This is a genomic window from Enterobacter sp. SCRI0065, assembly GCF_059766475.1.
Genome location: NZ_JCBAJB010000004.1, coordinates 403700 through 453941, shown reverse-complemented (window position 1 = coordinate 453941; position 50242 = coordinate 403700). Strand labels below are relative to the sequence as shown.

The following is a 50242-nucleotide window of genomic DNA, read 5'->3' as shown; positions in this document are numbered from 1 at the left end:
AGAGACTTTGGTATTCATTTAGCGTCTTGCGACGTTTAGAATCCATGTCACTTTGAGTGCCCACACAGATTGTCTGATAAATTGTTAAAGAGCAGTGCAACGCGGCTTTCGCTCACCGTTGCGAGGTGGCGTATATTACGCTTTCCTCTTTCAGAGTCAACCCTCAATTTCAGAATTTTTTCTCTTCAACCGAACCGGTTGTTGTGTGAAGTGATTCACATCTGCCGTGTCGATGGAGGCGCATTATAGGGAGCTTCCAAGGAATGACAAGCGGAAAAATACAATTTTATTTCAACCGCTCACATTTTCGCCGTAAAGGCTGTTTTTAGCGCTTTTTGAGGGCTTTTGGCAGTTCCGCAAGGCTATTAATCACCCAATCAGCGGCATTCTCTGCTTCAGGCGTTACCGGTTTACCGGTACGTACTAATACTTTGGTGCCTACACCAGCCGCTGTGGCTGCCTGCATATCTTCAAGTTTGTCACCCACCATATAAGAAGCGGCCATATCAATGTCCATAAACTCCTGGGCGGAAACAAACATCCCCGGATGAGGTTTACGGCAATCGCAGGTCTGACGATACTCCTCAACGGTCCCCTGCGGATGATGAGGACAATAATAGATGCCATCCAGCTCAACACCACGATCGGCCAGCGACCAATCCATCCATTCTGTCAGCGTCTCGAATTGGGCTTCGGTGAATTTACCCCGCGCAATACCTGATTGGTTTGTCACCACCACCAGCGCATAACCCATTTCTTTTAGTTCACGCATGGCATCGATAACGCCTTCGATAAATTCAAACGCGTCAATCTCATGCACGTAACCATGATCAACATTAATAGTGCCATCACGATCGAGAAAAATTGCAGGTACTGATTTTGCCACCGGTTTGCTCCTGAAAAAGGCATGTTCCATTAGTATCTCACGTTTCACAGCACAAGAAAGTGCTCATCACGCACTGTTGCATTGATTTAGCCGTCTGGATGCCTTAACATCCATTTATCTACGGGAGACTCCCGTATCGCGCAGAAGAAAATGCCACGGCTAACTCACATACGATAAAAATAATCTAATGATTAAACTTTCCAATATCACCAAAGTGTTCCAGCAAGGAACCAGAACGATACAGGCGCTGAACAACGTCAGCCTGCACGTTCCGGCTGGACAGATTTATGGCGTCATTGGCGCCTCGGGCGCAGGTAAAAGTACGCTCATTCGTTGCGTTAATTTACTGGAGCGCCCAACCGAAGGTAGCGTCCAGGTTGGAGACCAGGAATTAACAAAACTTTCTGAAAAAGAATTGACCAAAGCCCGCCGCCAGATAGGCATGATCTTTCAGCACTTTAATTTGCTGGCATCCCGTACGGTATTTGGCAATGTCGCGCTCCCACTGGAACTCGACAATACGCCAAAAGAAGAGATCAAACGACGCGTGACAGAACTGCTTGATCTGGTTGGTCTGAGTGACAAGCATGACAGCTATGCGGTCAACCTGTCCGGTGGGCAGAAACAGCGCGTTGCGATTGCTCGCGCACTGGCAAGCAACCCTAAGGTGTTGCTATGTGATGAAGCCACCAGCGCTCTCGACCCGGCAACAACGCGTTCGATTCTGGAACTGCTGAAAGACATTAACCGCCGCCTGGGTTTGACCATCCTCCTTATTACCCATGAAATGGATGTCGTGAAACGCATTTGTGATTGTGTGGCGGTGATCAGTAACGGTGAGTTGATTGAACAAGACACGGTAAGTGAAGTGTTCTCACACCCGAAAACCCCGTTGGCGCAGCAATTCATTCAATCCACTCTGCATCTGGATATCCCAGAAGATTATCAGGCTCGCCTAAAAGCAGAACCTGCAACTGATAGCGTTCCAATGCTACGCATGGAATTTACCGGTCAGTCCGTGGATGCCCCCCTGCTCTCTGAAACAGCCCGCCGCTTTAATGTGAATAACAACATCATCAGTGCGCAGATGGATTATGCCGGCGGCGTGAAGTTCGGCATCATGCTGACAGAAATGCACGGCACCCAAGCAGAAACACAAGCCGCCATCGCCTGGCTGCAGGAACACCATGTAAAAGTAGAGGTATTGGGTTATGTCTGAGCCGATGATGTGGCTACTGGTTCGCGGCGTTTGGGAAACGCTGGCAATGACCTTCGTATCTGGCTTTTTTGGCTTTGTCATTGGCCTGCCAGTCGGCGTACTACTTTATGTTACGCGCCCGGGCCAAATTGCTGAGAATGCAAAACTCTATCGCACCGTTTCTGCGTTAGTGAATATCTTCCGTTCTATTCCTTTTATTATCCTGCTGGTATGGATGATTCCATTTACCCGCATCATTGTGGGTACATCGATTGGCCTGCAGGCGGCAATTGTTCCTTTAACTGTCGGAGCCGCACCGTTTATCGCTCGTATGGTTGAGAATGCGCTGTTGGAAATCCCAACCGGGCTGATTGAAGCGTCTCGCGCTATGGGTGCAACACCTATGCAGATCGTGCGTAAGGTTCTATTACCTGAAGCGCTTCCTGGCCTGGTGAATGCCGCGACCATTACACTGATCACTCTGGTGGGCTATTCTGCAATGGGCGGAGCCGTTGGTGCTGGCGGTCTGGGTCAGATCGGATATCAGTACGGTTATATCGGTTATAACGCTACCGTAATGAACACCGTTCTGGTATTGCTGGTTGTGCTGGTTTATCTCATTCAATTCTCTGGCGATCGTATCGTCCGTGCAGTGACTCATAAATAACGTTACACAACACAAACTCGACGAATTAAGGATATAACATGACGTTTAAATTCAAGACCTTTGCAGCGGTAGGCGCGCTGATCGGATCTCTGGCACTGCTGGGTTGCGGTCAAGACGAAAAAGATCCGAATCACATCAAAGTCGGTGTTATCGTTGGCGCTGAACAGCAGGTTGCTGAAGCCGCACAAAAAGTCGCAAAAGAGAAATACGGTCTGGACGTTGAGTTGGTCACGTTTAACGATTATGTATTGCCTAACGAAGCCCTGAGCAAAGGCGATATCGATGTTAACGCCTTCCAGCACAAACCTTATCTGGATCAGCAGATCAAAGATCGTGGCTACAAACTTGTTTCCGTAGGCAACACCTTTGTTTACCCGATTGCTGGCTACTCCAAGAAAATCAAATCACTGGAAGAACTGCAGCCTGGCTCTCAGGTCGCCGTACCAAACGACCCAACTAACCTGGGCCGCTCCCTGCTGCTCCTGCAGAAAGTCGGCTTGATCAAGCTGAAAGATGGCGTTGGCCTGCTGCCGACCGTGCTTGATGTTGCCGAGAACCCAAAAAATCTGAAGATTGTTGAGCTTGAAGCCCCGCAGCTGCCGCGCTCTCTTGATGATGCTCAGATTGCATTGGCGGTTATCAACACCACTTATGCCAGCCAAATTGGCCTGACGCCAGCTAAAGACGGTATCTTCGTTGAAGATAAAGACTCTCCATACGTCAATATGATCGTGAGCCGTGAAGATAACAAAGATGCGGAAAACGTGAAAAAATTCGTTCAGGCATATCAGTCTGACGAAGTTTACCAGGAAGCCAACAAAGTCTTTAACGGCGGCGCTGTTAAAGGCTGGTAATCTTATCCTTATGTAATATCATCAGGGCGGGCGAAAGCCCGCCTTGTCATTTATGCAGGCAACTGATTCAATAACTGACGATTTGATTATTCATTGAGGAAATATTATGCGTGCTTTACCGATCTGCCTTTTAGCGCTCATGCTGAGTGGCTGTTCAATGCTAAGCAGATCTCCTGTTGAGCCTGTAAAAAGCACGGCGACCCCGCCCAAAGTGGAGCCTGCAAAACCGAAGGCACCGCGCCCAGCGCCGGTAAGAATCTATACCAAAGCTGAAGATTTAGTCGGCAAACCTTTCCGCGATTTGGGCGAAGTCTCCGGCGAATCATGCCAGGCATCCAATCAGGATTCTCCGCCGAACATTCCAACTGCGCGTAAACGCTTGCAGATCAATGCAGCCAAAATGAAAGCCAATGCCGTATTGCTGCATAGCTGCGAAGTGACCAGCGGCACACCAGGCTGTTATCGCCAGGCAGTTTGCATCGGTAATGCGCTTAACGTTACGGCTAAATGAGTGTATTTCAGTTTGAGCAAATAGGTGTTATTCGCTCCCCCTATAAAGAGAAGTTTGCCGTTCCGCGCCAGCCTGGCCTGGTGAAAAGCTGCGGCGGCGAGCTTCACCTTATTGCCCCCTATAATCAGGCCGAAGCGGTTCGTGGTCTGGAAGCTTTCAGCCACCTGTGGGTTCTCTTTATCTTCCATCAAACGATGGAGGGTGGCTGGCGCCCTACCGTTCGCCCTCCACGGCTTGGCGGCAATGCCAGAATGGGTGTTTTTGCGACACGTTCGACGTTCCGTCCAAATCCTGTTGGTATGTCTCTCGTTGAACTTAAAGACATTCGCTGCCAAAAGGATCGGGTGATACTTGAACTTGGCAGTTTGGATCTGGTAGACGGGACCCCGGTCGTCGACATCAAACCTTATTTACCTTTTGCGGAAGCGTTACCGGATGCCCGCGCAAGCTACGCTCAACAGGCTCCGCAGGCAGAGATGCCCGTATACTTCACGGCAGAAATCTCACTGCAACTACCGCAGCTGGAAAAACGTTACCCTCGGCTGGCTGATTTTATCGTCGAAGTTCTGGCGCAAGATCCTCGTCCGGCTTATCGTAAAGACGAAGAAGCAGGGAAAACGTACGCTGTATGGTTGTTAGACTTTAACGTTCGCTGGCGCGTCACCGAATCAGGTTTTGAAGTCTTTGCTCTTGAGCCGAAGTAATTTTCACCTCCTCTCTTTTGGCATCTTTGCCACACTGGTAAACTAAACCACTTTTTTTGTGTCAGGTTGACGTCTCAGCCTGGTCAAATCGTCGAAATGGAACCGTAACTACATGCGTACTAGCCAATACCTGCTCTCCACACTGAAGGAGACACCTGCCGACGCCGAAGTCATTAGCCATCAGCTAATGCTGCGCGCCGGGATGATTCGCAAGCTGGCCTCCGGTTTATATACCTGGCTGCCAACCGGCCTGCGCGTCCTGAAAAAAGTCGAAAACATCGTGCGTGAAGAAATGAACAACGCCGGTGCCATTGAGGTGTCCATGCCTGTAGTTCAGCCTGCTGACCTGTGGATGGAGAGTGGCCGCTGGGAGCAGTACGGCCCAGAACTGTTGCGTGTTGTTGACCGTAGCGAACGTGCTTTTGTTCTCGGCCCAACGCATGAAGAAGTGATCACTGACCTGATCCGTAACGAGCTGAACTCCTATAAGCAGTTGCCGCTGAACTTCTTCCAGATTCAGACCAAGTTCCGTGACGAAGTTCGCCCACGCTTTGGTGTGATGCGTTCTCGCGAATTCCTGATGAAAGATTCGTATTCCTTCCATACGTCTCAGGAGTCTCTGCAAGAGACTTACGACAAGATGTATGAGGCTTACAGCAAAATCTTCTCACGCATGGGTCTGGATTTCCGTGCTGTTCAGGCTGATACCGGTTCTATCGGTGGTAGCGCTTCTCATGAATTTCAGGTACTGGCGCAGAGCGGCGAAGATGACGTGATCTTCTCTGATACGTCTGATTACGCGGCCAATATTGAATTCGCAGAAGCCCTGGCCCCATCCGCACCGCGTGCAGCAGCGACTGAAGAGATGAAGCTGGTTGATACGCCAAACGCAAAAACCATCGCCGAGCTGGTCGAGCAGTTCAATCTGCCTGTCGAAAAAACGGTGAAAACCCTGCTGGTTAAAGCCGTAGAAGACAGTGCTTACCCGCTGGTTGCCCTGCTGGTGCGTGGCGATCACGAACTGAACGAAGTCAAAGCAGAAAAGCTTCCTCAGGTGGCGAGCCCGCTGACTTTTGCTACCGAAGCAGAAATCCGTGCAGTAGTAAATGCAGGTCCTGGATCTCTTGGCCCGGTTAACATGCCAATTCCAGTCGTCATCGATCGTACCGTTGCGGCAATGAGCGATTTCTCCGCTGGCGCAAACATCGATGGTAAGCACTACTTTGGCATTAACTGGGATCGCGACACCGCAATGCCAGAAGTGGCTGATATTCGTAACGTAGTAGCAGGCGACCCAAGCCCGGATGGTCAGGGTACGCTGATGATCAAACGTGGGATCGAAGTGGGCCACATCTTCCAGTTGGGTACTAAATATTCCCAGGCAATGAATGCGTGTGTTCAAGGCGAAGATGGCCGTAACCAGGTACTGACAATGGGTTGCTACGGTATCGGTGTGACTCGCGTCGTTGCGGCGGCGATTGAACAGAACCACGATGAGCGCGGTATCGTATGGCCAGACAACCTTGCACCATTCCAGGTAGCGATTCTGCCGATGAACATGCATAAGTCTTATCGTGTACAAGAGTTGGCAGAGAAGCTGTATAGCGAACTCCGTGCGCAGGGCATTGAAGTGCTGATGGACGATCGTAAAGAGCGTCCTGGCGTCATGTTCGCCGATATGGAACTGATCGGTATTCCGCATACCGTTGTGATCGGCGACCGTAACCTCGACAGCGATGATATCGAATATAAATACCGTCGCAGTGGTGAGAAGCAAATGATCAAGACGGGAGACATTCTTGATTATCTGGTGAAAGCCATCAAAGGCTAAAAATACAAACCCCGCGAAACGCGGGGTTTTTTATATGAGCTTTCACGCGAATATTATTTATCGCTACAGTCTTTACCCGCGTGGAACTTCGCGTCTTTATCCGCCATCAGCGTTTTCACCATCTCACCGCTGTCAGGATTAGGCTCTAGCGTAAAGTGACCATCAACGGTTAGCAGAACAGGCTTGCTGTCGTTTCCACGTGCAACCGCGTAATCACGTTCCAACTGCGCATTGTTCGCAACATTCACTTTTTTGCCGGTGGCACAGTCGGTAAATATCGCCGCATCGGCCATGTAGAAGTACATACCGCGCATCGCCATTGGGGTTGACGGTAGTGCTGCATTCACGGGCGCCAGCGTGTAGTTGAACTGAGATTCAATCGGATTACCTTCACGATCGAGCATCTCCATTCCCTCGCCTTTGGCGCGGAAAAACGTTTTCTCGCCTTGTGCATCAATCAGCACCAGCTTCTCAGCGGTACGTGCCCATTTACCGTAAGTGGCAAATGAAGACGGTTCTTTCGCCCCCTGATAACGCTGGTTCATAACCCAGGTTCCGTCTTTTTCCAGGAACAGAGTGGTTTCAATACCTTCGCAGTCTGCGCAAGGTAAAACCCCGCGCCAACTTTGCTGCATAGGCTTTAATTCCGCCGATTGCGTCGGTTGGATTACCTGCATTTCAGCACGATTATTACAGCCAATTAGCGCAAAGAGCGTTGAAGCTGCCAGTGCTGACAAGATTACTGTTTTCACGATAAATTCCTTATAAAATGTGTCCTGGCCCGTCAATCCTGAGGCCGACGAACTTTACCGCGTAGTGACTTCACTGAGGATTTCTGCGCCTTCGATGATAATCGGCGTTCTTTCGACGCGCGCGTAGGACGGGTAGCCCGACGACTTTTTTGCACTGCGGTTAATTCTTTTATGACCGCCACCAGCCGGGAAAGTGCCGCCGCCCGGTTTAACTCCTGGCTGCGATATTCTTGCGCCTTAATAATCATGATGCCATCACTCGTAATGAGATGATGGCTGGCAGCAAGCAGTATCTCTTTGTAATACTCTGGCAGGCTAGAGGCCCGAATGTCAAAGCGCAAATGGATAGCCGTTGAGGCTTTATTTACATGCTGCCCTCCCGCTCCCTGAGCGCGAATCGCGGTGATCTCAATCTCACTATCAGGAATGGTTACGGTTCGGGACAACTCTATCATTTGGACGACTGCCACGCTGCCAGATGAATTTCCAGATTATTCTGGGAATCAGACAACCAGATAGCACCATCCTGAATCGTTGCCTGTAACGCCATCGTCCGTCCGGCAAACGCGCTCAGTTGAGCCAGTTGTTCATCATCCAGATACCACACAGAAAGATGCGGAAACTGCGCGCATTTCTTCTGATTTTGCTGCCACCAGATCTCTGCAGCACGTTGATTATAGGTAAATAGCGCCACCTCAGCAGATTGGGTACAGGCTTTCTTGATACGGCGTTCATCCGGTAGACCAAGTTCGATCCACAAATCAATGCCCATATGATCGTTAAGCTGCCAGGCTTCCGGCTCGTCTTCCGCGCTCAATCCACGGCTAAACTGTAGCCGCTCGTTTGCGTACTTAATCCATGCCAGCAGGCGCAGCATCATGCGCTCCTGCGTTTCAGATGGGTGACGTGCCAGCGTTAATGACGCATCCAGGAACTGGTTGCGGTCAAGATCGGCCACGTTGACCACAGCTTTATAAATAGTCGCTTTCAGCGCCATGAGAGAACTCCATTCGAATCAGACAGCCATTGTAGCGAAATTACGGCCAAAAGGCTGTTACGGCGCGGTGAATGTCAGCAATATCAAGCTGCTGATATTGCTTGAATGAGTATGGTATAGTCACCTTGCTAAACCGAGTTTATCTTCGTAGGCTTAAGGGGATCTCACAGTAACGTCAGTGCGCTGACAGGAGGGGATGTGGAAAATTATTGTGAGTTAATTCGCAAACGGTATGCGGAAATTGCTAGCGGAGATCTGGGTTACATCCCGGATGCGTTGGGCTGTGTATTGAAGGTGCTGAATGAAGTGGCGTCGGATGACAGCATTTCAGAATCGGTCAGGGAAAAAGCGGCGTATGCTGCTGCGAATTTACTGGTGAGCGATTATGTCAATGAATGAAACCTATCAACCCATCAACTGTGATGACTATGACAACCTCGAGCTCGCCTGCCAGCATCATCTGATATTGGCGCTGGAGTTAAAAGACGGCGAGGTGTTGAAGGCAAAAGCCAGCGATCTGGTCTCACGCAAAAACGTTGAATATCTGGTCGTCGAAGACGCAGGCTCAACCCGTGAGCTTCGTCTCGATAAAATTGCCAGCTTCAGCCATCCAGAAATCGGCACCGTCGTTGTTAGCGAGTCCTGATTTTCTTTAACGGGCAGTCAACTGCCCGTTACGCTTTCCATTCAAACGTCACGCCTTCTTCTGCCCAACCTTCCTGGGTGACAAATACCCCCGCTGCTGCAATGAGCGTTTCGCCATAAAAAAGTAGCGGCGTGGTGTCTCGTTGCCAGGGCGGAATATCGTACTCTTGCCAGATTTTTTTCAACTTTCGTCCGCCGTTACGCCCAACGATGTGTAGCAGGCCGCTGGCTTTATAACGCACCGTGACGATTTCTCCCTTTTCGGGCGGACGGACAGGTCCGTTTGCCGTTAAAGACACGACGCCCTGAGGAAGACGTAAAGGCACTGAGGGATCCGTCCATTCAACCATTTCCCCTGCCAGTGAAGGCTGGAATTGAATCCACCAAAGCTGCCCCCTGAAGCGCCTCACTTCAAACCCGTTGAGATACAAACGCGGCGCGGCATCTTCACGCGCCAACGCAACTTCGTCCCAAATTCGACAAAGCATGTCGCGCGAAGGCATCTGCGCACCGTGAGCCGCAAGCCAGCGCCGAAGCAACGCGGCACGACGTACTGGGCTCATCAGTGTCAGAGGTACAATGTCTAATGCGCCTTCCTCCGATGTAAGACTAGACAACTGCTCGCTCAGCAACTCATCCAGCAAACTCTCTTGCTCGGCGCAAAGCGCCGCGCTTCTCGCCGCAGCTTGCGCAAAATGAGGCCAACGTGCGGCAAGCTGGGGCACAACGCGAAGCCTCAGGAAATTGCGGTCATAACTGTCATCCTGATTACTTTCGTCTTCAATCCAGTGCAAGTGATGGTCGAGCGCCCATCTTTCCAACGATGCCCGAGTTTCACTCAACAGTGGACGCAACAAAAAGGTACCAGAAAATGCCGTGCGATCGGGCATAGCGGATAACCCGGCGGGACCACTCCCGCGTTTTAGCGCCAGCAAAAAGGTTTCGCATTGATCGTCCAGATGCTGCGCCGTGACTAACGCCTCACCGACCTCAAGTGCTTTTTCAAAAGCACAATAGCGAGCCTTACGCGCCTGCGCTTCGATCCCCAGCCCCTCATCGTTCAGCGTAACCCGTTCGACAATAAGAGGAATACGCCACGCTTTACAAAGTGCCTCACAATGCGCAACCCAGGTTTCTGCGTTTGAACTCAATCCATGATGAATGTGAATTGCCCGTATCTGCACGTCAGGTTCTTGCTCGCGCCAGAGCATCAGCCGATGAAGCAGTACGGTAGAATCCAGCCCACCGCTAAACCCAACCAGTAGATGGCGATATGGATTAACAGACTGAGCGATAACAGGTTGTGTCATAGGGATTCTTACAGAGGACTCATGCCCGGAAAACTACCGAGCATTAGCGGGGATAGCAAGTATTACTGCTGGTAAAGCTCCAGCGGTAATCCATCCGGGTCATTGAAAAAGGTAAATCGCTTATCGGTAAACGGGTCGATTCGGATGGCTTCGCACTTGACGCCGTGCGCTTCAAGATGCTCGACGGCCAGGTCGAGATTGTCCACGCTAAACGCAAGATGGCGAAGTCCACAGGCTTCTGGCCGTGAGGGACGAGAAGGCGGAAAAGGGAAAGAAAACAGCTCAATCACATATTGCCCATTCAGCGCCAGATCGCCTTTCCATGAATCACGCTCGGCGCGATACGCTTCTGCCATGAGTGTGAACCCCAGCGTGTCACAATAGAACGCCTTACTTTTGGCGTAGTCCGTAGCAATAATGGCAATATGATGAACCTGTTTTAAACCCAGCATAGCTTCTCCTTTTTATGATGCCAGAACGTTACAACTGAAAACCCCGACCACGCAAGAGGTCAACCTGATTTTAGGACTCGGACCCAGTAAACGCCGTCGTCATCGCGCTTCGTGCCATGGATGTCGGTTTCAAAACCGGGGAAGTGTCGACCAACGGAACAAAGCATCAGCAGAAAATCGAGCACCGCCCTGCTACTTTCGGTGATCATCTCTCCCGGCATTAATAGCGGAACCCCCGGCGGATAAGGCAGGATCATATTAGCCGATACGCGCCCAACCAGATTTTCCAGCTCGACGGTTTCCACCTCACCTTTTACCTGACGTTGCCAGGCCCTATACGGCGTCAGCTTCATTTCTGGCAGAACGTCGAATGCCTGAAGCATCAGACGTGGGAGATCGTGCTGACGGATAAGCCGGTGGATCCCCTGCGCCAGATCCTGAATGCGCATGTTGCGATAAAAATCAGGATCTTCGGCATACAGATCCGGCAGCATATTTTTGACGCGTAAATTGAGATCGTAAGCGCGCTTGAACTCCATCAGTCCACGCAGTAACCCCATCGCCCGGGTTTTGTCGATCCCAATGCTGAACAGAAACAGCAAGTTGTACGGCCCCGTTTTCTCGACCACTACACCACGCTCATCAAGGAATTTTGCCACCAGCGCAGCCGGGATGCCTTCATCACTCATCGTTCCCTGTTCATCCATGCCTGGCGTTAATATCGTCACTTTGACCGGGTCGAGGAACATATGGTCAGCATCGGCTTCTTTAAACCCGTGCCAGCTTTGGTCGGGAGCAACCGGCCAGCATTCCGCTTCGTCGATTTCTTCTGGCTGCCAGATATCAAAGAACCAACCCTCGGCCTCGTCTTTAAGGCGCTGTACTTCCTTGCGAAAATGTAGCGCCCGATCAACTGAACGCGTGATAAGTCTTTTACCGGGGTTGCCGCGCAGCATCGCCGCCGCGGTTTCAATCGAGGCCACCAGCGGATAACTGGGCGATGTGGTCGTGTGCATCATAAAGGCTTCATTGAAAGTCTCTTCGTCATACTCGCCTTTGACATGAATTAAAGAAGCCTGGGAAAAAGCCGCCAGCATTTTATGCGTCGATTGTGTCTCAAAGAACACTTTGCCGGGCATGCGCTCGCCGCTCATCCCACTTTTGCCGGCATAAATGGGATGGAAATTGGTGTACGGCACCCACGCTGAATCAAAATGAATGGAAGGGATATCAAGCGTCTGCTTAATCCAGTTGGTGTTGTACAGCAGGCCATCATAGGTGGAGTTGGTAATGACCGCATGAATCGGCCAGCTCGCATCGGGTATCGATGCCACTTTGCGCTCAATAGCTGCATGAGAGAATTCCCGACGCGGAATACCGCCAAGGATCCCTAGCGCATTACGCGTAGGCGAAAGCCAGAGCGGCACGACATCACTCATCATCAGTAAATGTGCCAATGACTTATGGCAGTTACGATCAATCAGCAGCGTACTTCCGGCAGGTGCGGCATACATCCCCACAATCTTATTCGATGTCGATGTCCCGTTAGTCACCATGTAACTCTGCTCAGCACCGAAGGTCCGCGCAATATACTCTTCCGCCTCAAGATGCGGGCCGGTATGGTCCAGTAAAGAACCGAGCTCCGTGACCGAGATCGACACATCTGCCTTCAGGGTATTTCCGCCAAAGAAATCATAAAACAGGCACCCGACCGGGCTTTTCTGATATGCCGTGCCTCCCATATGACCTGGTGTGCAAAACGTATATTTCCCTTCCTTCACGTAGGTGAAGAGCGCGCGGGTAAACGGAGGGGTAATATTATCGAGATATTCACGCGTATATTGTTGAACGCGGGTCGCAATGTCCTCGGCGGCCCCCAGAGCATATTCGAAGAACCATAGCGCCATACGCATGTCGTGCGCACTAACGTCCATCGTCGACTGGGTATTAATAAAAGCGTAGAGCGGCAGATATTCATTCAGCTGATTGATATCACTACACAGCTCAAGATCGTATTCATCCCAGTCAAAGATCACGCCACAGATACGCGGGTTGTGTTCGATAAACTTCAGCAGGTCAGCACTGTTGTTTGGCCAGATGAGCTGAAATCCACGCGACTGTAACGACTGCTCTAGCTCCTTGATGGGCTCGTCTTTATAAAAGACGCCGTGCGGCCCCATAATAGCAATGATGTTCACGGTCTACCTCCTTGAAAAACATTAGCTAAGCATAGTTGAGGTAAACGGCAGGTATAAAAAAAGCCGCAACACTGTGCGGCTTTTAAGACGAATGTGAAGCTTAGGCGTAACCGTAGTTCATCAGACGCTGATAACGACGATTAAGCAAATCTTCTGTGCTCAATACATCCAGATCTGCCAGATCGGCAAGCAACTGCGCTTTAAGCGAAGCCGCCATCACTTCTGGCTTACGGTGCGCACCACCCAATGGTTCAGGGATCACGGAGTCGATCAGTTTAAGCTCTTTGAGGCGAGGGGCAGTAATTCCCATCGCTTCAGCGGCCAACGGCGCTTTATCTGCACTCTTCCACAGAATGGAAGCACAGCCTTCTGGAGAGATAACGGAATAGGTGCTGTACTGCAACATATTCACTTTATCGCCCACACCGATTGCCAGCGCACCACCGGAACCGCCTTCACCAATAACGGTACAAATAACCGGTACCTTCAGGCGAGACATTTCACGCAGGTTACGCGCAATCGCTTCTGACTGGCCGCGCTCTTCAGCACCCACACCAGGATAGGCACCCGGGGTGTCGATGAAGGTCACGATTGGCATGTTGAAACGCTCAGCCATTTCCATCAGGCGCAGCGCCTTACGGTAGCCTTCCGGCGCTGGCATCCCAAAGTTACGGCGGATCTTCTCTTTGGTTTCACGACCTTTCTGATGACCAATGATCATCACCGGACGACCGTCCAGGCGCGCAATACCGCCGACAATGGCTTTGTCGTCGGCATAAGCACGATCGCCTGCCAGTTCGTCAAATTCATCAAACGCCAGGCGGACATAATCCAGGGTGTACGGACGCTGAGGATGGCGTGCCAACTGGGCAATTTGCCATGCGCCGAGATCGGCAAAGATTTTGCGCGTCAGTTCTACGCTTTTTTCACGTAGACGATGCACTTCTTCGTCGATGTTAATATCCAGTTTTTCATCTTGACGGCCAACGGCGGTCAGAGAATCGATTTTCGCTTCCAGCTCTGCGATCGGCTGTTCGAAATCAAGGAAATTCAGACTCATAGTATTCCTGTATTAGTCAAACTCCAGTTCCACCTGCTCCGAACCAATAAGGCCACGGAGATCGTTAAGTAAACGATCGCTCGGAGAGACACGCCACGTTGCACCAAAGCGCAATCGCGCACGTGCATCCGCCCTCTGATAGTAGAGATGTACTGGAATGGTCCCCGAACGATGGGGTTCCAGAGACTGACGGAGTCGGTTTAAAAGCTGGTCATCAATTTGCCTGTCCGTCAGCGAGATAGCAAGCCCGCGAGCATATTTTTCCCGGGCTTCGTCAATATCCATCACTTCACGGGCCATCATTTTAAGCCCACCGCTGAAGTCATCAAAGCTGACCTGTCCGCTGACGATAAGTATGCGGTCGTTTTCCAGCAAATGCTGGTATTTTTCCAGCGCTTCCGTGAATAACATCACTTCCAGCCGCCCGGAGCGGTCATCTAACGTACAGATGCCGATGCGATTGCCGCGCTTGGTGACCATTACCCTTGCAGCAATCACGAGCCCAGCCGCCGTGGTCACTTTACCACGATCGGTTGGATGCATGTCTTTAAGCCGATAGCCGCCGACATAGCGCTCAATTTCTTTTAAATACTGGTTGATTGGGTGTCCGGTCAGGTACAAGCCTAACGTTTCACGCTCCCCTTCAAGTATCGTATGTTCTGGCCACGGTTGGCAGTTGGCATAGGATTGTTCAATTTGCTCTGGCTCTTCAGCCAGCACACCGAACATATCCGCCTGTCCAGTCGCTTCCGCTTTGGCATGTTGATCCGCGGCTTTCAGCGCATCCCCGAGTGAGTTCATCAGCGCGGCGCGATGGGGTCCAAGACGGTCAAATGCCCCGGACATGATCAACTTTTCAAGCACTCGACGATTCAGTTTTTTAGTGTCGGTACGGGCGCAGAGATCGAAAAGTTCGCGGAAATAACCACCTTCGTTTCGGGCCTCAATGATCGCTTCGATCGGGCCTTCACCCACGCCTTTGATCGCCCCGATCCCGTATACAATCTCACCGTCGTCATTTACATGGAAATGATACTGCCCCGAGTTAATATCAGGCGGCAGAATTTTCAACCCCATCCGCCAGCACTCATCGACCAGGCCAACTACCTTATCGGTATTATCCATATCGGCGGTCATAACTGCCGCCATAAATTCTGCTGGATAGTGTGCTTTTAGCCACAGCGTTTGATACGACACCAATGCATAAGCAGCTGAATGCGATTTGTTAAATCCGTAACCGGCGAATTTCTCAACCAGGTCAAAGATTTTAATTGCCAGTTCGCCGTCGACGCCATTTTTCTTCGCGCCGTCCTCAAACGTCCCGCGCTGCTTAGCCATTTCCTCCGGCTTTTTCTTACCCATCGCACGACGCAACATATCCGCGCCGCCAAGGGTATAGCCAGAGAGTTCCTGCGCGATCTGCATAACCTGTTCCTGATACAGGATAATGCCATAGGTTGGCTCCAGTACCGGCTTCAGGCATTCATGCTGCCACTGCACGTCAGGGTAGGAAATCTCTTCACGCCCATGCTTACGGTCGATAAAGTTATCTACCATCCCCGATTGCAATGGACCTGGGCGGAACAAGGCCACCAGTGCGATCATATCTTCGAAGCAGTCGGGCTGAAGACGCTTAATCAGATCCTTCATGCCGCGCGATTCAAGCTGGAATACCGCGGTGGTTTCCGAGCGCTGCAGCATGTCGAAGCTTTTCTTATCTTCCAGCGGGATCGCCGCGATATCAATCGGTTCGAGGCCTTGCTTGGCTCGACGCGGATTGATCATCTTTAACGCCCAATCAATGATGGTGAGCGTTCGCAAACCCAGGAAGTCAAACTTCACCAGACCCGCATATTCAACATCATTCTTGTCGAACTGCGTGACCGGATGCTGGCCCGATTCATCGCAATAAAGTGGCGCAAAATCGGTAATTTTGGTAGGGGCAATAACCACCCCACCAGCGTGCTTACCTGCATTTCGCGTAACGCCCTCAAGCTTACGCGCCATGTCGATAAGCGCTTTAACTTCTTCGTCCGCTTCGTAGATTTCTGGCAGTTGAGGCTCTGCCTCAAACGCTTTTGCCAGCGTCATACCAGGATCGGGCGGCACCAGTTTCGAAATACGATCCACGAAACCATAAGGATGGCCCAGCACGCGGCCTACGTCTCGGATAACGGCCTTCGCGGCCATGGTTCCGAAAGTAATAATCTGCGATACCGCATCGCGGCCATACATATCTGCAACGTGTTCAATAACCTGGTCGCGTTTCTCCATACAGAAGTCGACGTCGAAGTCAGGCATTGAGACACGTTCCGGGTTAAGGAAGCGCTCGAACAGCAGGTCAAATTCCAAAGGATCGAGATCGGTAATTTTTAGCGCATACGCCACAAGCGAACCTGCACCTGAACCACGACCCGGACCTACCGGTACACCGTTATCCTTCGACCACTGGATAAACTCCATCACGATCAGGAAGTAGCCCGGGAACCCCATCTGGTTAATAACCTTGAGTTCAATATCCAGACGTTCATCGTAAGGGGGACGCTTCTCGTTACGTTCTGCTTCATCCGGGAACAAGAATTCCAGTCGGTCTTCCAGCCCTTCTTTCGATTTAAGGACCAGGAAGTCTTCTGTGGTCATCTCCCCGGTTGGGAATTGTGGCAGGAAATACTCACCCAAACGAACGGTAACGTTACAACGCTTGGCAATCTCAACGGTGTTTTCCAGCGCTTCCGGGATATCCGCAAACAGTTCGCACATTTCATCTTCGGTGCGCATGTACTGCTGCGTGGAATAATTGCGCGGACGCTTAGGATCGTCGAGTGTAAAACCGTCGTGAATAGCTACGCGGATTTCATGTGCATCAAAATCACCGGCGTCTATGAAGCGCACGTCGTTGGTGGCAACGACTGGTAACCCGCGCGCTTCCGCAAGGGCAACCGCGGCATGCAGATAATTTTCTTCGTCAGGACGACCGGTACGGATCAACTCCAGATAGAAACGGTCCGGGAAGTGCTCTTCATAGAACGAAACACACTGATCAACCAGAGCATTATTGCCGCGTAGCAAGCTTCTACCCACGTCTCCCATGCGACCGCCGGAAATCAGGAGCAATCCTTCGTTCAGCTCGGCCAACCAGTCTCTGTCAATCCAGGGGCCATCAACGCCATAGCCACGCTGGTAGGCGCGAGAGATCAGTAATGTCAGGTTCTGATAGCCCGTGTTATCCATTGCCAGCACGGAGATCTGGGTCATCTCATCGCCGAGCAACTCATTTTGCACATGAAAATCTGCGCCAATGACAGGCTTCAGGCCAGCACCATGCGCCGCTCCGTAGAACTTAACCAGACCACAAAGATTGGTGAAATCGGTGATCGCCAGCGCAGGCATGCCAAGCGCGGCCGCCTTTTTCACCAGCGGCCCGGTCTTCGCCAGCCCATCAATCATGGAGTAGTCGCTATGCACCCGTAGGTGTACGAAACGTGGTTCAGCCATCTTCAGATTCCGCGTTACTTAATTGCTTGCGTATTGATTCAGGACACCAGTCCCAGTGCGCGTTTCACCGGACCAAAACTGCGTCGATGATGTTCAGTTGCGCCATGTTTAGCCAGCCTTTCCAGATGGAAAGGGGTTGGATATCCCTTATGCTGGGCAAAACCATACAGGGGAAATGTGAGATCCAGCGCGGCCATTTCGGCATCACGTGTCACTTTGGCAATAATTGAGGCCGCACTAATTTCTGGCACACGGCTATCGCCCTTAACCACAGCCAATGAAGGCATGGGTAATGCCGGGCAACGGTTACCGTCGATAAGAACATATTCCGGTACAATCGCAAGCCCTGCGACCGCACGCTGCATGGCCAACATCGTGGCATGCAGAATATTTAATTCATCAATCTCGTGCGGTTCCGCGCGTCCCAGACTCCAGCACAGTGCTTTTTCTTTTATTTCATCGAATAGCGCCAGGCGGCGTTTTTCAGAGAGTTTTTTCGAATCGTTCAATCCCACAATCGGGCGAGCCGGATCGAGGATAACAGCGGCGGTGACGACCGCACCGACCAGCGGTCCACGGCCCACTTCGTCCACACCCGCAACAAGATGCGTGTGCGGATAAATAAATTCCATCATTTTGCTAACTCCATCACCGCTTCAGCTGCTTGCTCATCGGCATTACAGCGTATCTGCTGATGCAGTTCCCGGAAAGTATCGTGCATGTGGTGACTGGTTTTACCGTCTGCCAGCAATGGCAACAGCGCATCAGCCAGCGCCTGGGGCTGGCACTCATCCTGCAGCAGCTCTTTCACCAGTTCACGTCCAGCAAGCAAATTGGGCAAGGAAACATAGTCTGTTTTAACCAGACGCTTCGCCAGCCAGAAGGTGAAAGGCTTCATACGATAGCCAACCACCATAGGACATTTCGCCAGCATACATTCCAGTGCTGCCGTACCGGATGCTAACAGAGCTGCATCGCTCGCCACCATGGCTTCTCGGCCTTTGCCATCCAGCAGATGGACGTGCAGGTCGGGAGCCACTTCTGCTTTGATGCGTTCAAACTGCTCGCGACGTTTGGCATTGACCAAGGGGACAACCACTTCGAGACTGGGATAGGTCTGACGAAGAATTTGCGCAGTCTTGAGGAAATCCGCGCTGAGCATTTCCACTTCAGCACCGCGACTGCCCGGCAACAAGGCCAGGCAATGGGCATCATGTGGAATCCCCAGAATATCGCGCGCCGCCTTTTTATCAGGATCAAGCGGCATAGCATCTGCCATGGTATGCCCGATAAAACGACAGGGAACGTTGAATTTATCGTAAAACGCTTTTTCGAAAGGCAGAAAAGCAAGCACCAGATCTGTCGATCTGCCGATTTTGAAAACGCGTTTCTGTCGCCACGCCCAAACGGACGGACTGACATAATGAATCGTTTTAATGCCCTGTTTTTTCAAATTACCTTCGAGCGTAATGTTGAAATCAGGTGCATCGATACCGACAAACACATCGGGTTTGAGATCGGTAAAGCGACGCGTGAGATCGGCACGAATATGCAGTAAACGGCGTAAACGCCCCAGCACTTCGACGATTCCCATTACCGCGAGTTCTTCCATCTCGTACCAGGCTTCACAGCCCTCCGCCTGCATCAGCGGGCCTGCAACGCCAACAAAACGTGCATTGGGTACGCGAGTCTTGAGTGCGCGGATAAGACCGGCACCAAGAATATCGCCGGAAGTTTCTCCGGCGACCAGGGCTATCGTTAGCGGACGGTTGTCGACCATTAACGAATCAGACCTCGAGTTGAACGTTCAAAGAACTCGGTGAACGCTTTCACTTCGGGATACTTTTCCGCCAGCTCGGCAACTTCCGGCTTCGCCTCTTCCAGCGTTTTCCCGCTACGGTACAGAAGTTTGTACGCGTTACGGATCGCGGTGATAGCTTCACGGCTAAAGCCGCGACGCTTGAGACCTTCGATATTCACACCAAACGGTGTTGCGTGGTTACCCTGCGCAATCACATACGGTGGAACGTCCTGCGCCACACCGGAGCAGCCGCCGACCATCACGTGCGCACCAATGATGCAGAACTGATGGACTGCCGTCATGCCGCCAATGATGGCGAAATCATCAACCGATACGTGTCCCGCCAACGTTGCGTTGTTAGCGAGAATACAACGGCTACCTACCGTACAATCATGTGCAATATGTGCATTGACCATAAACAGGTTGTCGCTGCCCACCTTCGTCAATCCACCACCCTGTACTGTGCCACGATGAATGGTGACGCTTTCGCGAATGCGGTTACGATCGCCAATTTCCAGACGGGTCGGTTCGCCAGCATACTTAAGATCCTGGTTTACTTCGCCAACGGAGGCGAACTGATAAATCTCGTTATCGCGGCCAATGGTCGTATGACCATTCACAACAACATGAGATTTCAGCACGGTACCCTCACCAATTACGACATGGGGTCCAACAATACAAAAAGGTCCAATGTGGGCATTGGCACCAATAACGGCACCCTCTTCCACAATGGCCGTGGGATGAATAAAGGCGGATTTATCAATCACGTATCAGGCCTCCCGGCTACGCGCACACATCATGGTAGCTTCACAAACAACTTTGCCATCAACCAGAGCAACGCCTTTGAAGCGCGTCAGGCCACGGCGCGTTTTTTCAAAAGTCACTTCCATGATCATCTGATCACCAGGCACAACGGGACGCTTAAAGCGTGCTTCATCGATACCCGCGAAGTAATACAACTCACCTGGCTCCAGTTTGCCTACGCTTTTAAACGCAAGAATACCGGTAGCCTGCGCCATCGCTTCCAGGATCAAAACGCCCGGGAAGATAGGCTTACCAGGGAAATGCCCCTGGAAGAATGGCTCATTTACAGAGACATTTTTCACTGCGCGCAGAAAACGACCTTCTTCAAAATCCAGCACACGGTCTACCAGCAAAAACGGGTAGCGGTGCGGCAGAAGTTCTAAAATCTCTTCAATATGCAGAGTATGAGTGTCGGTAGTCAAAATACTCTTCCTGTCAAAATGTACTGAATAGCAATAATAACACGGCCTGCCGGATTATAAGAAAGCCGACAGGCCGGGAAATTTAGCGTTAAAAGGATGAACGCTTAGTCTTGTTGATTGATTTTGCGCTCAATAGACTTGAGGCGCTTGCTCATATCATCAATATTCATCACCAGAGCTGCGGTTTTACGCCACATCTTATTCGGTTGCAGCGGAATGCCGGAGGAATAGACGCCAGGCTCAGTGATAGGACGCATCACCATGCCCATGCCTGTCACCGTGACTTTGTCGCATATTTCCATATGTCCATTAATCACGCTGGCCCCACCGATCATGCAGTAACGACCAATTTTCAGGCTGCCTGCCATGATCACGCCGCCCGCAACTGCGGTATTGTCGCCAATCACGACGTTATGCGCAATCTGACATTGATTATCGATGATAACACCATTACCAATAATGGTATCGTCGAGCGCACCGCGATCGATAGTCGTGCATGCTCCGATCTCAACACGATCGCCAATAATGACGCGACCAAGCTGTGGGATTTTGATCCAGTTACCACGATCGTTGGCATAACCGAATCCATCAGAACCAATAACGGTGCTGGACTGGATCAGGCAATTTTCGCCAATCTCTATCTCATGATAAACGGTCACATTGGCCCACAAACGGGAACCTGCACCAATTTTCGTCTTTTTGCCGACGAAACAACCCGCACCAATAACCACGTTATCGCCCAGAACAACATCGGATTCGATAACGGCGTTTGCGCCAATTGCTACGTTGTTACCCAGCTGTGCCGTCGGGTCAATCGCTGCGCTTGCAGCAATGTTCTGCGCCGGCTGAGGCGTGGTATCAAAAATTTGAGCCATACGCGCGTAAGTCAGGTAGGGATTCTTCACTACCAGCGCAGCGCTTGCGGCAAACGGGAGATCGTCCTGCGTCAGTACGACAGCAGACGCCTGACATTGAGCCAGGTGTTCACGGTACTTCGGGCTAACCATGAACGTAATGTTGCCTGCTTTAGCAGATTGCATGGACGCAACAGCGGTGATGACGATATCGCCATCACCGTGTAATTCTGCATCCAACTGCTGAGCTAAATCAGCCAGTCGAATTGAAGGCATTACTTATTTAACCTGTTTCAGTACATCAGCAGTGATGTCTTTAACATCTTTGCTGTTGAAAGCAACGGCATTAGCATCAACAACCAGATCAATACTCTGATCGGCTGCAACTGCTTTCACAGCAGACTGGATACGAGTCACCAGCTTGCCACGTTCTTCGTTAGAACGACGCTGACGGTCCTGCTCGAAAGCCTGTGCTTTCTGAGAGAAAGTCTGGCGCTGAGCCATCACGTCTTTTTCCAGCTTGCTGCGATCGCTTGCCTTCATGGTAGAACCATCACGCTGCAAACGCTGCATTTTGGACTGGAGGTCGTTTTCCATACCTTGCAGTTCGCCAGCACGGCCTTTGAATTCGTTTTCCAGAGTTGCAGAAACACCTGTTTTCTGCGCAACTTGCTGGAACAGATTACCCATGTTGACGATTGCAATTTTGTCCGCTGCCTGAGCAGAAGTTACCATCGCCAAACCAAGACCTGCAGCTAATAACCACTTTTTCACAATAAACTCCTTACCATCCCATTGGTACCCGAAGGTACCGTTCTTTGCGTGGCAAGGCGATCGTCTCTGCGATCGCCGGTTGTCAGCGCTACACTGCCAACGCATTCCATTGCAACGGACAATTACCAGGTTTTACCAATGTTAAACTGGAATTGCTCCGCTTTGTCTCCATCGTATTTCTTAAACGGCTGGGCGTAAGAGAAGACCAACGGCCCCAACGGTGACATCCATTGTAATGCGATACCTGCAGACATGCGAATATTGCTCGGATCGCTATAATCCGGTACGCCTGCTGCTTTCATCTGAGACGTGTTTTCCCAGTTGGTATCCCACACGGTACCCGCATCCCAGAAGAACGAAGTACGGACTGAGTTCGCATACTTGTCACTGATAAACGGCGTAGGCGTGATGAACTCAAGGCTAGCAACACCCATGGCGTTACCGCCCACCGCATCATTAGAACTACAAACTTCTGATGACGAAGCCTTATTACAGTTATCAGTGTCGTTACCGCCGTAGTAGACCGCTTTCGGACCAATGTTATTGGACTGGAAGCCACGTACGGTGCTTGAACCACCCGCATAGAAGTTCTCGTAGAACGGCAGCTCCTTGCTTCCGATCCCATCGCCATAACCCCAACGCGTACGACCCAGAACAACCCATTTGTGGTCATCATCAATAGGGAAGTACGACGCGGTATCCAGCGTCAGCTTGTAGAACTCGTTATCAGAGCCTGGCACGGTCACTTTACCATTCAGGTTGACACGGGAACCTTCTGTCGGGAAGAAACCACGGTCGAGGCGGTTATACGTCCAGCCATAGTTGAAGGTGAAGTCATCTGCTGCAAAACCATTGTTATCGCTGGAGGTGCTAGCTGACTGGCCGATAGAATCCAGATAACGCCACATCGCCACCTGCGGTTGCATATTGGACAGGTCGTTATGTACGTAACCTAAACCAGCACGCAGGGTGTTGTATTCGTTAATCGGGAAGCCAAGCGTGCCATCCAGACCATAACTTTTGTTGGTATAAGAGGACAGATCTGCATCATCGGCTTTAAAGTCGTTATAGAAGATACGACCGCCCAAACTTACACCATCAACGGTGAAGTACGGGTTAGTTACCGAGAACTCAGAATAGGTCTGGTAGTCGTTTTTAGTCCCGTTGATACCAACGGAGTAACCCGTACCCAACCAGTTATCCTGTTGAACGCCAACCTGGAAGCTCACGCCACTTTCAGTACCGTAACCGACACCAAAGTTGAAGCTACCAGTATTACGTTCTTTAACCTTATAGACGACGTCAACCTGATCCGGGCTACCCGGTACACGCTGGGTGTCCGTATCAACCGTTTCAAAGTAGCCCAGACGGTTCAAACGTTCTTTACCCTGGTCTACCATGTCGCTACCCAGCCACGCGCCTTCCATCTGGCGCATTTCGCGACGCAGTACGGAATCTTTGGAGGTATCGTTGCCTTCAAAGCGAATCTTACGCACGTAGAAACGGTTACCAGCATCAACGTTAACGTGAAGCTTAACGGTTTTATCCGTATCGTTAATTTCTGGCTGAGTCTGAACGCGCGGGTACGCATAACCATAACGGCCGAGCAGCTTTTTAATGCCGTCTTCCATTTTGGTCACTTTTGCGCCGCTATACAGTTCGCCCGGCTGGAGCTTAGTCAAACTCTCGATCTCTGCGGAGTGACCCGCCAGGTTACCACTCACCTCAACACCGGAAAGCTTGTACTGATCGCCTTCTGTGATGTTAACGGTAATGTAGATACCTTTCTTGTCCGGAGTCAGACTGACCTGGGTAGAGTCAATATTGAAACGTGCATAACCGCGGTCCAGATAGTAGCTACGCAGGGTTTCGAGATCGCCCGCCAGCTTCTGCTTCTGGTACTTGCGATCGCCCACCACGTTCCACCACGGCACTTCGTCGCGGAGTTGGAACGTTGAGATCAGCTCGTCCGTACTGAACGCGTGGTTGCCCACAATGTTGATCTGCTGGATTTTCGCAGACACGCCTTCCTGGAAGACAAGCTTCAGGTCAACGCGATTACGCGGCAGCGGTGTCACAACGGCTTTTACGCTCGCGCTGTATTTACCGACGCTGTAGTAGAAATCTTCCAGTCCTTTTTCGATATCGGACAGGGTTGTGCGGTCCAGAGACTCGCCAACACGAACACCAGATGCTTCAAGGTTTTGCTTGAGCATATCGTCTTTCACCGACTTGTTGCCGGAGAAAGTGATACTGGCAATCGTCGGGCGTTCTTTCACCTGAACCAGCAGCGTATCACCATCGCGCAGGACGCGGACATCCTCAAAGTTGCCAGTGGCAAACAGAGCACGAATGGTATTACTGATATCTTCATCATTAACCGTGTCGCCTTGGCGCACTGGCATACTGAGGAGGGCCGCACCAACGGCGACACGCTGTAGGCCTTCGAAATGAATATCCTTCACTACGAACCCTTCAGCACCGTATACGGTCGCGCTGCTAAACAGCAGCGACGCTATGAGCAACTTTTTCATCGCCATCGTTATTATGCGTTCTTCCTAACTATCTCTCTTACAACCGAGAGAAATCATTGAAAAGTGCAAGCCCCATTAACAGCACTAGCAAAATCGAGCCAATGCGATAACTAAAGTCTTGAACTCGCTCGGATACCGGTCCGCCTTTTAGCTTTTCAATCGCTAAAAACAGCAGATGCCCCCCATCTAAAACAGGAAGCGGGAACAGGTTGATTATCCCGAGGTTCACGCTTATCAGCGCGAGGAACATGAGATAGTAAATCACCCCGAATTCCGCTGACATCCCAGCCCCCTGGGCGATAGAAATCGGCCCACTGAGGTTGTTCAGTTTTACGTCACCGGTTATCAATTTCCCCAACATAGTGACCGTAAGCTTCATCAATTGCCATGTTTTATCCGTGGCTTCAACGATGGCGCTAAACGGCCCATACTGGCGTATTGTCTTGTACTCATCTGGCAGCGGGATCACTTTTGGCACTACGCCAGCAAACCCCTCAGCCTTTCCGCCACCCGGTTTAGTATCCGGGATGAGCGTCAAGGAGAGCGGACTCCCCTGCCTTTCGACTTCCAGTGCCAACGGCGTGCCTGGATTATCGCGCACCAGATTAACAAAGGTCATCCATTGTGTTAACGGCTGACCGTCGACTTTAACGATCCTGTCGCCCGCTTGCAAACCTGCTTTACGCGCAGCTGAATCAGCCTGCACTTGTGCTAATACAGGTTCGATCTGCGCACCGCGTGGGCGAATGCCCAATGCCGCTACAGGATCTTCTTTATCAGGCTCAAAATTCCAGTGGCGTAAATCCAGAACTTTTTCCTGCCGCTGGTTAGCACCAAAAGGTGAAACGCTGACTTTTGTCTGCTCATCGCCGATTTTGGCAACCAACTGCAACCTGACGGCATCCCAATCAGGGGTTTCGATGCCGTCGATTGCTTTAAGTTCCATGCCTGGTGCAATTTGCGCTGTCGCCGCGATAGAGTCGGGTGAAATTTCACCCACCACCGGACGAACGCCAGGGACACCGATGATAAACACCAGCCAGTAAGCGAAGACAGCAAAGATGAAGTTGGCTACCGGTCCGGCAGCAATGATGGCGGCGCGTTGGCCTACCGTTTTGTTGTTGAACGCGTAGTGTCGCATTTCAGGCGCAACAGCTTCTACGCGTTCATCCAGCATTTTGACGTAGCCGCCAAGTGGAATCAGGGCGATGACAAACTCGGTGCCGTGACGGTCATTGCGACGCCAAAGCGATTTGCCAAAGCCAATCGAGAAACGCTCGACCCGCACTCCGCAGCGCCGGGCAACCCAGAAATGGCCAAATTCATGCACGGTGATAAGCACACCAAGTGCAACTATGAACGCCGCCAGATTCCAGAGAATGCTCAGCATAAAACCTTCCGTTAAATCGTCCCGAATACCAGAAACAACAGGCATGCAAATACAGGAACCGCAGCCGTCAGGCTATCAATGCGATCCAATATTCCACCATGACCTGGAATAAGGTGACCACTGTCTTTAATCCCTGCTTCACGCTTGAACATACTTTCGGTCAAGTCACCCAATACAGACGCCAGCGCAGCAACGATGGAGCAAATCAGCAACGTTGTTGGCGCAACTTCAAGGTTCGCCCAGACACCGTAGCCCCAGGAAATAATCGCGGCGGTAAACAGACCACCGAAAAACCCTTGCCAGGTTTTCCCCGGAGAAACCTTCGGCGCCAGTTTATGCTTGCCGAACAGTTTACCAAACATATAGGCACCAGAGTCAGCCCCCCAGACGAGAATCATCACATATAACAGCCATAAAGCACCGCTGTAGTGGTTTTCGTCGTAGTGCCAGGTGCGCAAAACAAGCATACCCCAGAAAAAAGGAATAATTGTGAGCATGCCAAATATCAGGCGCAGCGTCTTAGAGTGACGCCAGACCGATGCAGAGCCGGGATAAAACAGCACCAGCATCAATGCCACTATCCACCAACCTAACGATGCCCAGAGCGAACCGGCGACCAGTGGCTGATGAATGTCGTGGTGATACTCAGGCAGCACAAACAGCATCAGGGCCAGCAACAGGCCACAGAGCACCGCCAGCCATACCCGCTGAGTGCGCGAGGTAAAGCCGCTAAGCTGTCCCCATTCCCACGCCGCGAGCATGCACACCACCAGCGTGACAATAGCAAATCCCACCGGAGGCAGTAAAAACAGCGCTGCGATGACGATGGGTATTAATACAAAAGCGGAAATCAGGCGATACTTCAGCAAAAGCTACCCCCATCAGACTTTGTCAGCGCCAGGCTCAGTGCCGCCAAAGCGACGCTCTCGATTGGCAAAGGCATGCAGCGCACCTTCAAAGTCTTGTTCATCAAAATCGGGCCAAAGAACGTCAGTAAAGTAAAGTTCGGCGTAGGCAATTTGCCAAAGCAGAAAGTTACTAATGCGATGTTCTCCCCCTGTCCTAATTACCAAATCCACGGGTGCCAGTTCATTCATGCAGATTTGCTGACCCAGCGCCTCTTCATCAATTTGGTCGGGTCTCAACAGCCCTTCCTGAACTTGTTCGGCCAAGTGCCGAACGCCCTGGATAATATCCCAACGTCCGCCGTAATTCGCCGCGATATTGAGCGTAAGACCCGTATTATTTTCGGTCACCGCCTCCGCTTTGCGAATACGTTCCTGCAAACGTGAGTTAAAACGACTGGTATCGCCAATTATACGCAGGCGTACGTTGTGGCGATGCAGGCTTTTTACTTCGCTGTCGAGCGCCCACACAAACAACTCCATCAACGCAGTGACTTCCTGCGGAGGTCGATTCCAGTTTTCACTGCTGAAAGCATAGAGCGTTAACGCATCAATGCCGTTATTGGCGGCAAAAGAAACGGCGCGGCGAACAGATTTCGCCCCAGCTTTATGCCCAAAGGCTCGTATCTTCCCTTGTCTTTTCGCCCAGCGGCCATTGCCATCCATAATGATTGCTACATGGCGACAGCCATGAGCTGGCAAGTTTTCGCTTATTGGTTGATTCGCAGACAACATAACGCGTTTTTAGTCCCTGAAAGGATTTAGCGGTACTCAGGAATACTGAAGCCTTTACATAAAAAAGCCGTGTCATACCACGGCTTACCTGACCACTCGTAGTCAAATACCTGCGATCAGGTGGCGCAGACTATATCACTGAAGCCCAACGCTAACAAATAGCACGACCACTAGCGCTTGGATTATCACCAGCTTGCGAGACGCGTCACCTGTTCAAGCGCCACCACGCGCGCCTGTGCATCGACTGCCAACACTTCCTCGACGCTCTGCGGCTCTCGCAGATCCATCGAATCGAGGACTGACAAATTCAGTGCCGCAATGTCAGTAAAGCGGATGCGCTGGTTCAGAAATGCCTCAACGGTAATTTCATTGGCTGCATTAAGCGCCGTCGTCGCAGCCTGCCCATGGTCAAAAGCATTCATCGCCAGCTTCAGACAAGGGTACCTGTCATAATCAGGCTCACTAAAGGTCAGAGAGCTGAGCTTGCAAAAGTCGAGCGGTTTGGCTCCTGAGATGACGCGATGTGGCCACGCCATCGAGTGTGCGATTGGCGTGCGCATGTCCGGTTCACCTAACTGTGCAAGGACGCTGCCATCCTGATAGCGAACCATGGAATGAATCACCGACTGCGGGTGGATCAGCACTTCCATCTGTTTTGCAGACGCATTAAAAAGCCAGCGAGCTTCAATGTATTCCAGACCTTTATTCATCATAGTGGCAGAGTCGACAGAGATTTTTCTTCCCATCGACCAGTTCGGATGACGACATGCCTGATCGGGCGTCATAGAGGCCAGTTCAGACAATGGCGTTTCACGGAATGGACCACCAGACCCGGTAAGCAGAATCGACACAACGCCATTCTGCTCGAGATCAGCGTACCCTAGGTTTTCCTGAAAAGGTTGCGGTAAACTCTGAAAAATCGCGTTATGTTCGCTATCGACCGGTAAAAGTCGTGCGCCGCGCTGTTTTACCGCGTCCATAAAGAGCCGGCCACAGGTGACTAATGCCTCTTTGTTCGCCAGCAGCACCGTTTTGCCTGCATCAATAGCCGCAAGCGTTGGCAGCAGCCCTGCCGCGCCGACTATCGCCGCCATGACCTGATCGACCTCACTCAGCGCAGCCATATCACAAGCGGCTTGCTGCCCACTCATGACTTCTGTACGACTCCCCTTCTCTGCCAGCAGTGCTTTAACCTGAATAGCACTTTCCTCGTCGTCCATCACCGCATAGCGGGGAGTAAATTCCAGACACTGTTCGACCATCCGCTGCACATTCTTCCCGGCCACAAGCGCGGTGACGGTGTAGTTTTCAGGATTGTGACGAACAACGTCAAGAGTGCTGCAACCAATAGAACCGGTCGAGCCGAGGAGAGTTAAATGCTTCATGAGATGCCCGGAAGAAAGTTAGATCATATAAAAGCAAAACGCCGCCAGCAAAGTCACCAGGACTTCCTGAACGGCGTTTTTCAGATGACATTAGAAATCAGAACTGCATCAGTTCCGCTTCTTTATCTGCCAGCGCCGCATCAAGCTTCTTGATAGCAGCGTCAGTCAATTTCTGAACGTCGTCCTGAGAACGGCGGTCATCATCTTCGCTGATTTCTTTGTCTTTCAGCAGTGCTTTCACTTTGTCATTCGCATCACGACGCACGTTACGCACAGCAACACGCGCGCCTTCGGCTTCACCGCGAACCACTTTGATCAGCTCTTTACGACGTTCTTCCGTCAGTGCTGGCAGTGGAACGCGAATGTCGGTACCCGCTGAACTTGGGTTCAGACCCAAATCAGAGGCCATGATCGCTTTTTCTACCGCTGGACCTAAAGAACGGTCGAAGACGTTGATTTTCAGGGTACGGGTATCTTCAACTGTCACGCTTGCCAGCTGGCGCAGCGGAGTTGGGGTACCGTAATACGGTACGATGATACCATCAAGCAGGCTTGGGGAAGCACGGCCGGTGCGCACTTTGCTGATTTGGTTTTTGAAGGCTTCTACGCATTTTTCCATGCGTACTTCAGCATCTTTTCTGATATCGCTAATCACGTTAAGAATCCTTGAAAACTTGTTTCAGGCAGACTATCCGCCAGCACAGCCGCTACAGGTGTGCTAAGTATAGTCGCGTTTAATTCATGACAACGCCTGAGGCGCGTCCAGGTAAGCGTTCACTACGCAGTAAAGCGGAATCTTACCTGTATTTATCGCCAACGGAAATTATTCCGTGATCAAAGTGCCTTCTTTTTCGCCCATTACGACGCGACGCAGCGCGCCTGGCTTATTCATATTGAAGACACGAATAGGTAACTTATGGTCACGAGCCAGCGTGAAGGCCGCAAGATCCATCACTTTTAGCTCTTGATCCAGCACTTCATTGTAGGTCAACTGATCGTACATAGTTGCCGCAGGATCTTTAGCGGGATCGGCGGTAAACACGCCGTCAACTTTCGTTGCTTTCAGCACGACGTCGGCTTCGATTTCGATACCGCGCAGGCAGGCAGCGGAGTCGGTAGTAAAGAACGGGTTACCCGTACCGGCGGAGAGGATCACCACGCGGTTGTTGCGCAGTAGGCTGATTGCCTCTGCCCAGCTGTAGTTATCGCATACGCCATTCAGAGGAATAGCAGACATCAGGCGGGCGTTCACATAGGCGCGATGGAGTGCATCACGCATTGCCAGGCCATTCATCACTGTTGCCAGCATACCCATGTGGTCGCCCACAACGCGATTCATACCCGCTTTCGCCAGACCAGCGCCACGGAAAAGATTGCCACCGCCAATTACCACGCCAACCTGGATACCCAGTTCGACCAGTTCTTTGATTTCCTGTGCCATGCGGTCAAGAATGCTTGCGTCAATACCGAAGCCTTCAGTTCCCTGCAGTGCTTCGCCACTCAGCTTAAGCAGAATGCGTTTGTACACGGGTTTTGCATTGGTAGCCATGTTTCTTTCCTGAGACTGTCAACGATTAAGATAGGGGTTAGTTCTGGCGACATTATATGTCACTTATCAGCACAGAAACGCCAGGCGTCTGTCTGATTTCTGCATGATAGGGCACAAAAAGAAGCCGCCCTCAGGCGGCTCCTTCGCAATCATTAAGACTGCTTGGACATTGCAGCAACTTCTGCTGCGAAGTCAGTTTCAACTTTCTCGATGCCTTCGCCCACTTCAAAGCGGATGAAGCCAGTCACGTCAGCATTGCGCTCTTTCAGCAGCTGAGCAACAGATTTAGTTGGGTCCATCACGAATGGCTGACCAGTCAGAGAAACTTCGCCGGTGAATTTCTTCATGCGGCCTTCAACCATTTTCTCTGCGATTTCTTTTGGCTTGCCAGACTGCATGGCGATGTCCAGCTGAACCTGGTACTCTTTTTCTACCACTTCAGCAGACACATCTTCAGGCTTAACGAATTCTGGTTTGCTTGCAGCAATGTGCATTGCCAGCTGTTTAACCAGTTCTTCATCAGCGCCTTTAGCCGCAACCAGAACACCGATACGAGCACCGTGCTGGTATGAACCCAGAACGTCGCCTTCGATGGAAGCAACACGACGGATGTTGATGTTCTCACCGATTTTAGCAACCAGCGCAACACGCTCTTCTTCGAACTGAGCTTTCAGAACGTCAACGTCGGTGATTTTGCCAGCCATAGCTGCATCCAGAACTTTATTAGCAAATGCCTGGAAACCACCATCTTTTGCTACGAAGTCAGTCTGGCAGTTAACTTCCAGAATGATGCCGTAGGTGCCGTCGATTTTAGTCAGGATTACACCGTCAGCTGCAACGTTGCCTGCTTTTTTCGCCGCTTTAATCGCGCCGGATTTACGCATATTTTCGATTGCCAGCTCGATGTCGCCGTTGGCTTCAACCAGTGCTTTTTTGCAATCCATCATGCCTGCGCCAGTACGTTCGCGCAGCTCTTTTACCAGGGATGCGGTAATTTCAGCCATTCTTAAATCCTCGGGAGAGATGACCTGCTCGGCTCAAGGAACCAAACAGGTTTAAAAGTGAAAAAGGGGCCATTAAGAGGCCCCTATCCATACACGGTACTAATAAGGGGTAGAACCTTATTATTCAGCTTCTACGAAGCTTTCTTCCGCCTGGGAAGCCAGATCCTGAGAACGGCCTTCACGTACGGTGGTCGCTACAGCACCCAGGTACAGAGTAACAGCACGGATTGCATCGTCGTTACCCGGGATAACGAAGTCAACACCGTCCGGATCGGAGTTGGTATCAACGATAGCAAATACCGGGATACCCAGGTTGTTAGCTTCTTTGATCGCGATGTGCTCGTGGTCAGCATCAACAACGAACAGAGCGTCTGGCAGACCACCCATGTCTTTGATCCCGCCAAGGCTGTTTTCCAGCTTGCCGAGTTCACGAGTGCGCATCAGAGCTTCTTTCTTGGTCAGCTTATCGAAAGTACCGTCCTGAGACTGGATTTCCAGATCTTTCAGGCGCTTGATGGACTGACGAACAGTTTTCCAGTTGGTCAGCATGCCGCCCAACCAGCGATGGTTCACGAAGAACTGATCGCAGCTGTTGGCAGCTTCTTTCACAGCTTCGCTTGCAGCGCGTTTAGTACCAACAAACAGAATCTTACCTTTACGGGAAGAGATCTTGTTCAGCTCAGCCAGGGCTTCGTTGAACATTGGTACCGTTTTCTCAAGGTTGATGATGTGAACTTTGTTACGCGCGCCGAAGATGAAAGGCTTCATTTTCGGGTTCCAGTAACGGGTCTGGTGACCGAAGTGAACACCAGCCTTGAGCATGTCGCGCATGGAAACAGTTGCCATGTTTAAAACCTCTATTTAAAAGTTGGGGTTAAGCCTCCACGTATCCCATATTACCGACCCCAAAGGGCACCCCGGAATATGTGTCGATACGTGTGTGTTATTTACACAAAGTGAGATTTGTCGCTTCTGGTCCATCTTGTGTAGACGAAATGGATCGGAAGTCCGGCGCGCTTTATACCACAAAACGCGAGAAGACACCAACTGTTGTTGGCTGCGTGTGCTGTTAATGATTCTCAATTTGGCACAGGCATCGCCAGACTGTTACCATTGACAGCACTTAGACTAGTATTGTCGAAAAAATCGACACCGATGGACAGATTACATGGCTATCTCAATTAAGACACCTGAAGAAATTGAAAAAATGCGCGTCGCCGGTCGTCTGGCCGCTGAAGTGCTGGAAATGATTGAACCGTACATCAAACCGGGCGTGAGCACCGGCGAACTGGATCGCATCTGTAACGACTATATCGTGAATGAGCAGCATGCCATCTCCGCCTGTCTTGGCTATCACGGCTTCCCGAAATCCGTCTGCATCTCCATTAATGAAGTGGTATGTCACGGTATTCCTGACGACGAAAAACAGCTGAAAGATGGCGATATCGTTAACATCGACGTGACCGTTATCAAAGATGAATATCATGGCGACACGTCCAAAATGTTTATCGTGGGTAAACCCACTATTCTGGGCGAGCGCCTGTGCCGCATTACTCAGGAAAGCCTGTATCTGGCGCTGAAAATGGTCAAGCCGGGTATTCGCCTGCGCACCCTTGGCGCTGCGATTCAGAAATTCGTTGAAGCAGAAGGTTTCTCTGTGGTTCGCGAATATTGCGGTCACGGGATTGGCCGCGTGTTCCACGAAGAACCGCAGGTACTCCATTATGATGCCGATGACGGTGGCGTGGTGCTGCAAAAAGGCATGACCTTCACTATCGAACCGATGGTCAACGCAGGCGATTACCGTATCCGTACCATGAAAGACGGTTGGACGGTGAAAACCAAAGACAGAAGCTTGTCAGCACAGTACGAGCATACTATTGTGGTGACGGACAACGGCTGTGAAATAATGACGTTGCGAAAGGATGACACCATCCCGGCGATACTCTCGCACAACGAATAAAAAGAAGCCGGCAAATGCCGGCTTTTTTAATGGCTATAGCTTTTACTTATGGGTGGCGCACGATGAGTAATCTTTTACCCGAACAGTATGCCAACACGGCACTTCCCACCCTACCCGATCAGCCAGATAATCCGGGGGTCTGGTCACAGGAGATGCTCAGCTGCGCGGATATTAAGGCACATATTGACGTCTTTCAGCGCTGGCTGGGCAAGGCGTTTGACGCGGGTATTTCAGCGGAGGCCCTCATCGAAGCGCGCACCGAATTTATCGATCAGCTGTTACAACGTCTGTGGATCGATTACGGATTTGGGCAGATTAGCGACGTGGCGCTGGTCGCCGTAGGGGGTTACGGACGCGGTGAGTTACATCCCCTCTCTGATATTGACCTGCTCGTTCTGAGCCGCAAAAAACTGCCAGAAGAACAGGCGCAGAAAATTGGCGAGTTGCTGACGCTGCTGTGGGATGTAAAGCTGGAAGTCGGTCATAGCGTTCGCACGCTCGAAGAGTGTTTGCTGGAAGGACTAGCGGACCTCACCGTCGCCACCAACCTGATCGAGACCCGCCTGCTGATTGGCGACGTGGCGCTATTCCTTGAACTGCAAAAGCATATTTTCAGCGAAGGGTTCTGGCCTTCAGAAAAATTCTTTGCCGCAAAGGTCGAAGAACAAAATGTGCGTCATCAGCGCTATCACGGCACCAGCTATAATCTCGAACCCGATATTAAAAGTAGCCCAGGTGGCTTACGCGACATTCATACATTGCAGTGGGTTGCTCGCCGTCATTTTGGCGCGACGTCGCTCGACGAAATGGTCGGTTTCGGCTTTTTAACCGAAGCCGAGCGCAATGAACTCAACGAATGTCTGCATATTCTTTGGCGCATTCGCTTTGCCCTGCATCTTGAAGTGACTCGCTACGATAATCGGCTGCTGTTTGACCGCCAACTGAGCGTTGCCCAACGTCTGAACTACAGTGGCGACGGTAACGAACCGGTTGAACATATGATGAAGGATTTCTTCCGCGTCACCCGCCGCGTGGCTGAACTCAATCAAATGCTCTTACAGCTGTTTGATGAAGCTATTCTGGCCCTGACGCCCGACGAAAAGCCGCGACCGATTGATGACGAATTCCAGCTGCGCGGCACGTTAATCGACCTGCGCGACGAAACGTTGTTCATCCGCGAGCCAGAAGCCATACTGCGCATGTTCTACACCATGGTCCGCAATAGCACGATCACCGGCATTTACTCCACGACTCTGCGTCATTTGCGCCATGCGCGCCGTCATCTAAAGCAGCCTCTGTGCTACATCCCGGAAGCTCGTTCGCTTTTTCTGAGCATGCTTCGCCACCCAGGCGCAGTCCGGCGAGGTATGCTGCCCATGCATCGACACAGCGTGCTGTGGGCCTACATGCCGCAATGGTCGCATATCGTAGGCCAGATGCAATTTGATCTGTTCCACGCCTATACGGTTGATGAACACACTATTCGCGTCATGCTGAAGCTTGAAAGCTTTGCTAACGAAGAAACACGCTCGAAGCACCCGTTGTGCGTCGACCTGTGGCCGCGACTCAGCCACCCTGAACTGATCCTGATTGCGGCCCTGTTCCACGATATCGCGAAAGGACGCGGCGGCGATCACTCCGTGCTCGGCGCGCAGGATGTGTTGAAGTTTGCCGAACTTCACGGTCTTAATTCACGTGAAACACAGCTGGTTGCGTGGCTGGTACGCCACCATTTGTTGATGTCGGTTACCGCACAGCGTCGTGATATTCAGGATCCGGAAGTCATCAAACAGTTTGCCGAAATTGTGCAGACTGAAAACCGTCTGCGCTTCCTGGTCTGCCTGACGGTCGCCGATATTTGTGCCACGAACGAAACGCTGTGGAACAGCTGGAAGCAAAGCCTGTTGCGCGAACTCTATTTCGCCACGGAAAAACAACTGCGTCGCGGAATGCAAAATACGCCGGATATGCGTGAGCGCGTACGCCACCATCAGCTCCAGGCGCTGGCGCTGCTGCGAATGGACAATATTGACGAAGAAGCGCTACATCAGATCTGGTCACGCTGTCGGGCCAATTACTTTGTTCGCCACAGTCCACATCAGCTGGCATGGCATGCAGGGCATCTGCTTAAGCATGATCTGGCACAACCGATGATCTTGCTAAGCCCACAGGCTACGCGCGGTGGAACAGAAATTTTCATCTGGAGCCCAGACAGACCCTACCTGTTTGCCGCCGTTTGCGCCGAGCTCGACAGGCGCAACCTGAGCGTACATGACGCGCAAATCTTTACGACGCGTGATGGAATGGCAATGGATACCTTTATTGTGCTGGAGCCAGACGGCAGCCCACTCTCCTCCGATCGCCACGAGGGAATTCGCTTCGGACTGGAGCAGGCGATTACTCAGCGCAGCTGGCAGCCGCCGCAGCCGCGCCGACAACCGTCGAAATTGCGCCACTTTACCGTCGATACCGAGGTCAATTTCCTGCCGACCCATACCGACCGTAAATCGTTCCTTGAGCTGATCGCACTCGACCAGCCCGGCCTGCTGGCCCGCGTCGGTCAGGTTTTTTCGGATCTGGGAATTTCGCTGCATGGGGCCCGAATTACAACCATTGGCGAGCGAGTAGAAGATTTATTCATAATCGCCACAGCCGACAGGCGTGCGCTTAATAATGAGCTGCAACTTGAGGTACAACAACGGTTGACAGAGGCCCTCAATCCAAACGATAAAGGGTGACGTGTTTTTTAGTAAAATGGAAAGAGTAAACAATGCAGCAGTTACAGAACGTTATTGAGTCCGCCTTTGAGCGTCGCGCCGAGATCACCCCGGCAAATGCAGATACCGTAACCCGCGAAGCGGTTAACCAGGTGATTTCTTTACTGGATTCCGGCGCGCTGCGGGTAGCGGAAAAAATTGACGGCCAGTGGGTAACTCATCAGTGGCTGAAGAAAGCCGTGCTGCTCTCTTTCCGTATTAACGATAACCAGGTTATCGACGGTGCGGAAAGTCGCTACTTCGATAAAGTCCCAATGAAATTCGCTAATTATGACGAAGCGCGTTTCCAGAAAGAAGGGTTCCGCGTTGTGCCACCAGCGGCCGTTCGTCAGGGTGCTTATATCGCGCGTAATACCGTGCTGATGCCGTCCTACGTGAACATCGGCGCATACGTTGATGAAGGTTCCATGGTAGATACCTGGGCGACCGTGGGTTCTTGCGCGCAGATCGGTAAAAACGTTCACCTGTCCGGCGGCGTCGGTATCGGTGGCGTACTTGAGCCACTGCAAGCCAACCCAACCATCATCGAAGACAACTGCTTCATCGGAGCCCGCTCCGAAGTGGTTGAAGGCGTGATTGTAGAAGAAGGCTCCGTGATCTCGATGGGTGTTTACATCGGTCAAAGCACGCGTATTTACGATCGTGAAACGGGTGAAGTGCATTATGGTCGCGTACCAGCAGGCTCCGTTGTCGTTTCCGGCAACCTTCCGTCAAAAGATGGCAAATACAGCCTGTACTGCGCGGTTATCGTGAAAAAAGTCGATGCGAAAACTCGCGGTAAAGTCGGTATCAACGAACTGCTGCGCACCATCGATTAATCGGTGATAAAAAAAAGCGGGGCCACCCCGCTTTTTTTACATCTTAAGGTGGCGAAAATAGATTTTTTCGTTAATTATTCATAGGTTATGTTGAGATAAAGGGTACCGCTATGTACGATAATCTGAAAAGTCTGGGCATTACCAATCCTGATGAAATTGATCGTTATAGCCTCCGCCAGGAAGCGAACAACGATATTTTGAAAATCTATTTTCACAAGGACAAAGGAGAGTTTTTCGCTAAGAGCGTGAAGTTCAAATATCCTCGTCAACGTAAAACCGTTGTCGCTGATGGCGTAGGGCAAGGGTATAAAGAAGTTCAGGAAATCAGTCCGAATCTGCGCTACGTGATCGACGAGCTCGATCAGATCTGCCAGCGCGATCGTACTGAAGTCGATCTTAAGCGTAAGATCCTCGATGACCTTCGTCATCTTGAAAACGTTGTCACGCATAAGATCAGTGAAATCGAAGCCGATCTTGAGAAGTTGACGCGTAATAAATAAAAAGTTTCATGCTGGGTTGAGTGCGTTCTGATGTCCTCACCCCTTCCCTCTCCCACGTGAAGAGGGTGCAAACCCTAAAAACGGTAGCCTTGAGGTTACCGTTTTGCTTTTACCTACCTCTGCTCATCCAACTGCAACGCCACATACAGCAGCAATCTGTCGTCAAAATTACCTAAATCCAGCCCGGTGAGTTCTGAAATACGGTTCAACCGATATTCCAGCGTATTGCGGTGAATAAACAGCGCTTTCGACGTCGCCAGAGGCTGGACGTTATGGCGAAACCAGGCCTGCAAAGTACGTCGCAACAGACCGTTATTATCCATTGCCTTCAAACGAACAAGTGGACGCGCCAGCTCATTGGCTTGCCAGCCCCCCCTCAGGCTGTCGAGCAACACCGGCAGCATCAAATCTTGATAGAAATAGCCACGGCTTTCCGGCATACGCTGTTTACCCACCATCATGGTGGTGCGTGCCGTACGCCACGAACGGGCAATGCTGCCAGGGCCGGTGAAGTAATTACCAAGCGCCACGCGAAAACGCAGCTGGCCGTTCTCTTTCATTCGTGCAATCAGCAGCTCAACACGACGGCGATGATCTTCAGCATCCCAGCGGCCAAACGGGTTAAGTGCCGGTTTTAACACCACCATCTCGGTCAGGGAGACAATCGCCACCAGGTTGTTACGCTCCGGTGTGGCAAGCGCATTTTGCAGCTGCTGCAACTCCGCCATCGCACTATCCACCCCCAGCTGACCGCTATCCACTTCAATCACCGCCACCACGCGTGGCTGGTTAAGGTCGATACCTAAACGCTGCGCCCATTCCGTCAGTGCTGGCGTATGCTCCTCGGCCTGGATTAAGTTCATCACCAACTCTTCACGAAGACGGCTATCCTGCGCCAGAAGATGCATCAGCCGCGATTGTTCCAGCATCATCTCGGCGGTCATGCATACCAGTTCACCGTATTTGCGCAGTAGCTCCGGCTCGCCGGTCAGACCGATAACGCCGACAATCTCACCTTCTAGTCGCAAAGGCAGGTTAATTCCCTGACGCACGCCGTGGAGATGTCGCGCCACCGCATCATCAATATCCACAACGCGTCCCTGAGAAAGCACCAGTAGCGCGCCTTCGTGCAATTCCCCAATACGTTCACGATCGCCGCTGCCGATGATTCGCCCACGAGCATCCATTACGTTGATATTGGTATCGATGATGCGCATGGTTCGCGCCACGATTTCCTGCGCCATTTTGGTATCAAGATGCCAGCCAGCCATGTAACCCTCCTGTGAGCAGAGCTCAAGCATAGGGGAGTTCAAATGCTGCTGCATTGTGCGGATGCACAAAGTCAGGGGAAGAAGTATGGACTTGTGGAAAGGGTCACAGAAAAGGGTAAAGTCCCTGCTTCGTGGAAGCAGGGACTGGGAGGATTACTGCATCAACAGATAGAGAGTGGTATCGCCACGTTGAATATTCAGCGCCAGCACGGTCGGTTTGCTGTCGAGAATTTTGCGCAGTTCAGCGATGTTTTTCACCGGCTGCTGGTTGGCACCAATAATCACATCACCTTTTTTCAGGCCGATACGGGCAGCAGGCGTGTTGGCTTTCACGTTGCTCACAACGACGCCTTTATCCGCGCCTTTGTTGCTCATCTCTGCACCTTCAATACCGCTAAAGATGGAGCTGGAATCAACCTGAGTCTGGCTGCTTTGCTGCAACTCAAGGCTTACATTCACAGGCTTACCATCACGCAGCAGTCCAAGCGCCACTTTACTGCCAACCGGCATGGAGCCAACTTCCGCACGCAATGCGGCGAAGCTGCTGATTGGCTTACCGTTCAGGGTGGTAATCACATCGCCCGCTTTGATACCTGCTTTCGCGGCGGATGAATTCGCCATGACCTGGCTTACAAATGCGCCACGCTGCGCATCTACCTTCATCGCTTTCGCCAGTTCAGAGTTCAGCTCAGTACCCAGGATACCCAGCTCGCCACGTTTGACCTGGCCAAATTCGACCATCTGGCTGGTCAGGTTTTTCACCATATTGCTCGGAATCGCAAAACCAATACCGATGTTGCCACCGTCCGGTGCCAGGATAGCGGTGTTGATACCGATAAGTTCACCGTTCAGGTTCACCAGCGCACCGCCGGAGTTACCACGATTAATCGCGGCATCGGTCTGGATAAAGTTCTCGTAGTTTTCAGCATTCAGGCCGCTACGACCCAGCGCAGAGACGATACCGGAGGTGACCGTTTCACCCAGGCCAAACGGGTTACCAATCGCCACAGTGTAATCACCGACGCGCAGCGCGTCAGAGTCTGCAAGCTTAATCGCCGTCAGGTTTTTGGGATCCTGAATCTGAATCAGCGCGATATCAGAACGCGGATCTTTGCCTACGACTTTAGCGTCAAACTTACGACCATCGCTCAGCTGGACTTTAATGCTGCTGGCGTTGTCCACCACGTGGTTGTTGGTGACAACATAGCCTTTAGCGGCATCAATGATGACGCCAGAACCCAGCGCCATGAATTTTTGCTGCTGGCCGCCGCCGTTACCACCCGCGCTGTCATCACCTGCCCCACCGCCCTGACAGAACGGAGAGCTCTGGAATGGAGAACCTTCCTGGCAGAACGGAGAATTATCGCCAAAGAACTGCTGGAAGTTACGCGGCATGCGCGGCGTATTCACGGTCGTGCTGCCTTCAACGTTAATACTCACCACCGATGGCATCACTTTTTCGAGCATCGGGGCCAGGCTTGGCATCGGCTGCGCGGTTGCAGCCGAAGACGCGGTCTCAGCTGCGGAGGCAGACAGAGGAGATAACGCTAAACCTAAACTCAGAGCCAGTGCACTCATTGCTAATGTGGTTTTTTTCATGTTCTCAATCTCATTATACGGATAACGCAAAATTGCTGTGTACATCAGATTCGTTTTGTCGCGCGAAGTTCCGGGATTAAGTTTCTGGAAAAAGTAAAAATTTATTGGCCGTCTTTACAAAAGTCATAAATTATTCCACGGCCATCAGTCGACGGTATTCATCCCAGGCATACAAATCGGTCATTCCGCTGATATAGTCCTGAATCAATCGACAGCGATAATAATATTCCAGAATCGGCCATTGCGCAGAATATCGGTCAATTTTACTAACAGCTTCGACATAGGCAAGACGATGACGCGTAGACAGTTTATGAAAAAGTCGCGATTCAATCGGTAAGCGTTTCACCCGATCGTTTTCAACCAGTTCGGTGAATTCCTCTACCGATAATTGCAGTAGCGGACGGTAAATTTCAAGTAGCCCGCTGATGACGCGATAGCCTTGTAATTCCAGTTGCTCGACATCAGGGTGGCTAAAGACATGCCGAATGGCGACGTTTTTATACAATTCAAGCAGTTGGCTAAAGCTACTATCGTCTTCCAGCAACGCATGATTGAAGTCACCGCTGAAAATGGTCGGCAAATTGTCTATAAAACGAGCGGCGGCGTAAGGCACCAATTTATTTAGCGTATTGACTCGCAAATACATAAAGAACTGATCTTCGGTGCTGTGGCTTAGCGAATTTGAGCGGGATTTTTCCCACGCATTTTCGACGACCTGCGCAAACAGCGAACCTTTTTCATGCTGACCCCAGGCCTGATGAAGATGCTGATAAAGTTCTTCAACGCTAAATATTCTTTTCTCAACGGCATCTTCCAGATCGGCTACGCAATAGGAGATATCGTCTGCGGCCTCCATAATCCAGGTTAATGGGAAGCGGCCATGCGGAGTCAACGAAAGTTCCTTACGCAACCTTTCAATATAGGCTTCTTCAGAAAGGTAATAACCCGGCTTTTTCATCAAATAACTGTGGGATACGGGTGGCTCACCCATCCACCACGCCGGGCGAGTATATTTGAGGATACAGCCCACCTGCGCCCAGGTCAGGTTCATCCGCATCAGAGAATGCACCAACCGGATCCCCTGCGCGTTCCCTTCGAACTGGCAAAGATCCTGACGCACCTTGCGGCGCAGATCGTTGATAGCTTCTTCACCCTCTCGCAGACGCAAATCTCGGTTCAGACAGCGGTCATCGGTCAGCGGCTGACTGGCAGCATCCGAGGGAAACAGGCGCTGCTTGAACCAGTCGTTAATCGCCGCCTCACCAAAATGCCCAAACGGCGGGTTGCCAATGTCGTGCATCAGGCACGCCATCTCAACGATGCTCTCGAACGGCCCGGTCAGTTCATCCAGACCGTAGGTTTCCAGCAAGCGTTGCTCTTTAAGTCGGCTGAGGATCTCTTTGGCGATGTAACGCCCCACCTGCTGGACTTCCATTGAGTGGGTTAACCGCGTGCGAACTGCCGCATTGCGCTCCAGTGGGAACACCTGCGTTTTTTGCTGCAAGCGGCGGATGGCAGGGGAATTAATAATGCGTCCGCGATCGCTTTCAAAGATACGCAGGATCTCATGTTCACTCTTTTCTCCCTGCGGAGAACGGAAACGACGATGCCAGTTAATTTTATTGCGAAAATCGATCGGTGCCATGTGCTCCCCCGCGTGAGAATGCGTTTCCCCTTAAGCGCATGATAGACTATGCATCTTAACAAGGCACATCGCGAGTAAATCTATGAAAATCGGCATTATTGGTGCAATGGAAGAAGAAGTTACGCTGCTGCGTGACAAAATTGAGAACCGTCAGACCCTCTCATTGGGCGGCTGTGAAATTTACACCGGCCAGTTGAACGGGACCGACGTGGCTCTGCTGAAATCAGGCATCGGTAAAGTAGCGGCAGCCCTTGGCGCAACGCTTTTACTGGAACGCTGCAAGCCGGACGTTATCGTTAACACCGGTTCTGCGGGTGGCCTGGCCGAGACGCTTAAAGTGGGCGACATTGTGGTATCCGACGAAGCGCGCTATCACGATGCCGACGTGACCGCATTTGGTTACGAATACGGTCAGCTTCCAGGCTGCCCGGCAGGCTTCAAAGCGGATGACAAGCTGATTGCCGCAGCCGAAAGCTGCATTGCCGAACTGAACCTGAACGCCGTACGCGGTCTGATTGTCAGCGGTGATGCCTTCATCAACGGTTCCGTAGGTCTGGCCAAAATCCGCCACAACTTCCCGCAGGCCGTTGCCGTTGAAATGGAAGCGACAGCCATTGCGCACGTTTGCCATAACTTCAGCGTACCGTTTGTGGTGGTGCGCGCGATTTCCGACGTCGCCGACCAACAATCCCACCTGAGCTTCGATGAGTTCCTGGCGGTTGCGGCTAAGCAGTCCACGATCATAGTGGAAACGCTGGTACAGAAACTGGCGCGTGGCTAAGGCATTATGGGCGCTGGTCGCCCTGTGCTTGCTCGCACCGGCGTGGCTTCTCGCCGCGCCGCGTGTGATTACCCTTTCGCCTGCCAATACCGAACTGGCTTTTGCCGCCGGGATCACCCCTGTTGGCGTCAGCAGTTTCTCTGACTATCCACCCGAAGCTAAACAGATCGAGGAAGTCTCGACCTGGCAAGGCATGAACCTTGAGCGCATCGTGGCGTTGAAGCCCGATCTGGTGCTGGCCTGGCGCGGCGGTAACGCCGAGCGACAGGTTAATCAGCTCTCTTCGCTGGGTATCAAAGTGCTTTGGGTTGACGCCATTAGCATTGAGCAGATTGCCCAGACGTTACGCGAGTTATCCGCCTGGAGCCCAACGCCTCAAAAAGCCCAGCAGGCCGCTCAACAACTGCTTAACGACTATGCCTCACTGAAAGCAAAATATGACGTCTCGCCGAAAAAGCGCGTGTTTTTGCAGTTTGGCAGCCAGCCGCTTTTTACCACCGGTAAAGGTTCTATCCAGAATCAGGTATTAGAGGTCTGCGGAGGAGAAAATATCTTTGCCTCAAGCCGTGTTCCCTGGCCTCAGGTCAGCCGTGAACAGGTACTGGCGCGTCAGCCGCAGGCAATTGTCGTAATAGGAAATGCGAGCGAAATTCCTAAAATTGAACAATTCTGGCATAGCCAGCTCAAAATTCCGGTTATTGCCCTGCACGGTGACTGGTTTGAACGAGCAAGCCCGCGTATTATCCTCGCCGCAAAACAACTCTGCTCTGCGCTTTCTCAGAGTCACTAACTCTATTCGGGGATTATTAAAATGCTCGTTTACTGGCTGGATATCCTTGGCACAGCCGTGTTTGCTATCTCCGGCGTATTGCTCGCAGGCAAACTTCGTATGGATCCTTTTGGCGTGCTGGTACTCGGCGTAGTGACGGCCGTCGGAGGCGGAACGATCCGCGATATGGCGCTCGATCATGGTCCGGTATTTTGGGTCAGAGATCCCACCGATCTGGTGGTCGCCATGGTCACCTGCCTGTTGACGATCGTGCTGGTTCGCCAACCCCGTCGACTGCCTAAATGGATCCTTCCTGTGCTGGATGCCGTCGGTCTGGCGGTGTTCGTTGGTATCGGCGTCAACAAAGCGTTTATGGCGGGCACCGGACCAATGGTGGCAATTTGCATGGGCGTGCTAACCGGCGTGGGCGGCGGGATTATCCGCGATATCTTAGCGCGTGAAGTGCCCATGATTCTGCGAACTGAAATCTATGCCACGGCGTGTATTATCGGCGGGATAGTCCATGCGACGGCGTTCTATACCTTTGGCGTGGAGCTTGAAACAGCAGCGATGATCGGAATGGTTGTCACGCTGGGAATTCGTCTGGCGGCGATACGCTGGCATTTAAAACTGCCGACGTTTGCGCTGGATGAAAACGGAAGGTAAAAGCAAAACGGTAACCGCCAGGTTACCGTTTTTAGTATTTTCTCCCTCTCCCTGTAGGGGTGAGGGCATCAGACCACATCGTCCGAACCGTTAGATGCTAAACGACGAACCACATCCACAGGTGCTTGTCGCGTTCGGGTTGGTCACCACAAAGCGGGAACCTTCCAGGCCTTCGGTGTAGTCCACCGCGCCACCGACCAGGTATTGCAGGCTCATCGGGTCAACGACCAGCGCGACGCCCTGCTTCTCGATGGTCATGTCACCGTCGTTGATCTTATCGTCGAAGGTAAAACCGTACTGGAACCCGCTGCAACCGCCGCCAGTAATATATACGCGCAGTTTCAGCTCCGGATTGTCTTCGTCGGCAATCAGGTGTTTTACTTTGTTGGCTGCGGCTTCGGTAAACTGCAGCGGCAACGCTACGTCATCACTCATTTTTTACTCCCATGAATACTGCCATTGGGTAAAAATCACCCAATTCTTTTTTTCATTATCTAATACCCTGGTAATTCATTCAAGTATTCTGCTTTTCAGCCAGTGCGGCTTCTTGCTTCGCCAGGGTTCGCGCAAGAATGGTGGAGTATAGCGGTTTTCCGCCCAGGAACTGGGCTAATAGTGTCGCGCCGAGGCAGGTAATGATCATTGGCAAAATGAGCTGGTAATTGTCAGTCATTTCCAAAACCAGCAAGATTCCGGTCAGCGGCGCGCGTAACGATGCCGCCAGCAGCGCCCCCATTCCGGCTATCGCAAAGGTTCCAGCTTCAAGATGATAGGCCGGAAACCCTGCCGCTGCCGCCATGCCAAATGCCGTTCCGAGCAGCGTACCCAGCGCCAACATAGGGGCAAAGATCCCTCCCGGCGCACCGGAAGAAAAACAGAGTAGCGTGGTGACAACACGGGTAATGAACAGAAATAGCAGTAACCCTACGCTGTAATTTCCCGCTGCCGCAATCGGGATCAGGCTAAAGCCGCCGCCCGCCGCTTCTGGCTCGATCAAACCCAATACACCGCACATCCCGCCGAGCAGTCCGCCGATCAACACCCACTTTGTCGTATTGCCACCGTAAAAACGCTGAAACAGATCCTGAGTGCGTATGATCAGCGAATTAAACAGCGGGCCGATCGTACCGAAAATCATGCCCAGAATAAGATAAAGCCACAGCGTATTGACCGGCGCATTGGTGAGTTTTCCCACCTCAATCACCGCCCCTTCACCATTGAAAATCCGAAAGACGATGCTCGACATAATGACGCCGGTAAAAACGGCCTTGATCGAGATAAGGTTATAGCGAAACTGCGGACGCATCTCTTCGATGATAAACAGGATCCCGGCCAGCGGAGCGTTAAATGCGGCGGAAAGGCCTGCGGCTGCCCCTGTGGCGAGCAAGGTATGCCGCGCTTCGCCGCTGCGCATGCGGAAGATGTCTGCCACCATGCGTCCAATATTGCCGCCCAACTGGACCGTTGGCCCTTCGCGCCCGAGCACCATTCCCGCACCGAGCGTGCCCATGCCGCCGATAAATTTCACCGGGATCACACGCCACCAGCGCACAGGGCGCAGCTCTTCCAGCGCACCTTCTATTTCCGGAATACCGGAACCGCCTGCCTCCGGCGCATACTTCCGCACCAGGAAATAACCCACCATCGCCAGCAGCGCCGACAAAATAAAGGCCAGCGGCCACATCAACCACGGATGTTCAGCAATTCCCGCAAGGGTACCAATACGCCAGTTCAGAATGGCATTGACCGCTTTTTCGAACGCGATACCGACCAGTCCGGCCAGCGTACCAACCACAGCGGCCATTACCAGGATTGCCAGCGGCGTTTTATCGCGGTTCAGCAAGCGTCGGACGCTTATCCGGCGGCGCAGTCGAGAATACTGCCGTTGTTCAAAAGAGGAGTTATCTGCGTTCATCATCCATTCTTTTATTAGTCATACAAATAGCAGGCGGGATTCTACTGTCCCAAATGCCGCCCGTCGCCTGAAAAATCCTTAATCATTGTTCTGCATCATTTAGGCAAAAATTTCATAACCATCAACGGATCACTTAGAATAGTGTGCTTAACCATTTTCTACGAACCAGGAACGACGCCATGAGTAAGTCAGAAAACCTCTACAGTGCTGCACGCGAGCTTATCCCGGGCGGTGTTAACTCTCCCGTTCGCGCCTTTACTGGCGTAGGTGGAACGCCGCTGTTTATCGAACGTGCGGACGGTGCATACCTGTACGATGTCGATGGCAAAGCCTATATCGATTATGTCGGATCCTGGGGTCCAATGGTACTGGGCCACAACCACCCGACTATCCGTAATGCTGTGATTGAAGCTGCGCAGCGCGGGTTAAGTTTTGGTGCGCCAACCGAGATGGAAGTCAAAATGGCGGAACTGGTGACCGAGCTAGTCCCTACCATGGATATGGTACGGATGGTGAACTCCGGTACGGAAGCGACCATGAGCGCCATTCGTCTGGCGCGCGGTTTTACCGGCCGCGATAAAATCATCAAGTTTGAAGGTTGCTACCATGGTCATGCCGACTGCCTGCTGGTAAAAGCAGGCTCAGGTGCGCTGACCCTCGGCCAGCCAAACTCCCCGGGTGTACCGGCTGACTTTGCCAAACACACCCTGACCTGCACTTTTAACGATCTGGACACGGTTCGCGCTGCATTTGAGCAATACCCACAGGAGATCGCCTGTATCATCGTTGAGCCGGTTGCGGGCAACATGAACTGTATTCCGCCACAGCCAGGCTTCCTGCAAGGCCTGCGCGCGCTGTGCGATGAGTTTGGCGCGCTGCTGATTATTGATGAAGTGATGACCGGCTTCCGCGTCGCGCTGGCGGGAGCACAGTCTTATTATGATGTTGAACCTGACCTGACCTGCCTCGGTAAAATTATCGGTGGCGGCATGCCGGTAGGCGCATTTGGCGGTCGAAAAGACGTGATGGAGGCGCTGGCGCCAACCGGGCCGGTGTACCAGGCCGGTACGCTTTCCGGCAACCCGATCGCGATGGCCGCTGGTTTTGCCTGCCTGACCGAAGTGGCGCAGCCGGGTATCCACGAAACCCTGACCGACCTGACAACGCAGCTGGCAAATGGCCTGCTAAGAGCCGCAGAAGAAACCGGCGTTCCACTGGTGGTGAACCACGTGGGCGGTATGTTCGGTATTTTCTTCACCGACGCGAAAACCGTGACCTGCTATCAGGACGTGGTGAAGTGTGACGTTGAGCGCTTTAAGCGTTTCTTCCATCTGATGCTGGAAGAAGGTGTGTATCTGGCACCGTCAGCGTTTGAAGCGGGCTTTATGTCCGTGGCGCACAGTAAAGAAGATATCAACAAAACTATTGATGCAGCACGTAGGGTGTTTGCCAAAATCTAATCGTAAAAACGGCAACCTTATGGTTGCCGTTTTGCATTGATTACCGGCTCTGCTTCCTCAGCAGATAGATAAAGTACGGTGCGCCAATAAAGGTCGACAGCAGCCCGGCTGGGATCTGATACGGGAACAGCACCATCCTGCCCAACCAGTCTGCCAACACCAACATAACCCCGCCGATTATCGCTGAAATAACGATATGCGGCATGGTGCGGCGAAAGCCCAGCATGCGCGCAATGTGTGGTGCCATTAAACCAATAAAACTTAATGGCCCAATCGTCATGGTGGCAGTCGCCGTCAGACAGGCGGCCAGCAACAGCAAGCCCACGCGTGACGGCGTGAGTGCCATACCCACCGCGCGCGCCGTTTCACTACCCAGCGGCAGAATCGTCATCCAACGACGGAACAGCGGCGTAATGGCCAACAGCAGCACCATCACCACGCCACTGTAAACCACCTGCTCGCCCGTCGCATTGTAGGTTGAACCCGAAATCCAGGTCAGGATCTGCGCCATACGCGGATCACCGCTGGCCTGCAACATCATCAGCAGCATAGTGAATGCCGTACTCAGCGCCATACCCGCCAACAGCATACGATGCGGGGAAAAACCACCGCGTCCGGCCGCCGCCATGATGATCAGCAGTGTCGCCGCCGCGCCAATGCTCCCGGCTGGCATCAGCCAGCCAAAAGCGTCGCCCGGTACAAAGAACAGCATCAGCACCACGCCAAACGCCGAGCCTGAGCTGATCCCCAGCACTTCCGGGCTTGCCATCGGATTACCGGTCATACGCTGGATAATGCACCCCGCCACCGCCAGCATCACCCCGGCAATCATCGCAGAGAAAATGCGCGGCCAACGCCACTGCAACAGTTCATCAAGCATCGTTCCCGTTGCCCAATGCCAACCGCTCGCATCACGCCCCAGGGAAAGCGCCGTCACTGCGGCAATAATCAGCACCGCCATACCCGCCAGGGCATACCATGAAACGTGTTGACGCTCGGCATAAACGTTATCCCCCACGTCCATAGCAGGTGCGCTCATGCTGCGCAGACGCGGCAAGAGCCACAGCAATAATGGCGCACCAATTAGCGCCGTTACCGAGCCGGTAGAGACTTCCATCCAGACCCGCGCCAGCCAAAGAATGATCTGATCGGAAAGCCAGAGGATCAACGCACCAATCAGCGGAGCCAGCAGAAGCCGAGCCAGCAAGCGACGTGCGCCGAGCATTTTCGCCAGCAAAGGCGCAAACAGCCCAATAAAGCCAATGATACCAACCGCATTAACCAGCAGAGCACTTAAGACAATAGCGAGCGTCAACGCTGCCAGACGCGCCAGTGAAAGCGCCAGCCCAAGATTGCGCGCGACGCCATCGTCCAGCCCCATTAAGGTGAGCGGGCGCAGCAGCAGTAAGGTTAGCAATACGCCGCCAAGCAACTGCGGCCACAGGCGCTGGACAATGCTCCAGTCGGTTTGTGTCAGCGTGCCGGTGCTCCACAAGAACATGCTTTGCAGCTCATCGTGGTGGAACAGTACCAGTACCTGATTTATCGCCCCGCAATAAAGACTCACAACGAGACCTGCGAGGATCAGCGTCACGGGGGAGAGACGTTTTCCCCAGGCAACACCGAAGACCAGCGCGCCCACAACACAGGCCCCTACCAGCGCGGCAAACTGGGAGGTTAATACCCCCGGTAGCGCCCACAGCGTGGTGATAGTGATCCCAAGCTGTGCGCCGGTTGCGACACCCAGCGTCGTCGGTTCGGCCAGCGGATTACGTAAGACCTGCTGGAAAAGAACGCCCACCAGCCCAAGCCCCGCCCCTACCAACAGCGAGATGGTCAGACGCGGTAACAGACTGTAGTGGAACAGCATTTGCTGGATATTATCGATATCCGGTAATGCCAGCGCCTGTCCCCACTGCGCACGCGGCAGGGCAAGCGACAAATTCGACCAGGTCAGAATCAGAGCGATAACGAAAATCAGCGTCAGCAGCAGTGCCGGAAAGAGCGCGATACGCTGTCTCATGCTTTGCCCCCCAGCGCGCCATCAAGGACACGGGCAAAATGCATCGCCGACAGCGTCGCACCGTAAAACCAGACCGCGGGCACTCGCTGGAATCGCTGCTCACGCACAAACGGCATCGCCTGCCACAGCGGCGTCGCCATCAGCTTTTGCATTTCACGATCGTTACCGTGATCGAAGCACAGCACGTCGACATCACGAAACGCCGCCAGACGATCGATACCTACGGCGGTGCTGCCCCAATAGGTCATTTCACCGTCCCAGGCGTTGCGAATTCCGTAGCTGTCCAGCACCTCCTGGAACAGGCAGTTATTTCCGAAGACCAAAACATGACGCGCATC

General features: G+C 52.1%; 47 protein-coding genes (1 of these 47 only partly in view). 16 read left to right on the top strand and 31 right to left on the bottom strand.

Translation table 11 applies throughout. The features are described from left to right. Positions 1–325: 325 nt before the first annotated feature. On the bottom strand, positions 326–886 hold the full coding sequence (gene gmhB, locus AC6EMZ_RS14600) for a D-glycero-beta-D-manno-heptose 1,7-bisphosphate 7-phosphatase (protein WP_498403262.1): 561 nt from the start codon (positions 884–886) through the stop codon (positions 326–328). A 187-nt stretch (positions 887–1073) separates the two neighbouring features. On the opposite strand from gmhB, the gene metN reads away from it, so the two are divergent. The 6 genes from metN to proS all read left to right on the top strand — a co-directional run bounded on the left by metN (position 1074) and on the right by proS (position 6651). After that, entirely contained in the window at positions 1074–2105 is a 1032-nt protein-coding gene (gene metN, locus AC6EMZ_RS14595; protein ID WP_498403261.1) for a methionine ABC transporter ATP-binding protein MetN, read from the top strand. After that, positions 2098–2751, top strand: a complete 654-nt coding sequence (locus AC6EMZ_RS14590; protein ID WP_498403260.1) for a methionine ABC transporter permease MetI — start codon at positions 2098–2100, stop codon at positions 2749–2751. Before metN ends, AC6EMZ_RS14590 begins: the two co-directional genes overlap by 8 nt. Positions 2752–2789: 38 nt before the next feature. Beyond that, positions 2790–3605 (top strand): methionine ABC transporter substrate-binding lipoprotein MetQ, encoded by an 816-nt coding sequence (gene metQ, locus AC6EMZ_RS14585; protein ID WP_498403259.1) that lies wholly within the window; start codon positions 2790–2792, stop codon positions 3603–3605. Between the two features lie 106 nt (positions 3606–3711). Continuing rightward, complete coding sequence (gene rcsF / locus AC6EMZ_RS14580; protein ID WP_498403257.1) at positions 3712–4116, top strand: envelope stress sensor lipoprotein RcsF; 405 nt, start codon at positions 3712–3714, stop codon at positions 4114–4116. Further along, the gene (gene tsaA / locus AC6EMZ_RS14575) at positions 4113–4820 is read left to right on the top strand and encodes a tRNA (N6-threonylcarbamoyladenosine(37)-N6)-methyltransferase TrmO (RefSeq protein ID WP_498403256.1); all 708 of its coding nucleotides are present in this window, start codon (positions 4113–4115) and stop codon (positions 4818–4820) included. Before rcsF ends, tsaA begins: the two co-directional genes overlap by 4 nt. Before the next feature lie 112 nt (positions 4821–4932). Then, positions 4933–6651 (top strand): proline--tRNA ligase, encoded by a 1719-nt coding sequence (gene proS, locus AC6EMZ_RS14570; protein ID WP_498403255.1) that lies wholly within the window; start codon positions 4933–4935, stop codon positions 6649–6651. Positions 6652–6704: 53 nt separating this feature from the next. Here proS and nlpE read toward each other — a convergent pair whose 3' ends face one another. From nlpE to AC6EMZ_RS14555, 3 genes are read right to left on the bottom strand one after another with little or no spacing between them, the layout of a single operon-like run. Beyond that, positions 6705–7403, bottom strand: coding sequence for an envelope stress response activation lipoprotein NlpE (nlpE, locus tag AC6EMZ_RS14565; protein WP_498403254.1), 699 nt, complete (start codon positions 7401–7403; stop codon positions 6705–6707). A 32-nt stretch (positions 7404–7435) separates the two neighbouring features. Continuing rightward, the gene (arfB, locus tag AC6EMZ_RS14560) at positions 7436–7858 is read right to left on the bottom strand and encodes an alternative ribosome rescue aminoacyl-tRNA hydrolase ArfB (RefSeq protein ID WP_498403253.1); all 423 of its coding nucleotides are present in this window, start codon (positions 7856–7858) and stop codon (positions 7436–7438) included. Next, entirely contained in the window at positions 7855–8400 is a 546-nt protein-coding gene (locus AC6EMZ_RS14555) for a YaeQ family protein (RefSeq protein ID WP_498403252.1), read from the bottom strand. Before AC6EMZ_RS14555 ends, arfB begins: the two co-directional genes overlap by 4 nt. A gap of 198 nt (positions 8401–8598) precedes the next feature. Here AC6EMZ_RS14555 and AC6EMZ_RS14550 point away from each other — a divergent pair, with 198 nt between their 5' ends. Both AC6EMZ_RS14550 and rof read left to right on the top strand, forming a co-directional pair. Continuing rightward, on the top strand, positions 8599–8799 hold the full coding sequence (locus AC6EMZ_RS14550; protein ID WP_498403251.1) for a YaeP family protein: 201 nt from the start codon (positions 8599–8601) through the stop codon (positions 8797–8799). Next, positions 8786–9046 carry a Rho-binding antiterminator gene (rof, locus tag AC6EMZ_RS14545; RefSeq protein ID WP_498403250.1) on the top strand — a complete coding sequence of 87 codons (261 nt, stop codon included), beginning with the start codon at positions 8786–8788 and terminating at the stop codon, positions 9044–9046. Before AC6EMZ_RS14550 ends, rof begins: the two co-directional genes overlap by 14 nt. Before the next feature lie 28 nt (positions 9047–9074). Here the strand turns inward: rof and tilS are convergent, their stop codons facing one another. From tilS to rpsB, 20 genes are all read right to left on the bottom strand, one after another. Further along, positions 9075–10355, bottom strand: a complete 1281-nt coding sequence (gene tilS, locus AC6EMZ_RS14540) for a tRNA lysidine(34) synthetase TilS (protein ID WP_498403249.1) — start codon at positions 10353–10355, stop codon at positions 9075–9077. A 62-nt stretch (positions 10356–10417) separates the two neighbouring features. Further along, positions 10418–10807, bottom strand: a complete 390-nt coding sequence (locus AC6EMZ_RS14535) for a VOC family protein (RefSeq protein ID WP_498403248.1) — start codon at positions 10805–10807, stop codon at positions 10418–10420. A gap of 59 nt (positions 10808–10866) precedes the next feature. Next, positions 10867–13005 carry a lysine decarboxylase LdcC gene (locus tag AC6EMZ_RS14530; protein ID WP_498403247.1) on the bottom strand — a complete coding sequence of 713 codons (2139 nt, stop codon included), beginning with the start codon at positions 13003–13005 and terminating at the stop codon, positions 10867–10869. Positions 13006–13105: 100 nt separating this feature from the next. Then, positions 13106–14065, bottom strand: a complete 960-nt coding sequence (accA, locus tag AC6EMZ_RS14525) for an acetyl-CoA carboxylase carboxyl transferase subunit alpha (RefSeq protein ID WP_498403246.1) — start codon at positions 14063–14065, stop codon at positions 13106–13108. A 12-nt stretch (positions 14066–14077) separates the two neighbouring features. After that, complete coding sequence (gene dnaE, locus AC6EMZ_RS14520) at positions 14078–17560, bottom strand: DNA polymerase III subunit alpha (RefSeq protein WP_498403245.1); 3483 nt, start codon at positions 17558–17560, stop codon at positions 14078–14080. A gap of 38 nt (positions 17561–17598) precedes the next feature. Next, a complete protein-coding gene (rnhB, locus tag AC6EMZ_RS14515) occupies positions 17599–18195 on the bottom strand; it encodes a ribonuclease HII (RefSeq protein ID WP_498403244.1) in 597 nt (198 codons plus the stop codon). Next, on the bottom strand, positions 18192–19340 hold the full coding sequence (gene lpxB, locus AC6EMZ_RS14510) for a lipid-A-disaccharide synthase (protein WP_498403243.1): 1149 nt from the start codon (positions 19338–19340) through the stop codon (positions 18192–18194). Before lpxB ends, rnhB begins: the two co-directional genes overlap by 4 nt. Then, positions 19340–20128, bottom strand: coding sequence for an acyl-ACP--UDP-N-acetylglucosamine O-acyltransferase (gene lpxA, locus AC6EMZ_RS14505; protein WP_498403241.1), 789 nt, complete (start codon positions 20126–20128; stop codon positions 19340–19342). Before lpxA ends, lpxB begins: the two co-directional genes overlap by 1 nt. 3 nt (positions 20129–20131) lie before the next feature. After that, entirely contained in the window at positions 20132–20587 is a 456-nt protein-coding gene (gene fabZ / locus AC6EMZ_RS14500) for a 3-hydroxyacyl-ACP dehydratase FabZ (protein WP_007373234.1), read from the bottom strand. Positions 20588–20691: 104 nt separating this feature from the next. Then, entirely contained in the window at positions 20692–21717 is a 1026-nt protein-coding gene (lpxD, locus tag AC6EMZ_RS14495) for a UDP-3-O-(3-hydroxymyristoyl)glucosamine N-acyltransferase (RefSeq protein ID WP_498403240.1), read from the bottom strand. Positions 21718–21720: 3 nt separating this feature from the next. Beyond that, on the bottom strand, positions 21721–22215 hold the full coding sequence (gene skp, locus AC6EMZ_RS14490) for a molecular chaperone Skp (protein ID WP_498403239.1): 495 nt from the start codon (positions 22213–22215) through the stop codon (positions 21721–21723). A gap of 122 nt (positions 22216–22337) precedes the next feature. Beyond that, entirely contained in the window at positions 22338–24755 is a 2418-nt protein-coding gene (gene bamA / locus AC6EMZ_RS14485) for an outer membrane protein assembly factor BamA (protein WP_498403238.1), read from the bottom strand. Positions 24756–24786: 31 nt separating this feature from the next. Further along, positions 24787–26139 carry a sigma E protease regulator RseP gene (rseP, locus tag AC6EMZ_RS14480; RefSeq protein WP_498403237.1) on the bottom strand — a complete coding sequence of 451 codons (1353 nt, stop codon included), beginning with the start codon at positions 26137–26139 and terminating at the stop codon, positions 24787–24789. Between the two features lie 11 nt (positions 26140–26150). Further along, a complete protein-coding gene (gene cdsA, locus AC6EMZ_RS14475; protein ID WP_498403236.1) occupies positions 26151–27008 on the bottom strand; it encodes a phosphatidate cytidylyltransferase in 858 nt (285 codons plus the stop codon). Positions 27009–27020: 12 nt separating this feature from the next. Then, positions 27021–27779, bottom strand: a complete 759-nt coding sequence (ispU, locus tag AC6EMZ_RS14470) for a (2E,6E)-farnesyl-diphosphate-specific ditrans,polycis-undecaprenyl-diphosphate synthase (protein WP_498403235.1) — start codon at positions 27777–27779, stop codon at positions 27021–27023. A 185-nt stretch (positions 27780–27964) separates the two neighbouring features. Then, complete coding sequence (gene ispC / locus AC6EMZ_RS14465) at positions 27965–29164, bottom strand: 1-deoxy-D-xylulose-5-phosphate reductoisomerase (protein WP_498403234.1); 1200 nt, start codon at positions 29162–29164, stop codon at positions 27965–27967. Positions 29165–29261: 97 nt separating this feature from the next. Continuing rightward, positions 29262–29819, bottom strand: coding sequence for a ribosome recycling factor (gene frr, locus AC6EMZ_RS14460; protein WP_498403233.1), 558 nt, complete (start codon positions 29817–29819; stop codon positions 29262–29264). Positions 29820–29987: 168 nt separating this feature from the next. Continuing rightward, a complete protein-coding gene (gene pyrH / locus AC6EMZ_RS14455; protein WP_498403231.1) occupies positions 29988–30713 on the bottom strand; it encodes a UMP kinase in 726 nt (241 codons plus the stop codon). A 152-nt stretch (positions 30714–30865) separates the two neighbouring features. Next, on the bottom strand, positions 30866–31717 hold the full coding sequence (gene tsf, locus AC6EMZ_RS14450) for a translation elongation factor Ts (RefSeq protein WP_498403230.1): 852 nt from the start codon (positions 31715–31717) through the stop codon (positions 30866–30868). Between the two features lie 120 nt (positions 31718–31837). Then, positions 31838–32563 (bottom strand): 30S ribosomal protein S2, encoded by a 726-nt coding sequence (rpsB, locus tag AC6EMZ_RS14445; protein ID WP_498403228.1) that lies wholly within the window; start codon positions 32561–32563, stop codon positions 31838–31840. Positions 32564–32885: 322 nt separating this feature from the next. Between rpsB and map the strand changes: the two genes are divergently transcribed. The 4 genes from map to AC6EMZ_RS14425 all read left to right on the top strand — a co-directional run bounded on the left by map (position 32886) and on the right by AC6EMZ_RS14425 (position 37775). Continuing rightward, complete coding sequence (map, locus tag AC6EMZ_RS14440; protein ID WP_498403227.1) at positions 32886–33680, top strand: type I methionyl aminopeptidase; 795 nt, start codon at positions 32886–32888, stop codon at positions 33678–33680. A gap of 62 nt (positions 33681–33742) precedes the next feature. Continuing rightward, positions 33743–36418 carry a bifunctional uridylyltransferase/uridylyl-removing protein GlnD gene (gene glnD / locus AC6EMZ_RS14435; RefSeq protein WP_498403226.1) on the top strand — a complete coding sequence of 892 codons (2676 nt, stop codon included), beginning with the start codon at positions 33743–33745 and terminating at the stop codon, positions 36416–36418. 32 nt (positions 36419–36450) lie between these two features. Continuing rightward, on the top strand, positions 36451–37275 hold the full coding sequence (gene dapD / locus AC6EMZ_RS14430; protein WP_498403225.1) for a 2,3,4,5-tetrahydropyridine-2,6-dicarboxylate N-succinyltransferase: 825 nt from the start codon (positions 36451–36453) through the stop codon (positions 37273–37275). A gap of 110 nt (positions 37276–37385) precedes the next feature. Continuing rightward, positions 37386–37775, top strand: coding sequence for a DUF3461 family protein (locus AC6EMZ_RS14425; protein ID WP_498403224.1), 390 nt, complete (start codon positions 37386–37388; stop codon positions 37773–37775). Positions 37776–37888: 113 nt separating this feature from the next. Here the strand turns inward: AC6EMZ_RS14425 and cdaR are convergent, their stop codons facing one another. From cdaR to dgt, 3 genes are all read right to left on the bottom strand, one after another. Continuing rightward, positions 37889–39046: a DNA-binding transcriptional regulator CdaR gene (gene cdaR / locus AC6EMZ_RS14420; RefSeq protein WP_498403223.1), complete on the bottom strand. Its 1158-nt coding sequence runs from the start codon at positions 39044–39046 to the stop codon at positions 37889–37891. Positions 39047–39199: 153 nt separating this feature from the next. After that, positions 39200–40645, bottom strand: a complete 1446-nt coding sequence (degP, locus tag AC6EMZ_RS14415; RefSeq protein ID WP_498403222.1) for a serine endoprotease DegP — start codon at positions 40643–40645, stop codon at positions 39200–39202. 130 nt (positions 40646–40775) lie between these two features. Then, positions 40776–42290, bottom strand: coding sequence for a dGTPase (gene dgt, locus AC6EMZ_RS14410; RefSeq protein WP_498403221.1), 1515 nt, complete (start codon positions 42288–42290; stop codon positions 40776–40778). A gap of 82 nt (positions 42291–42372) precedes the next feature. Here dgt and mtnN point away from each other — a divergent pair, with 82 nt between their 5' ends. The 3 genes from mtnN to AC6EMZ_RS14395 are packed head-to-tail and all read left to right on the top strand — an operon-like array spanning position 42373 to position 44506. Then, complete coding sequence (gene mtnN / locus AC6EMZ_RS14405; protein ID WP_498403219.1) at positions 42373–43071, top strand: 5'-methylthioadenosine/S-adenosylhomocysteine nucleosidase; 699 nt, start codon at positions 42373–42375, stop codon at positions 43069–43071. Beyond that, positions 43064–43861, top strand: coding sequence for a vitamin B12 ABC transporter substrate-binding protein BtuF (gene btuF / locus AC6EMZ_RS14400; protein ID WP_498403218.1), 798 nt, complete (start codon positions 43064–43066; stop codon positions 43859–43861). Before mtnN ends, btuF begins: the two co-directional genes overlap by 8 nt. Before the next feature lie 21 nt (positions 43862–43882). Then, positions 43883–44506: a TRIC cation channel family protein gene (locus AC6EMZ_RS14395; RefSeq protein WP_271265946.1), complete on the top strand. Its 624-nt coding sequence runs from the start codon at positions 43883–43885 to the stop codon at positions 44504–44506. A 90-nt stretch (positions 44507–44596) separates the two neighbouring features. Here the strand turns inward: AC6EMZ_RS14395 and erpA are convergent, their stop codons facing one another. After that, on the bottom strand, positions 44597–44941 hold the full coding sequence (gene erpA, locus AC6EMZ_RS14390; RefSeq protein ID WP_498403216.1) for an iron-sulfur cluster insertion protein ErpA: 345 nt from the start codon (positions 44939–44941) through the stop codon (positions 44597–44599). 79 nt (positions 44942–45020) lie between these two features. Continuing rightward, complete coding sequence (clcA, locus tag AC6EMZ_RS14385; protein WP_498403291.1) at positions 45021–46421, bottom strand: H(+)/Cl(-) exchange transporter ClcA; 1401 nt, start codon at positions 46419–46421, stop codon at positions 45021–45023. Between the two features lie 179 nt (positions 46422–46600). Between clcA and hemL the strand changes: the two genes are divergently transcribed. Then, positions 46601–47881 carry a glutamate-1-semialdehyde 2,1-aminomutase gene (hemL, locus tag AC6EMZ_RS14380; protein WP_498403215.1) on the top strand — a complete coding sequence of 427 codons (1281 nt, stop codon included), beginning with the start codon at positions 46601–46603 and terminating at the stop codon, positions 47879–47881. A gap of 40 nt (positions 47882–47921) precedes the next feature. On the opposite strand, the gene fhuB is transcribed toward hemL, so the two are convergent. Beyond that, positions 47922–49904: a Fe(3+)-hydroxamate ABC transporter permease FhuB gene (gene fhuB, locus AC6EMZ_RS14375; RefSeq protein WP_498403214.1), complete on the bottom strand. Its 1983-nt coding sequence runs from the start codon at positions 49902–49904 to the stop codon at positions 47922–47924. After that, positions 49901–50242 carry the 3' portion of a Fe(3+)-hydroxamate ABC transporter substrate-binding protein FhuD gene (gene fhuD / locus AC6EMZ_RS14370; protein ID WP_498403213.1) on the bottom strand. It continues 549 nt past the right edge of the window, so only the last 342 of its 891 coding nucleotides appear in the window; its start codon lies off the right edge, out of view; its stop codon occupies positions 49901–49903. Before fhuD ends, fhuB begins: the two co-directional genes overlap by 4 nt.

Bases quoted from the DNA above. Each gene is read 5' to 3' on its own strand.
- dnaE (WP_498403245.1), bottom strand. From the start codon at position 17,560: ATGGCTGAACCACGTTTCGTACACCTACGGGTGCATAGCGACTACTCC.
- AC6EMZ_RS14590 (WP_498403260.1), top strand. From the start codon at position 2,098: ATGTCTGAGCCGATGATGTGGCTACTGGTTCGCGGCGTTTGGGAAACG.
- rseP (WP_498403237.1), bottom strand. From the start codon at position 26,139: ATGCTGAGCATTCTCTGGAATCTGGCGGCGTTCATAGTTGCACTTGGT.
- rof (WP_498403250.1), top strand. From the start codon at position 8,786: ATGTCAATGAATGAAACCTATCAACCCATCAACTGTGATGACTATGAC.
- AC6EMZ_RS14555 (WP_498403252.1), bottom strand. From the start codon at position 8,400: ATGGCGCTGAAAGCGACTATTTATAAAGCTGTGGTCAACGTGGCCGAT.
- metN (WP_498403261.1), top strand. From the start codon at position 1,074: ATGATTAAACTTTCCAATATCACCAAAGTGTTCCAGCAAGGAACCAGA.
- map (WP_498403227.1), top strand. From the start codon at position 32,886: ATGGCTATCTCAATTAAGACACCTGAAGAAATTGAAAAAATGCGCGTC.
- tsf (WP_498403230.1), bottom strand. From the start codon at position 31,717: ATGGCTGAAATTACCGCATCCCTGGTAAAAGAGCTGCGCGAACGTACT.
- rcsF (WP_498403257.1), top strand. From the start codon at position 3,712: ATGCGTGCTTTACCGATCTGCCTTTTAGCGCTCATGCTGAGTGGCTGT.
- ispC (WP_498403234.1), bottom strand. From the start codon at position 29,164: ATGAAGCATTTAACTCTCCTCGGCTCGACCGGTTCTATTGGTTGCAGC.
- proS (WP_498403255.1), top strand. From the start codon at position 4,933: ATGCGTACTAGCCAATACCTGCTCTCCACACTGAAGGAGACACCTGCC.
- ispU (WP_498403235.1), bottom strand. From the start codon at position 27,779: ATGTTGTCTGCGAATCAACCAATAAGCGAAAACTTGCCAGCTCATGGC.
- arfB (WP_498403253.1), bottom strand. From the start codon at position 7,858: ATGATAGAGTTGTCCCGAACCGTAACCATTCCTGATAGTGAGATTGAG.
- rpsB (WP_498403228.1), bottom strand. From the start codon at position 32,563: ATGGCAACTGTTTCCATGCGCGACATGCTCAAGGCTGGTGTTCACTTC.
- erpA (WP_498403216.1), bottom strand. From the start codon at position 44,941: ATGAGTGATGACGTAGCGTTGCCGCTGCAGTTTACCGAAGCCGCAGCC.
- bamA (WP_498403238.1), bottom strand. From the start codon at position 24,755: ATGGCGATGAAAAAGTTGCTCATAGCGTCGCTGCTGTTTAGCAGCGCG.
- cdaR (WP_498403223.1), bottom strand. From the start codon at position 39,046: ATGGCTGGCTGGCATCTTGATACCAAAATGGCGCAGGAAATCGTGGCG.
- dgt (WP_498403221.1), bottom strand. From the start codon at position 42,290: ATGGCACCGATCGATTTTCGCAATAAAATTAACTGGCATCGTCGTTTC.
- metQ (WP_498403259.1), top strand. From the start codon at position 2,790: ATGACGTTTAAATTCAAGACCTTTGCAGCGGTAGGCGCGCTGATCGGA.
- fhuB (WP_498403214.1), bottom strand. From the start codon at position 49,904: ATGAGACAGCGTATCGCGCTCTTTCCGGCACTGCTGCTGACGCTGATT.
- clcA (WP_498403291.1), bottom strand. From the start codon at position 46,421: ATGAACGCAGATAACTCCTCTTTTGAACAACGGCAGTATTCTCGACTG.
- AC6EMZ_RS14425 (WP_498403224.1), top strand. From the start codon at position 37,386: ATGTACGATAATCTGAAAAGTCTGGGCATTACCAATCCTGATGAAATT.
- lpxD (WP_498403240.1), bottom strand. From the start codon at position 21,717: ATGCCTTCAATTCGACTGGCTGATTTAGCTCAGCAGTTGGATGCAGAA.
- tsaA (WP_498403256.1), top strand. From the start codon at position 4,113: ATGAGTGTATTTCAGTTTGAGCAAATAGGTGTTATTCGCTCCCCCTAT.
- glnD (WP_498403226.1), top strand. From the start codon at position 33,743: ATGAGTAATCTTTTACCCGAACAGTATGCCAACACGGCACTTCCCACC.
- pyrH (WP_498403231.1), bottom strand. From the start codon at position 30,713: ATGGCTACCAATGCAAAACCCGTGTACAAACGCATTCTGCTTAAGCTG.
- lpxB (WP_498403243.1), bottom strand. From the start codon at position 19,340: ATGGTCGACAACCGTCCGCTAACGATAGCCCTGGTCGCCGGAGAAACT.
- AC6EMZ_RS14535 (WP_498403248.1), bottom strand. From the start codon at position 10,807: ATGCTGGGTTTAAAACAGGTTCATCATATTGCCATTATTGCTACGGAC.
- accA (WP_498403246.1), bottom strand. From the start codon at position 14,065: ATGAGTCTGAATTTCCTTGATTTCGAACAGCCGATCGCAGAGCTGGAA.
- degP (WP_498403222.1), bottom strand. From the start codon at position 40,645: ATGAAAAAAACCACATTAGCAATGAGTGCACTGGCTCTGAGTTTAGGT.
- hemL (WP_498403215.1), top strand. From the start codon at position 46,601: ATGAGTAAGTCAGAAAACCTCTACAGTGCTGCACGCGAGCTTATCCCG.
- mtnN (WP_498403219.1), top strand. From the start codon at position 42,373: ATGAAAATCGGCATTATTGGTGCAATGGAAGAAGAAGTTACGCTGCTG.
- AC6EMZ_RS14395 (WP_271265946.1), top strand. From the start codon at position 43,883: ATGCTCGTTTACTGGCTGGATATCCTTGGCACAGCCGTGTTTGCTATC.
- dapD (WP_498403225.1), top strand. From the start codon at position 36,451: ATGCAGCAGTTACAGAACGTTATTGAGTCCGCCTTTGAGCGTCGCGCC.
- rnhB (WP_498403244.1), bottom strand. From the start codon at position 18,195: ATGATGGAATTTATTTATCCGCACACGCATCTTGTTGCGGGTGTGGAC.
- tilS (WP_498403249.1), bottom strand. From the start codon at position 10,355: ATGACACAACCTGTTATCGCTCAGTCTGTTAATCCATATCGCCATCTA.